The 57,671-nt window shown below is 35.1% G+C and carries 49 protein-coding genes, 1 tRNA gene and 2 pseudogenes (2 of these 52 cut by a window edge); 38 read left to right on the top strand and 14 right to left on the bottom strand.

Annotated features, from left to right (window positions below; genetic code table 11):
• The 6 genes from LQV47_RS18730 to gcvP all read left to right on the top strand — a co-directional run.
• Positions 1-1,804: the 3' portion of a S9 family peptidase gene (locus LQV47_RS18730; RefSeq protein WP_230040270.1), read on the top strand. It extends 206 nt beyond the left edge of the window; 1,804 of the gene's 2,010 nt are visible here — the last part of the coding sequence; the start codon falls outside the window, past its left edge; the stop codon is at positions 1,802-1,804.
• Between the two features lie 1,446 nt (positions 1,805-3,250).
• Positions 3,251-3,805 carry a sigma-70 family RNA polymerase sigma factor gene (locus LQV47_RS18725; protein WP_230040268.1) on the top strand — a complete coding sequence of 185 codons (555 nt, stop codon included), beginning with the start codon at positions 3,251-3,253 and terminating at the stop codon, positions 3,803-3,805.
• Positions 3,806-3,816: 11 nt separating this feature from the next.
• On the top strand, positions 3,817-4,149 hold the full coding sequence (locus LQV47_RS18720) for a hypothetical protein (RefSeq protein WP_230040266.1): 333 nt from the start codon (positions 3,817-3,819) through the stop codon (positions 4,147-4,149).
• Between the two features lie 90 nt (positions 4,150-4,239).
• Positions 4,240-4,497: a hypothetical protein gene (locus tag LQV47_RS18715; RefSeq protein ID WP_230040264.1), complete on the top strand. Its 258-nt coding sequence runs from the start codon at positions 4,240-4,242 to the stop codon at positions 4,495-4,497.
• Positions 4,498-4,853: 356 nt separating this feature from the next.
• The gene (locus LQV47_RS18710) at positions 4,854-5,501 is read left to right on the top strand and encodes a DnaJ domain-containing protein (RefSeq protein ID WP_230040262.1); all 648 of its coding nucleotides are present in this window, start codon (positions 4,854-4,856) and stop codon (positions 5,499-5,501) included.
• Positions 5,502-6,135: 634 nt separating this feature from the next.
• Positions 6,136-8,994, top strand: a complete 2,859-nt coding sequence (gcvP, locus tag LQV47_RS18705; RefSeq protein ID WP_230040255.1) for an aminomethyl-transferring glycine dehydrogenase — start codon at positions 6,136-6,138, stop codon at positions 8,992-8,994.
• 330 nt (positions 8,995-9,324) lie between these two features.
• Here gcvP and LQV47_RS22615 read toward each other — a convergent pair whose 3' ends face one another.
• From LQV47_RS22615 to LQV47_RS18690, 3 genes are all read right to left on the bottom strand, one after another.
• Positions 9,325-9,588 (bottom strand): hypothetical protein, encoded by a 264-nt coding sequence (locus LQV47_RS22615; RefSeq protein WP_354961231.1) that lies wholly within the window; start codon positions 9,586-9,588, stop codon positions 9,325-9,327.
• Positions 9,589-10,732: 1,144 nt separating this feature from the next.
• Positions 10,733-11,179, bottom strand: a complete 447-nt coding sequence (locus LQV47_RS18695) for a hypothetical protein (protein WP_230040253.1) — start codon at positions 11,177-11,179, stop codon at positions 10,733-10,735.
• A 45-nt stretch (positions 11,180-11,224) separates the two neighbouring features.
• Positions 11,225-11,965, bottom strand: coding sequence for an ATP-binding protein (locus LQV47_RS18690; protein ID WP_230040251.1), 741 nt, complete (start codon positions 11,963-11,965; stop codon positions 11,225-11,227).
• Between the two features lie 1,186 nt (positions 11,966-13,151).
• Here LQV47_RS18690 and LQV47_RS18685 point away from each other — a divergent pair.
• Positions 13,152-13,487: an SMR family transporter gene (locus tag LQV47_RS18685; protein ID WP_230040334.1), complete on the top strand. Its 336-nt coding sequence runs from the start codon at positions 13,152-13,154 to the stop codon at positions 13,485-13,487.
• Between the two features lie 44 nt (positions 13,488-13,531).
• On the opposite strand, the gene LQV47_RS18680 is transcribed toward LQV47_RS18685, so the two are convergent.
• Positions 13,532-13,876, bottom strand: a complete 345-nt coding sequence (locus LQV47_RS18680; protein WP_230040249.1) for a DUF6268 family outer membrane beta-barrel protein — start codon at positions 13,874-13,876, stop codon at positions 13,532-13,534.
• On the opposite strand from LQV47_RS18680, the gene LQV47_RS18675 reads away from it, so the two are divergent.
• Complete coding sequence (locus tag LQV47_RS18675; RefSeq protein ID WP_354961244.1) at positions 13,871-14,056, top strand: LytTR family transcriptional regulator DNA-binding domain-containing protein; 186 nt, start codon at positions 13,871-13,873, stop codon at positions 14,054-14,056. The two genes, LQV47_RS18680 and LQV47_RS18675, sit on opposite strands and share 6 nt — an antisense overlap.
• 3 nt (positions 14,057-14,059) lie before the next feature.
• Here LQV47_RS18675 and LQV47_RS18670 read toward each other — a convergent pair whose 3' ends face one another.
• Both LQV47_RS18670 and LQV47_RS18665 read right to left on the bottom strand, forming a co-directional pair.
• Positions 14,060-14,797, bottom strand: a complete 738-nt coding sequence (locus tag LQV47_RS18670; RefSeq protein WP_230040247.1) for a DNA-formamidopyrimidine glycosylase family protein — start codon at positions 14,795-14,797, stop codon at positions 14,060-14,062.
• 119 nt (positions 14,798-14,916) lie between these two features.
• A complete protein-coding gene (locus tag LQV47_RS18665) occupies positions 14,917-15,543 on the bottom strand; it encodes a class I SAM-dependent methyltransferase (RefSeq protein ID WP_230040245.1) in 627 nt (208 codons plus the stop codon).
• 191 nt (positions 15,544-15,734) lie between these two features.
• On the opposite strand from LQV47_RS18665, the gene LQV47_RS18660 reads away from it, so the two are divergent.
• Positions 15,735-17,090, top strand: a complete 1,356-nt coding sequence (locus tag LQV47_RS18660) for a deoxyguanosinetriphosphate triphosphohydrolase (protein WP_230040330.1) — start codon at positions 15,735-15,737, stop codon at positions 17,088-17,090.
• Positions 17,091-17,206: 116 nt separating this feature from the next.
• Positions 17,207-18,145, top strand: coding sequence for an SPFH domain-containing protein (locus LQV47_RS18655; RefSeq protein ID WP_230040243.1), 939 nt, complete (start codon positions 17,207-17,209; stop codon positions 18,143-18,145).
• Between the two features lie 68 nt (positions 18,146-18,213).
• On the opposite strand, the gene LQV47_RS18650 is transcribed toward LQV47_RS18655, so the two are convergent.
• A complete protein-coding gene (locus LQV47_RS18650) occupies positions 18,214-18,828 on the bottom strand; it encodes a DUF4377 domain-containing protein (protein WP_230040241.1) in 615 nt (204 codons plus the stop codon).
• A gap of 168 nt (positions 18,829-18,996) precedes the next feature.
• On the opposite strand from LQV47_RS18650, the gene LQV47_RS18645 reads away from it, so the two are divergent.
• Together LQV47_RS18645 and LQV47_RS18640 are read left to right on the top strand one after the other, a co-directional pair.
• Positions 18,997-21,000 carry a hypothetical protein gene (locus LQV47_RS18645; protein ID WP_230040240.1) on the top strand — a complete coding sequence of 668 codons (2,004 nt, stop codon included), beginning with the start codon at positions 18,997-18,999 and terminating at the stop codon, positions 20,998-21,000.
• Positions 21,001-21,107: 107 nt separating this feature from the next.
• Complete coding sequence (locus tag LQV47_RS18640; protein ID WP_230040238.1) at positions 21,108-21,569, top strand: lipocalin family protein; 462 nt, start codon at positions 21,108-21,110, stop codon at positions 21,567-21,569.
• Between the two features lie 66 nt (positions 21,570-21,635).
• Here the strand turns inward: LQV47_RS18640 and LQV47_RS18635 are convergent, their stop codons facing one another.
• From LQV47_RS18635 to LQV47_RS18620, 4 genes and pseudogenes are all read right to left on the bottom strand, one after another.
• The gene (locus LQV47_RS18635) at positions 21,636-21,989 is read right to left on the bottom strand and encodes a DUF962 domain-containing protein (protein WP_230040236.1); all 354 of its coding nucleotides are present in this window, start codon (positions 21,987-21,989) and stop codon (positions 21,636-21,638) included.
• Positions 21,990-22,134: 145 nt separating this feature from the next.
• Positions 22,135-23,817, bottom strand: coding sequence for an amino acid permease (locus LQV47_RS18630; protein WP_230040234.1), 1,683 nt, complete (start codon positions 23,815-23,817; stop codon positions 22,135-22,137).
• 104 nt (positions 23,818-23,921) lie between these two features.
• A pseudogene (locus LQV47_RS18625) lies at positions 23,922-24,380 on the bottom strand (CocE/NonD family hydrolase C-terminal non-catalytic domain-containing protein); the annotation flags it as partial.
• Positions 24,381-24,543: 163 nt separating this feature from the next.
• Positions 24,544-24,684, bottom strand: coding sequence for a hypothetical protein (locus LQV47_RS18620; protein ID WP_230040230.1), 141 nt, complete (start codon positions 24,682-24,684; stop codon positions 24,544-24,546).
• 245 nt (positions 24,685-24,929) lie between these two features.
• On the opposite strand from LQV47_RS18620, the gene LQV47_RS18615 reads away from it, so the two are divergent.
• The 4 genes from LQV47_RS18615 (at position 24,930) to LQV47_RS18600 (ending at position 30,336) form a co-directional block, all read left to right on the top strand.
• Complete coding sequence (locus LQV47_RS18615) at positions 24,930-27,893, top strand: tetratricopeptide repeat protein (RefSeq protein WP_230040228.1); 2,964 nt, start codon at positions 24,930-24,932, stop codon at positions 27,891-27,893.
• A gap of 9 nt (positions 27,894-27,902) precedes the next feature.
• A complete protein-coding gene (locus LQV47_RS18610; protein ID WP_230040226.1) occupies positions 27,903-28,388 on the top strand; it encodes a hypothetical protein in 486 nt (161 codons plus the stop codon).
• Positions 28,389-28,418: 30 nt separating this feature from the next.
• Positions 28,419-30,188, top strand: coding sequence for a TonB-dependent receptor (locus LQV47_RS18605; RefSeq protein ID WP_230040224.1), 1,770 nt, complete (start codon positions 28,419-28,421; stop codon positions 30,186-30,188).
• Positions 30,189-30,262: 74 nt separating this feature from the next.
• Positions 30,263-30,336: transfer RNA gene (locus LQV47_RS18600), tRNA-Arg, on the top strand.
• A gap of 646 nt (positions 30,337-30,982) precedes the next feature.
• On the opposite strand, the gene LQV47_RS22610 is transcribed toward LQV47_RS18600, so the two are convergent.
• On the bottom strand, positions 30,983-31,066 hold the full coding sequence (locus tag LQV47_RS22610) for a helix-turn-helix transcriptional regulator (protein ID WP_354961243.1): 84 nt from the start codon (positions 31,064-31,066) through the stop codon (positions 30,983-30,985).
• A gap of 326 nt (positions 31,067-31,392) precedes the next feature.
• Between LQV47_RS22610 and LQV47_RS18595 the strand changes: the two genes are divergently transcribed.
• The 21 genes and pseudogenes from LQV47_RS18595 to LQV47_RS18495 all read left to right on the top strand — a co-directional run bounded on the left by LQV47_RS18595 (position 31,393) and on the right by LQV47_RS18495 (position 54,533).
• On the top strand, positions 31,393-31,584 hold the full coding sequence (locus LQV47_RS18595; protein ID WP_230040222.1) for a hypothetical protein: 192 nt from the start codon (positions 31,393-31,395) through the stop codon (positions 31,582-31,584).
• A gap of 91 nt (positions 31,585-31,675) precedes the next feature.
• The gene (locus LQV47_RS18590) at positions 31,676-32,131 is read left to right on the top strand and encodes a hypothetical protein (protein WP_230040220.1); all 456 of its coding nucleotides are present in this window, start codon (positions 31,676-31,678) and stop codon (positions 32,129-32,131) included.
• Between the two features lie 6 nt (positions 32,132-32,137).
• Complete coding sequence (locus LQV47_RS18585) at positions 32,138-33,097, top strand: hypothetical protein (RefSeq protein ID WP_230040218.1); 960 nt, start codon at positions 32,138-32,140, stop codon at positions 33,095-33,097.
• A gap of 180 nt (positions 33,098-33,277) precedes the next feature.
• On the top strand, positions 33,278-34,312 hold the full coding sequence (gwsS, locus tag LQV47_RS18580; RefSeq protein WP_230040216.1) for a grasp-with-spasm system SPASM domain peptide maturase: 1,035 nt from the start codon (positions 33,278-33,280) through the stop codon (positions 34,310-34,312).
• Entirely contained in the window at positions 34,296-35,111 is an 816-nt protein-coding gene (locus LQV47_RS18575) for a GLPGLI family protein (RefSeq protein ID WP_230040214.1), read from the top strand. Before gwsS ends, LQV47_RS18575 begins: the two co-directional genes overlap by 17 nt.
• Positions 35,112-35,951: 840 nt before the next feature.
• Positions 35,952-37,865: a nucleoside-diphosphate sugar epimerase/dehydratase gene (locus LQV47_RS18570; protein ID WP_230040212.1), complete on the top strand. Its 1,914-nt coding sequence runs from the start codon at positions 35,952-35,954 to the stop codon at positions 37,863-37,865.
• Between the two features lie 317 nt (positions 37,866-38,182).
• Positions 38,183-38,890, top strand: coding sequence for a polysaccharide biosynthesis/export family protein (locus LQV47_RS18565; protein WP_230040210.1), 708 nt, complete (start codon positions 38,183-38,185; stop codon positions 38,888-38,890).
• A gap of 2 nt (positions 38,891-38,892) precedes the next feature.
• Entirely contained in the window at positions 38,893-41,229 is a 2,337-nt protein-coding gene (locus LQV47_RS18560) for a polysaccharide biosynthesis tyrosine autokinase (RefSeq protein WP_230040208.1), read from the top strand.
• A gap of 2 nt (positions 41,230-41,231) precedes the next feature.
• A complete protein-coding gene (locus LQV47_RS18555; RefSeq protein ID WP_230040198.1) occupies positions 41,232-42,200 on the top strand; it encodes an SDR family oxidoreductase in 969 nt (322 codons plus the stop codon).
• Positions 42,201-42,221: 21 nt separating this feature from the next.
• On the top strand, positions 42,222-43,514 hold the full coding sequence (locus LQV47_RS18550) for a nucleotide sugar dehydrogenase (protein WP_230040196.1): 1,293 nt from the start codon (positions 42,222-42,224) through the stop codon (positions 43,512-43,514).
• Between the two features lie 173 nt (positions 43,515-43,687).
• Positions 43,688-45,163 (top strand): oligosaccharide flippase family protein, encoded by a 1,476-nt coding sequence (locus LQV47_RS18545; protein WP_230040188.1) that lies wholly within the window; start codon positions 43,688-43,690, stop codon positions 45,161-45,163.
• Positions 45,145-45,711 (top strand): acyltransferase, encoded by a 567-nt coding sequence (locus LQV47_RS18540; protein ID WP_230040179.1) that lies wholly within the window; start codon positions 45,145-45,147, stop codon positions 45,709-45,711. Before LQV47_RS18545 ends, LQV47_RS18540 begins: the two co-directional genes overlap by 19 nt.
• Positions 45,695-46,798 carry a polysaccharide pyruvyl transferase family protein gene (locus tag LQV47_RS18535; protein WP_230040177.1) on the top strand — a complete coding sequence of 368 codons (1,104 nt, stop codon included), beginning with the start codon at positions 45,695-45,697 and terminating at the stop codon, positions 46,796-46,798. The genes LQV47_RS18540 and LQV47_RS18535 overlap by 17 nt, the downstream gene beginning before the upstream one ends.
• 1 nt (position 46,799) lies before the next feature.
• Positions 46,800-47,654 (top strand): glycosyltransferase family A protein, encoded by an 855-nt coding sequence (locus LQV47_RS18530; RefSeq protein WP_230040169.1) that lies wholly within the window; start codon positions 46,800-46,802, stop codon positions 47,652-47,654.
• Entirely contained in the window at positions 47,651-48,712 is a 1,062-nt protein-coding gene (locus LQV47_RS18525) for a right-handed parallel beta-helix repeat-containing protein (protein WP_230040167.1), read from the top strand. Before LQV47_RS18530 ends, LQV47_RS18525 begins: the two co-directional genes overlap by 4 nt.
• Positions 48,713-48,715: 3 nt before the next feature.
• Complete coding sequence (locus LQV47_RS18520) at positions 48,716-49,906, top strand: hypothetical protein (RefSeq protein WP_230040165.1); 1,191 nt, start codon at positions 48,716-48,718, stop codon at positions 49,904-49,906.
• The gene (locus LQV47_RS18515; RefSeq protein WP_230040163.1) at positions 49,903-50,958 is read left to right on the top strand and encodes a glycosyltransferase family 4 protein; all 1,056 of its coding nucleotides are present in this window, start codon (positions 49,903-49,905) and stop codon (positions 50,956-50,958) included. Before LQV47_RS18520 ends, LQV47_RS18515 begins: the two co-directional genes overlap by 4 nt.
• A 64-nt stretch (positions 50,959-51,022) precedes the next feature.
• Positions 51,023-52,114 (top strand): glycosyltransferase family 4 protein, encoded by a 1,092-nt coding sequence (locus LQV47_RS18510; RefSeq protein ID WP_230040161.1) that lies wholly within the window; start codon positions 51,023-51,025, stop codon positions 52,112-52,114.
• A gap of 4 nt (positions 52,115-52,118) precedes the next feature.
• Positions 52,119-52,724 carry a sugar transferase gene (locus LQV47_RS18505; RefSeq protein ID WP_230040159.1) on the top strand — a complete coding sequence of 202 codons (606 nt, stop codon included), beginning with the start codon at positions 52,119-52,121 and terminating at the stop codon, positions 52,722-52,724.
• Positions 52,725-52,742: 18 nt separating this feature from the next.
• Positions 52,743-53,303, top strand: a pseudogene (locus LQV47_RS18500) (acetyltransferase); the annotation flags it as partial.
• Positions 53,304-53,357: 54 nt separating this feature from the next.
• On the top strand, positions 53,358-54,533 hold the full coding sequence (locus LQV47_RS18495) for an aminotransferase class I/II-fold pyridoxal phosphate-dependent enzyme (RefSeq protein ID WP_230040328.1): 1,176 nt from the start codon (positions 53,358-53,360) through the stop codon (positions 54,531-54,533).
• Between the two features lie 208 nt (positions 54,534-54,741).
• Here LQV47_RS18495 and LQV47_RS18490 read toward each other — a convergent pair whose 3' ends face one another.
• Both LQV47_RS18490 and LQV47_RS18485 read right to left on the bottom strand, forming a co-directional pair.
• Entirely contained in the window at positions 54,742-55,359 is a 618-nt protein-coding gene (locus tag LQV47_RS18490) for a Crp/Fnr family transcriptional regulator (RefSeq protein WP_230040157.1), read from the bottom strand.
• Positions 55,360-55,654: 295 nt separating this feature from the next.
• Entirely contained in the window at positions 55,655-56,014 is a 360-nt protein-coding gene (locus LQV47_RS18485) for a prevent-host-death protein (protein WP_230040154.1), read from the bottom strand.
• A 362-nt stretch (positions 56,015-56,376) separates the two neighbouring features.
• On the opposite strand from LQV47_RS18485, the gene gndA reads away from it, so the two are divergent.
• Positions 56,377-57,671: the 5' portion of an NADP-dependent phosphogluconate dehydrogenase gene (gndA, locus tag LQV47_RS18480; RefSeq protein ID WP_230040153.1), read on the top strand. Its footprint extends 124 nt past the window's final position; only the first 1,295 of its 1,419 coding nucleotides appear in the window; it begins with the start codon at positions 56,377-56,379; its stop codon lies beyond the right edge, outside the window.

The following is a 57,671-nucleotide window of genomic DNA, read 5'->3' as shown; positions in this document are numbered from 1 at the left end:
TAAAATCTCTCCTGATGGGAAATACCTTTCCTACAAAGAAAAAGATACGGATAAGAAAAATCACGTATACGTCAAAGAGCTCAGTACCGGAAAAATTACTAAAGCGATTGTAGAAAAAGATGATCTGATTAAAAACTATGGCTGGCTTAATAAAAGCCGTCTTTTTTATACCCAGGATAAAGGAGGAAATGAAAATATTCACCTGTATGCAGCCGATACTGACGGAGAGAATCTTAAAGATTTAACACCGTTTGAAGGAATAACACTGGGCACAATCAGACCTATAAAAGATACTGATTTTGTAGTGGTGACTATGAATAAAAATAATAAACAGATCTTTGAGCCCTATAAAATCAATTTTGTTACCGGAGAAATAACCCAATTGTACGAAAATAAGGATGTCAATAGCCCTATTGATGATTATATTTTCGACAAGGACGGAAATTTAAGAGGATATACGGTTCTGGAAAACGGGCTTACCACTAAGACCTACTATAAAGATTTACAAACAGGGAAATTCAACCTTCTGAAGTCAACAGATTGGTCCGATACATTCAGTATTATCAGGTTTAATGATAATTCTAAAAATAAAGATGAAGCGTATGTGGTAACCAATTTAGACAGTGACAAATCAAAAATCGTTTTATATGATCTAAAGAAAAATGCGGTAATCAAAGAGGTGTATTCTCATCCTGTATATGATGTAAACTCCATAAGTGTTGCCGGTAAAAACAGAAATTATGAACTGGACTATATCAGTTATAACGGGGTAAAAGGGGAAACCGTTCCTGTAAGTAAATTTTACAAGGAAATTGATGATAAACTAAAAGCTCAGTTTAAAGATAAAGAATTTGGAATTGTTTCTTCAGATGATAATAATGAAAAACTACTGGTTATTGTAGCAAGTGATAAACTCTACGGAACGTACTATGAATATGATACAAAATCCAAGGAATTAAAACTTCTTTATGACCTTATGCCGCAGCTTAAAGAAGAGGATATGGCAGAAATGAGACCTATTGAATTTAAAAGCAGAGACGGACTGACCATTCATGGATATATTACGTTACCTAAAGCCGCTTTGGAAGGTAAAAAAGTTCCTTTGGTTGTAAATCCTCACGGTGGTCCGCAAGGAATCAGAGATGACTGGGGATTCAACCCTGAGACTCAGTTGTTTGCCAGTAGAGGATATGCCACACTTCAGGTAAATTTCAGAATTTCCGGAGGCTATGGAAAGGGATTCCAGAAAGCCGGGTACAAACAGATTGGAAGAAAAGCAATGGATGATGTAGAAGACGGCGTGAAATATGCCATAAGCCAGGGATGGGTAGACAAAGATAAAGTGGCCATCTATGGAGGAAGCCATGGAGGCTATGCTACTTTAATGGGCTTGATTAAAACTCCTGATCTGTACGCTTGTGGAGTAGATTATGTAGGGGTATCCAATATCTTTACCTTCTTTGCTTCTTTTCCTGAATATTGGAAACCGTATAAAGAAATGGTAAAACAGATCTGGTATGATCTGGATAATCCTGAGGAAGCTAAAATCGCTAAGGAAGTTTCACCGGTGTACCAGATTGATAAAATTAAAAAGCCATTATTTGTGGTTCAGGGTGCTAATGACCCAAGAGTGAATATCAATGAATCTGACCAGATTGTTAAAGCAATGCGTGCTAAAGGATTCGAAGTTCCTTATATGGTAAAATATGATGAAGGACACGGATTTGGAAAAGAACCCAACAGGATAGAACTTTATAAGTCTATGTTAGGATTTTTTGCAGAAAACTTTAATAAAAGTAAATAAGAAGGATAACATTTTATAAGAAACGGAGAGCATTTAGCTCTCCGTTTTGCTGATATAAAGTCTATTTATAAGTACAGGTATAAAGTTGTTGACTAACGCTGTATTTGTCATTCCGCAGGAATCTAAACAGTGTTATTAAAAAAGAGCAGCTTAGAAGTGTAGGTTGGAATAAATGCAAAGGCGCAAGAAGATTGAATAACTAAATGTTTTAAGACGCAAGGCTTTTATCTGCGATAAGATTGTTCCAGAGATATTTGAATGTTTTCGGCTCCCTTTTGCTGTTGCAGTGTAGTATGTGTTTTCTATAATGGAGAGTACAGAATTTTTTGACTGGCGCTGTCTTTGTCATTCCGCAGGAATCTAACAGTGTTATTAAAAAAGAGCAGATTAGAAGTGTAGGTTGGAATAAGCGCAAAGGCGCAAGAAGATTGAATAACTAAATGTTTTAAGACGCAAGGCTTTTATCTGCGATAAAATTGTTCCAGAGGTATTTTCAATGTTTTCCGCTTCCTTTTGCTGTTGCAGTGTAGGATGTGTTTTCTATAAGGGAGAATACAGAATTTTTTGACTGACGTTGTCTTTGTCATTCCGCAGGAATCTAAACAGTGTTATTAAAAAAGAGCAGGTTAGAAGTGTAGGTTGGAATAAACGCAAAGGCGCAAGAAGATTGAATAACTAAATGTTTTAAGACGCAAGGATTTTATCGCAGATAAAATTGTTCCAGAGGTATTTTCAATGTTTTCCGCTTCCTTTTGCTGTTGCAGTGTAGGATGTGTTTTCTATAAGGGATAGTACAGAATTTTTTGACTGACGCTGTCTTTGTCATTCCGCAGGAATCTAAACAGTGTTATTAAAAAAGAGCAGGTTAGAAGTATAGGTTGGAATAAGCGCAAAGGCACAAGAAGATTGAATAACTAAATGTTTTAAGACGCAAGGATTTTATCTGCGATAAAATTGTTCCAGAGGTATTTTCAATGTTTTCCGCTTCCTTTCTATAATGGAGAGTACAGAATTTTTTGACTGACGCTGTCTTTGTCATTCCGCAGGAATCTAAACAGAGTTATTAAAAAAGAGCAGGTTAGAAGTGTAGGTTGGAATAAACGCAAAGGCGCAGGAAGATTGAATAACTAAATGTTTTAAGACGCAAGGCTTTTATCTGCGATAAAATTGAGTATGCCGGCAAATACCCCAGCCCTGATAGCAGTGGTTACCCCACAGCATGCAATGGCTCTTTTAAGAAAGCGCGAGCGCGAGGAGTATGAACGGATAGCAGGAAAGAGCTCCCCGAAATATGAGTAATGATTGGGCTGTAGGAAATATATTTTCTGAAATAAAATCTGATGGATAAAAGAAAAGTTGGATTTTAATAAAAATATTTTAAATTTATTAAAGTAAAACCAAAAGGATAGCCGTCTTGTCAGTATGGAGGTTGTCGAAAAAGTAACAATGCCACAGAAGGAGAAAGAAAGTATCATCTCACAAACCGTTTCAAACTACGGAGGGAAGCTGATGTCTTATATTCGTCCTAAAGTGAAAAACACGGAAGATGCAGAAGATATTCTGCAGGAAGTGTGGTATCAGTTCAGTAGCCTTACCAATCTTTCTGAGATTGTGAATGTAGGAGGCTGGCTGTACAGGGTGACGGCGAATAAAATAACAGACCGCTACCGGAAAAAGAAAACAGAAAATCTTGAAGATTTCGTCTATGAAGATGAAGACGGAAGCTTTTCCATCAAAGATATTTTATTGATGGATGATAGCGCAGGTCCTGAAGTGAAGATGTTTCAGGATGAAATTTGGAAAAAACTGTTTGAAGCACTTGATGAACTTCCCGAAAAACAAAGAATGGTCTACGTAGAAAATGAACTGAACGACAAAACCCTCCAGGAGATCGCCGATGAACAGGGTGAAAACATCAAAACCATCATCAGCAGGAAAAATTATGCTGTGAAGCATCTGAGAAACAGATTGAGAAGATTATACGAAGATTTAAAAAGTTAGAAAAAGAAATTATGAATCATAAACACAAAAAGGGCTGGATTTTTTTATTGTTATGTCCGCCATTGATCCTCTTAGCCGTTACATGGATTGTAATGATGCTTTGGAACTGCCTGCTTCCCGAAATTTTAGGGGTAAAAGCTATTACATTCTGGCAGGCCATGGGAATACTTATTTTAAGTAAGATTCTTTTCGGAGGTTTCCATTTTGGGAAAGGGATGAGAGATTTCAAGGAAAGAAAAATGAGAGAGAAAATGGAGGGGCTATCTCCTGAAGAAAGAGAAAAATTCAAGGAGGTCTGGAGAAATAAATGTTCCGGAGGATTCTTCAACAGAAACAACGAATAATTTAAAAATTTTAAGAAGTAGTAAAGTAAAATTAAAAATTCATTCGTCTATATAAAAAATAAGAAGTAGTAAAATTTAAAATTTAGAAAAATGAAAAATTCAGCATTAAAAGGAGCTCTTGGAGCACTAGCCGTTGTAGGCGTAGCACTCATTGCTAAAAAAGCGGTACAAAGAAAAAGATTTATCAAAGGTATTTTTGATGAATACGGAATCAAAGAAAAATCACCTTTCGGATTAGCAGATAAAATCAGAGAAATGAATGAAGAGGATTATCAGGAACTGAAAGGGAAATTCAAAAAGGAATTCAGTTCAAGATGCTGCAGAAAAGATAATACCTGCGAAGCATAATAGGTGAAATACTAAATTGAAATTGTTTAGTTCCGGCGCGGGAAGCAGAGCTTCCCGCGCCGGAACTTTTCGTTATGTAAACTAAGCCACAGATTGAATAGATTTAGCTGATCAGTTACAGTACAGCAATATGATTAGCCTGAAATTTTATCACAGATAATATCCTTGCGCCTTAAAAGTATACAGATTGTTGTGAAAAGACTTAGCGCTTTTGCGTTTCCAGCCTTCAACTGATAAAATAATATTGCGATTGTTTCGTCTTTGATTCACAATGATTTTAGATTCGGTCTTCCAACAAAATTTTACCGTAAACATCAAACACAAAGAAAAATAAATTCTTATTTTTGTACTGCTCAATGAAAGATTACTACTATTTTCTCGGTATATCACAGGAAGCTTCTGAAGAGGATATTAAAAAGGCCTACCGGAAGCTGTCTTTAAAGTATCATCCGGATAAAAATGATAATGACGATTTTTTTGCTGACCGTTTCCGTGAGATTCAGGAAGCCTATGAAACGTTGAGTGACTCTGCAAGAAGACATTCCTATGATCAGAATTTAGAAAGTCATCAAAGAAGCTTCAGGTATAATATTCCTCCTGCAATCAAAACTTTTTCGGCCAATAAAATTCATGCTAAAAAAGGAGAGGAGATTATCATCAGCTGGCAAACGATGAATGCAGATGTAGTGAAAGTATTGCCTTTTGGACTGGAAAAGCCGTATGGAGAAAGAATATTTAAGATTACGGAATTTAAAGATGGGAAATTCCAGCTTTTACTTCATGCCACAAATTCTCTTTTGCATAAAACCGTCGTTCAGGGAATTACGATTACGGAAGTTTTTGAAAATGATTCAGAAAAATTCAAAAACACGGTGGAAGAAATGTTTAAGCCACAACCAAGAACCAGGATAAACAAGTCTGGTCAGCCTAAAATTGTAATGTTGATTCTGGGAATAGTGATACTGGCAATTGCTGTATATATCTTAATAAAGAATTTCAGCTAATTTCTTATGCCATTTTCTTCCTTCCCGGACATTTTTTACATCTTTTACCCTTCTTGAATTTTTTACAGCAAGATTTCTTTTCACAGAACATCTCTTCATTCTGAAATGCATATACAGGTGCCAGAGGCGCTACTTTAAATGGAGTAATCATATTCATGTTGCAAATATATTAATTTAGAATAAATATAATTAATAAAATTTCATAATTTTCTAAAAACCTGATGAATAGCAGTGGATGCTCCTTTTTGGAGCTATAAATCAATCTGTTGAATTACATCAATTACATACTTTATTTTTCATATTTACCTATTGACTCTGCTTTTTTTAGATAAATTATAAATAATTCATAATGTAAAAATAGGATCATAATATGAGCTGGCATATTATAATATTTCAATGGATGCAGTACTGTTTTATTTGAAATAGAATTAACTGTATTTTTAAGTATTGTGTATAGAATAGCTATGTTTGTTATTTATAATGTGGTAAATAAGTGTTAATGTTATTAAAAGTAGCTTTCATTAAAGCAGTCAGGTATTTCTGTGAATGAGCATCCGTTGAATGCTGTTGTACAATCGTTCAAAAAATTGTAATTTTAGCCATCTTTTTTACAAACAAAATCTAATAAATAAAAATGAATACAGAACAGTTTGTGAGCCGTCACATTTCCCTTAATGAAGCCGATAAACAGGCGATGTTGGAAAAACTTGGCGTTTCTAGTATTGAAGAGTTAATTTCTCAAACCATTCCTTCTTCTATCCGCTTAGAGAAAGATCTTGAGATCTCGGAACCGCTTTCAGAATACGAAATGCTGAACCACTCGAAAGAATTGGCATCTAAAAACACTGATTTTACAAGTTACATTGGATTCGGATACCACAATACACTTTTACCATCAGCAATTCAGAGGAATATCTTTGAAAATCCAAGCTGGTATACGGCTTATACACCGTATCAGGCAGAGATTGCACAGGGAAGACTGGAAGCTCTTCTTAATTTCCAAACTGTAGTATGTGATCTTACAGGTTTTGGATTAGCAAATGCATCTCTATTGGACGAGTCTACTGCAGCTGCTGAAGCAATGCATATGTTCTTCAACAACAGGACGAAAGATCAGAAAAAAGCAGGAGCCAATAAGTTCTTTATTTCTGACCTTGTTCTTCCTCAAACAGTTTCTGTACTGAAAACAAAAGCTGAAGGACTGGAAATTGAAGTGGTAATCGGTGATCATAAAACGCATCAGTTTGACGAGACCTATTATGGTGTTTTATTACAGTATCCAGGTAAAAACGGAGTTGTTTTAGACTACACAGAAGATATCGTAAACTATAAAAAACTTGATCTTCAGGTAGCGGTTGCCTGTGACCCTATGGCTTTGGTTAAACTGAAGTCTCCGGCTGAGATGGGTGCTGACTGTGCGGTAGGAACTTCACAGAGATTCGGTATTCCATTAGGGTATGGAGGTCCTCACGCAGCATTCTTTGCTTGTAGAGAAGATTATAAAAGAGATATCCCGGGAAGAATTATCGGGGTTTCTCAGGATATGTACGGAAAACGTGCACTAAGAATGGCATTACAAACCAGAGAACAGCACATCAAGAGAGAAAGAGCAACTTCTAACATCTGTACTGCTCAGGTTCTATTGGCGGTAATGGCCGGAATGTATGCTGTATACCACGGTCCAAAAGGACTAAGCTATATTGCCGACCAGATCCACTTCAAGGCAAACGCTTTGAAAAACGGTCTTAAAGCATTAGGGTATGAAACCGTAGAAGAGCCGATCTTCGATACGGTAAAAATCACTATGAATGAAGATGAGAAAGGAAGATTGATGAGAATGATGCAGGATCATAGAATCAACCTTAATTACTTCACAGAAGATGTTGTTAGTATTGCGATCAACGAAAGTACAACATTGGAGAAATTAAATGATCTGATGGCTTCTTTTGCCCAGTTTAAAGATAAGCAGACTTTCAAATTAGAAATCAAAGAAGGATACAGTATTCCTGAAGAGAATTTAAGAAAAGACGAAATTCTTACGGAACAGGTCTTCAACAAATACCATACAGAGACAGAATTGATGCGTTATATCAAGCGTCTTGAGAGAAAAGATTTATCACTGACGCACTCAATGATCTCTTTAGGATCTTGTACGATGAAGCTGAACGCAGCAACGCAGATGTTACCGTTATCATGGGCAGATTGGGGTAGTGTACACCCATTTGTACCGGTAGATCAGGCAGGAGGTTACCAGAAAATGATCGCAGAACTTGAAAAAGATCTTGCTGAAATTACCGGTTTTGCCGGAACTTCATTGCAGCCTAACTCAGGAGCTCAGGGAGAATATGCAGGATTAATGGTAATCAGAGAATACCATATTTCAAGAGGAGATGCACACAGGAATGTAGTATTGATCCCGCAGTCTGCACACGGAACAAACCCAGCTTCTGCAGCAATGGCAGGAATGAAAATCGTAGTCGTTAAAAACCTTGAAAGCGGAGAAATCGACTTTGAAGATCTTAAAGCTAAAACAGAACAGCATTCAGCGAATTTATCAGCTGTAATGATCACTTATCCTTCTACATACGGATTCTTTGATGCCAACATTAAAGAAATTACCAACTTAATCCACGAACACGGAGGACAGGTATACATGGATGGTGCCAACATGAACGCTCAGGTAGGATTTACAAGTCCGGGAAACATCGGAGCAGATGTTTGCCACCTGAATCTTCACAAAACTTTCGCCATTCCACACGGAGGTGGAGGTCCTGGAGTAGGTCCTATCTGTGTGGCTAAACACCTGGTTCCTTTCCTTCCTTCTAATGCTAATATCAGAATTGGAGCTAAAGAAGCTATTGACGGCATTTCTGCAGCACCTTACGGTTCTGGATTGATCCTTAACATTTCTTATGCTTACATTAAAATGTTAGGAACAGACGGTCTGAAAAAAGCTACAGGACATGCTATCATGAACGCCAACTATCTTAAAGAGATCTTGGCAGCACATTTCCCTATTCTATATTCAAATGAACACGGAAGAGTAGCTCATGAGTGTATCGTAGATTTCCGTCAGTTCAAATCTTTAGGAATTGAAGTGGCTGATGTAGCGAAGAGATTGATGGATTATGGTTTCCATGCTCCTACCGTTTCTTTCCCTGTTGCAGGAACATTGATGATTGAGCCTACAGAATCTGAAAGCAAGTCTGAAATAGACCGTTTTGCAGAAGCGTTGATCTCTATCAAGAAAGAAATCGATGAGATTGCGAACGGAGAAGCGGATGCAGCGAACAACGTATTGAAAAATGCTCCGCATACAGAGCAGTTGGTGATCTCAGATTCCTGGGATAAGCCATACAGCAGAGAAAAGGCAGCTTATCCATTAGATTGGGTAAGAGACCACAAATTCTTCGCTTCTGTATCAAGAGTAGATGAAGCATACGGAGATAGAAATTTAGTATGTACTTGTGAGCCTATCGAAGCTTATATGTAATAGAATTTTTTCCAGATATAACAAATCCCTTTCGTAATGAGAGGGATTTTTGTTTTTTATTAATTTTTTGTGACAATACTGCTTTGTGTCCAGCATTCATAAATTTTCCCGTTTCTAAGCTTTAATATATCAGTTCCTTCGATCAAAAATTTATTTCCAATAATATCGTTTGGATATTCAGTTTTTTCCTGCGAAAATTCCGGTTGCCTTCCAATGACAACTTAGCTACGCAAAGTCTCCTGACTTTGAGTAAGTTATTATTCATCATAATTGTTGTATTTCCAGCATTCAGAACTTCTATTTACATTAATCACTGGATTTTCTGCAATTTCAATTAATGATTATTCCTGTTCCATTAGAATAATTGGTTGCTGAAGAATAAATATAATGATTTGCTTTTGCTACAATTCCGGCACGAACTGGATTCAGGTGTATATAATTTAATTTATCCCACAAGAACTTTAAGCTGAAGATTTCCTCAGCATGATTTCCATATTGCCAAACCTGAAAATTTTTGTTTCTTGAATGAGTATCAATAGCTTTGGCAAATCGTTCTAAAATCCAATCTGTTCGGCTTTCCACTTCTGTTTGCATTTTTTCTAATATTTGTTTCGCTGTAAATTTTTTAAAATCTCTGATTAGATCAGAAAGTTTTCCATCTTTTGACCGTACAATAAAAGGTAAATGTTGCTCATGATGACATAGCCGTAAAGAACCATTCCCTTGTTTTTGATGCAGAATCCTAAACATTCTATAATAGTATCCCGATATGTTTTCGGGTAAAAATATCTATCCAGTCAATAATAGTACAGGTGAAAAAGTGAGGTCTTTTCTGCTCTCTGATAACATATCCTTCTTTCATATTTGGTTTTTATCAAGATAATTAACGAAGTTGTAAATTATATACTTTATAGTGGTTTTTATTTGCCTCAAAGTCAGGAGACTTTGCGGAACACAGTGACCTTTTGGGACAGCTTCTTTATTGAACATTTCAAGCCCTGTTATTTTTTCTTGCGGGGGTAAGCAGCTAGAATTGCAATCCCCACCAAAACGAAGGTGATCATCGAAATGGTTTCCATTGAAATTTCGCTTTTGTTTTCTGATGTATTTTGCTGGGAACACGAAAAAAGAAAAGATACTGTGATCCACAGATATCTCAATGGTTTTTTTTCATTCATAAGTGCATTTGTTTGATTTTTAATATTTTAAAATCAATAATTATACCGGGTTTGTGCTGTTTGAAAATTGATTTATTTTATTTGTATAATGGCTTTTTTTATATTTATATTTAAAATAATAACAGTAATAATTTCATTAAAATATTCCTTATTAAGTTGAATTTTAATGCTGCTTTTTTCAACTAAGGATTTTACCGTAATCCGGCTGAGATATCATTAATGTTGTTCTTCTATGATAAAAAATAAAGCACCTCTCAGTTTTAAGAGGTGCCCTTAATGTATTATAGTTTGTTATTTAGTTACCTTCTTCTATAGCTGTATGCAACTAATATGGCAACACCCATAGTAAGGCAGGTTATAATTGAAATAGTTTCAATGGAGATTTCACTTTTCATCTGTGTGTTTTCCTTTTCACATGAAAAAAAGAATAATACTGTCATCAGCAGACAGCCCGAGAGTAATTTTTTAATCATAAATGCATTTGTTTGGTTATTAATGTTTTATGAATCAAAAAGTATACCGAATTTGTAGACTAAAGGATGGGTGTTTTTTAATAAGGTTTAAACCTGGTGTTCATTTAAAATTCTGGAAGCTTTATCAATAACTTCCTGATGCTGAAAATAGCTGACAATAGTGATTAAAATAAAAAATAAGATAGGCACTACAAGTTCTATGATCAAGTGATGAACAAAATTATATAAGAGTAAAAAAAGAATTCCTGCATATATTACATTAAACAGGGTGGGGTAAAATGCTTCTGTTTTAAAGGTTAAAATTTTCGTGTTTTCATTATAAATAAAATATTCTTTGCCAGGAGATAATACAAGCAGAGATCTTTGTGAAAAATCCAGTTTTATAAGATTATCTTTTCCTGTGATGGTATTGCCGTCAATATGGATATCATTCACGCTCCGTTCTGTGAATGAGCTGCATAAGGCATTGATTACATCTTCTAATGTTTTGTCTGCTGTGATTTTTCTTTTAAATGTATAGGTAAATGGAAACATATAACCTTATTTTTCACTCTCAACTCTCAACTCTCAACTAATAACTCATAACTCATAACTCTCAACTCCTGACTGAAGAGCTTCCTTAGCTTCCAGCTTTTCGATTAATGCAGATTTTACAGCAGTGAGGGCATGGTCTTTCGCTTCAGCAAAAGAAATTCCGTATTTTCGTTCGATATGATTCAGGTCTTCAGGGAATGAAGCCAGCAACTGATCATAGAAAGTACCCAGGAATTCTGCGGAAGGCATTTCATAATTGATCTTCAGCTGAAAACGCCGCAATATGGCAGTATCTATTATTTCAGGATGGTTCGTGGCACAAAGCAGCAGTGCATTTTCAGGATAATAGTCAATCAACTGGATCAGGGTGTTTACAAGCCTTCTCATCTCACCTACATCCTTGTCATCGCTGCCTCTTGCTTTTCCGATCTGATCCAGTTCATCAAGAAAAAGGACAGACCTTTCCCTTGCGGCTTTATCAAATATCATTTTAATATTTTGGGAAGTTTCCCCGATACGCGAGGAAACGATATTACTCAGGTTGAGGATAATAATATTTTTACCTAAAGCATTGGCTATTGCTTTTGCCGTCATTGTTTTTCCACATCCTGAACTCCCCTGAAGAAGGATCTTATTATTCACGGGAAGGCCGTACTCCTGTAGCTCTTTCACATAGGTGTTTTCCTTGATAAGCTGTATCAGTAAGCCTTTATTGGTTTTATTGAGGAATACATCATTGAGATTTACTTGTTCTTTGTCCTGAATAATAAGATTGTACAGATTCATGGTGGCAATTCAAATAGTTAATTCTTAAGGAATACAAAGATAAAACTTTATTGAATGAAGTTTCATCCTGAAAAAGAATAAATAGGTAGGTCAGCAGTAGAGACATATTGCGGATAAAAATAATCAGGCTCTATAAGATGTATGGATATCGTAAAGTTTAGGTACCCTCTAAAAACAAAGAAAAGCCAAACGTATGTTCAGCTTTTCTTTTGGATATTAAAATGTGTTATGAAACTAAGATCTTTTTGTTATGTTTTTGGGCCCTTTTACCCTGTTGAGTAAAAGAGCAAGGCCTGATTTTCAGACTAAAAACATAAAACAATATAATTAGTATAGATATTCTATAGGCTTACTGTGTTTTTAAAATTAGTTTCTTTCTCTTCTTACTGTCATGAAATATGATGTGAACACTACTAAACATGTTGCGATACCGATATAAGTTACCATTTTGTATTATTTTTAATTATTTGACTTTTTTTTATCAATCTTTCAATTGCAATATTACAGTTTTCAAATCACGTGCCAAAGTAAAATATTATGATGTATATCAGTGTATTGCGAGGGTTTTTGTTCACTTATTTGTTAATTTTTGTTTACAAAAAATTAATACATTATTGAGAATTTATTAATGCATTTATTGTCCTGTCCGTAAAATTATGTGAAAATGTTAAGCGTTTAAAGCTTTCTATATTGGACTTGATAAAACAAGAAATAAATAATGCAATGCATAATACCGTCCGTTTGACCTGTTTTTGAATGTGAAATTTGAGCGTAAAACAGATCTCTATGTTAAGAAAAATTATTTTTACCGTTAGTTTTTATGCAGTGATTTTTTGTCAGTTGTCCGATTATATGACACCTTAACGCTTGTTTTTATGTCAATATGTAGAGAAATAATAGGATGTCATAAATCTTTATTGCTGGAATTATCGTAAAATGAGGCATACTTATATCTAAGGTAAAATGCTTTGTTATAATTGTTTATCAAAAGGCGTTGAAGCTTGAGTTGGGTTTTTAATGTCTGCCAGCGAGATGATCTTAGCAGAAACAAGTGTTTACACCCTTTAATAGAAGGAAAATATTTGATTGAGGGATCTGCTGATCTTTATATAGTACGTCGTTTACTTTCAAAACGGAATTGAAAGAATACATATCTGTTTTTATTACATTTGTATAAAGAATAATGATGGGACGAAGTTATATTTTTCTGGCTTTAGCAATTATATTTGAGATCATAGCCACTACTTTTCTGAAAAAATCGGAAGAATTTTCTAAATTATGGCCTTCCGTTGTAACGGTAATAGGATATGCTTCTGCTTTTTACTGTCTGAGCCTTACCCTTCGTGAGATTCCTGTAGGCATTACCTATGCCATCTGGTCTGGAGTAGGAATTGTGTTTATAACCATGATTGGAATTATTGTCTTTAAACAGGTGCCGGATCTTCCTGCCATTATTGGGATTGTACTTATTGTGCTTGGAGTAATTATCATCAATGTATTTTCAAAAATGGGAACCCATTGAGTCTTATTTCCCGGAGTTTTTCAGGCTTCTCCGGAAACCGGAGATCATTTTACTCTGGGTTTTCCAAAAGGATTATAAGATATTCCGACATTGAAATAGAATGAAGGTTTGTAGTGGGCTTCAAAAATATAGTCTTTGAAAGATTCCTCTTTATCAAAAGCTCTCGCTTGCGGAACGGCCCTCATTCCGGTTTTTAATGTTCCTGTTAAATTATTGCCAAGGCTGTGTTCATAAATAACCCCGGAATTGATCTCCAGCTGACGGAACTCATAGGTCCTGCTGTTCTTATACATATAAAAGGAAGTATTATCCATTTCCGTTCCCAGAGAAAGTCTTCCGTTGGCAAGGATGTTTTTCCGGACTAATACTTTTTTGGGAAAACCATCCATCAGAAGATCTCCGGAGAAACTTTTATACGGGTCAGCAAATCATATGTTGTCAATATAAACTATATTGACTCCTTTGATAATCATACTCTATACATTGATGTATCGGAAATTCCGATAGGGGAAGTATACAGGGAAGAGTTTTTCACAAAATATGCCGGTGGATTTTTAAATTCGGATTAATGGTTATCCATACAGTTTTTGGTCTTTTTCGCAATAGAAACTTCGTCTTTTGCCTAAGCCGGTCTGTTTCTTGACCAGTTTTAATCCGCATATTGGGCATATTGTTTTTGTATGAACCTGCCAGTGTTTTTTCAGCGTAAATTCTCTTTTCCATTCCAGGAAATCGAAGCTGTAATTTCTGGCCTCTGCAATAAGTTCTTTTAGCTTTTTATCAGGAAGGTTTCCAAGTAAACTTTCGGGCTGAACGCCGATTCTGAAAAGCACTTCGTTTTTAATAATATTACCCACTCCCGAAAATATATTCTGATCCATCAGGGCATCGCAAACCATCATTTCAGGGTTTGACTTCAGTTTCTTTTTTGCTTTTGCAGGATTCCAGCAGTCACTGAGTACATCGGCTTCCCAGTCTATTGAAGAAAGGTATTCCTTCTCAACAGGTTTTACAGAACAGGTATAAAAGTATATACCACCAGTTGAAAACAATAAAGCTAAACGTAAGCTTTTGTCAGGCTTTGTCTGCTCATCAATACTGTAAGAGCCAAACATTAACAGGTGAATACGGATAGCCGCTTTTTCAAAAACCAGATACGTCTGCTTTCCAAAAGTACGGATTTCCAGAAGGGGCTGACCCACAAATGGTTCTTTGTCAAATTTGGCATTACCTGAAGCTTCTGTTACCTTTTGGCCGACAAACTGCTGCAGGTTTTCTTTCATTAGAATTATAGATGGTCCTTCAGGCATAGCTTTCTTTTTTATGAAAAGTCCAAATACTATTCCAAGTGAATCATTGTTTTATCCAATACTGAAAAGGTCAGAATATTCAAAAAATATGCTGACCTGTGCTTATTCTTTATCTGTAATTATTGCTTCCTTCCTGCAAACCGTATTACAGAACCGGTTCCGTTGTGAAATAAACCTTCTTTAAGTTCTATTTCTGTTTCTATCAGCTCCACAATATCATAACCAGGAAAATCAGCTTTGATCTCATCAATGGAGAATAACGATTCAATATCTTTCGGACCTCCTACACTGGCATTTCTTGCAATATAATCAAGATGATTCTTACTGAAAGCTTCAAAAATAATAAAACCGCCTTTGCGAAGATACACATCAAGCATTCTATGGATTGATGATTTTATTTCAGCAGGAAAATGAGCATAGATAAGAGCAATAGCATCGAACTGTTGCTCCTGATATCCTAAGGTTGATAATTCGCCTACCTGATAATCAATAGCTACCTGGTTTTGTTCTGCGAGCTGCAGTGCTTTCTTCTGCCCTTCAGTACTGATGTCAAATGCTGATGCTTTCCATCCCTGAAGAGCAGCATAAACGGAATTTCGTCCCTCACCATCGGCAGGGAAGAGGATAGAACCGGGCTTTAATTGTTTTAATTGTGCTTGCAGATAAAGATTGGGATCTGTTCCGTATACGAACTCTTCATTGTTGTATCTTTCATCCCATTTCTCAAGCCATGCATTGTCTTTCATTGGTAATTTTTTTTAAATCAATAATAGGTAAAGTCAAGTTTTTAAAGTCTTCTCAAATGTAAAGCCTTTTCTGCTGGTTTTTTCTACCGAAAAAACAGTGGTTATAATAGATTTTTTGAATGAGATTGCTGTTTAATAAAAATCTAAATAGTATTCCATAAAACTAAAATTTGAAGTAATTTTGAAAAATGATGAATTTAAACCAGATTTTCACCAATCAACGTACAGGAAATAATCCGCATACCAAAGCTTCAAGGACTGATTTTCAAAGGGATTTCGATAGAATTATCTTTTCTTCTGCCTTCAGAAGACTTCAGAATAAAACTCAGGTTTTCCCTCTTCCCGGAAGCGTTTTTGTGCATAACAGGCTTACACACTCCTTAGAAGTGTCGTCGGTAGGAAGAAGTTTAGGAAGTATTATTGGTGAATTTATTGCTGAAGATTTTAAAAATGAACTTAGTGAAGATTCCAAGAATTTTTATCTCTATAATTTAGGAAATGTAATTGCTGCGGGATGTTTGTGCCATGATGTAGGAAACCCGGCTTTCGGTCATTCCGGTGAAGATGCTATTGCAAGTTATTTTGAAAGGAATGAGAAAGATCTGAAATCAAAATTTAATGAAAAGGAATGGGCAGATCTGGTTAATTTTGAAGGAAATGCAAATGCTATAAGAGTATTGGCCCAGCAGCAGCAGGGAAAAGATGCCGGAGGTATTCAGCTTACTTTTTCCACACTGGCAAGTATCGCCAAGTATCCATGTGAAGCGGTTGCCAGGAAAAAAGGAGTTATCCATAGAAAGAAGTTCGGATTTTTCCAGAATGAGAAAGATATATTCCTGGAAATCGCAAAAGGAACCCATCTGATTGCTGAAAGCGAGGAGCCCTATATTTTCAAAAGACACCCATTTGTATGGTTGGTAGAGGCTGCTGATGATATCTGTTATAATATTATTGATATGGAAGATGCCCACAGACTGGGGATAGTATCAACTGCCGAGTGTGAAAACCTGTTTTTTGAGCTGGTAAAATCCGAAAGTAACGATATCAATAAAGTGAAAGATAAGCTGGTTTCCATTTCTAATGAAAACGAAAAGATCTCTTACCTGAGAGCAAAAGCAATCAATGCATTGATCAATAAATCACTTGAAATCTATAAACAGAATTTTGAAACTATTCTTAAAGGCGGTTTGGATAATGGTCTGCTGGATATGTACAAATCTGAAAATAAAGCTTTACAGGATATAGAATCGTTCTCTATAGAAAAGATCTACAATCACAAAGCAGTAGTGGAAATTGAAAATGCAGGATATAATGTAATGTATGAATTGCTGGATCATTTTATTCCTTCTATCCTGAAACCTGAGGACGAAAGAAAATCATATGATAAAAAAGCATTGAAGCTGCTTCCAAGACAGTTTGTATATGAAACCGGAACAGATTATCAGAAAGTCCTTGGAATCATTGATTTTGTCTCAGGAATGACGGATAATTATGCTACGGATCTCTATAGAAAGATTAAAGGTATCGATATAGGAATGACCGTTTAGTTTGAAAATAAGTAGTATATTTATAGAAAGAGTTTAAATTGTTTAAAACCTTAGGAATAACTTCCAGTGTTTTAACAAAACATCAATTATTACTACTTATTATAAAAACTTAAACTATGGGAATTTATCTTGCACCCGTTATTTTCTTCGGGCTTATTATTTTATTTGCATCATTTTTTGTTGTAAAACAGGAAACTGCTGCTATTATAGAACGTTTTGGAAAATTCCAGGGAGTAAAACATTCAGGGCTTCACCTTAAGCTTCCTATTATTGATCAGATTGCCAAAAGACTGAATCTTAGAATTCAGCAGCTGGATGTTATGATTGACACAAAAACGCTGGACAATGTATTTATAAAAATGAAAATCTCTGTTCAGTACCAGGTCATCAGAAACCAGGTGGGAGATGCCTATTACCGTTTGGAAAATCCTGAAAATCAAATTACTTCTTTTGTCTTTGACGTGGTGCGTGCTGAAGTACCAAAGATGAAACTGGATGATGTCTTTGTAAGAAAAGATGATATTGCAGTAGCCGTAAAAGGAGAGCTTCAGGAAGCTATGAACAGTTATGGATATGATATAATCAAAGCTTTGGTAACTGATATAGATCCTGATGAGCAGGTGAAACATGCCATGAACAGGATCAATGCCGCAGAAAGAGAGAAAACAGCTGCCGAATATGAGTCAGAAGCGCAGAGAATAAGAATTGTAGCCGTAGCAAAAGCCGAAGCGGAATCTAAGAAGCTGCAGGGGCAGGGGATTGCAGATCAAAGAAGAGAAATTGCAAAAGGTCTTGAAGAATCTGTAAGAATGCTGAACAACGTAGAGATTAATTCACATGAAGCATCTGCTCTTATTGTGGTAACCCAACACTATGATACTTTACATTCTGTAGGGGCAAGCACCCGCAGTAATCTGGTGCTTCTTCCCAATTCACCTACTGCAGCAAGCAGTATGCTGAATGATCTGGTAGTTGCCATGACCACAGCAAATACCGTAGGGGAAGCCACCAAAGGTAAATACCCGGAACCTCCTCAAAAAGAATCAGGATATTAAAAAGGAACGAAGTTTTAACTTCATTCTTTCGGAAAAAAAGCTACTGAATTTCAGTAGCTTTTTTAGTGTTATTTCTTGGTTTTAGAAACCTGTTTGATCAATGTGTATTTTATAGAAGACGCATCTGCCGGTGGGTTATCTATTTTTTCAGTTTTTACCTGTAAAACATATTCATATCCCGGTTCATAAGTGAATCCTTCAATATTGGTGTAGAAGTTTGTCCAGCCTTCAGAAGCATTTTCTTTTACCTGTAAACACTTCATACGTCCTGCACCTGCCGAACAGTCTACAGTCTGTGCTCCTATAATAAGTGTTTTTTCATTGCTTGCTGCTGCTTCTTTTTTTGTTTTAGAAACCTGTTTTACCAATGTGTATTTTACAGAAGACCCGTCAGCTGGCGGATTGGCAATTTTTTCAGTTTTTACTTTTAATACATATTCATACCCCGGTTCATACGTAAATCCTTCAATATTGCTGTAGAAATTAGTCCAGCTTTCAGAAGTTTTTTCTTTTACCTGCAGACATTTCATAGGAGCCACTCCTGTACAGTCTGCTGTTTGTGGTCCTACGATGAAAGTTTTTTCATCAGCTGCGGAGGCACCTGCAGTAGTTGTACATTGTGTCATTGCAAATAATGCTAACGCGGGAACTGTCCCTTTTAGAATTGTTGCTATACTTTTCATAAAACTTGATTTTAAAACCTTACTCGCAATTACCATGCCGAATTTCCAGCCTGAATTGTCGCAGTTCTTCTATTGTTTTTTATTTTATTAATTATTTAATTTGAACTTTCTAATAAGTATACCCAAAAAACAAAACTATTAAATAGAAATACGGATAATCAAATTCAAATGGAAAATTATAAGATTCAAAAACCTGAAGTGTGGGCAGGAAATATTGGAGACCAGGAAATTATAGATAGAATCAAGGACTCGGAATTTGCCAGGAAACAAATTGAAGAAGGTAAAGATTACTGCTACTTTTTAGATAAAAAATATTATACAAGCAATAATGAAAACAGTGAATATGTCTGCATGGCTTATACCCTGAATGAGCCCGGAAATTTAGAAAGAGCCTCAGTTTCTGATGTTGTGGTAGAAGAAAATGAAGTCTATCAGATCCATAGAATCAGTGTTTTAAGAGATGGTGTCCTGGTGGACAAAATTCCAGATACCCGGATTAAAGTGCTGGATAGTGAAAACCAGAGTAGCGGAGGAGTGCTGAGCAGCAATAAAAAGATCAATATTACGATCAAAGATCTGAGGTTATATGATGTGTTGATTCTGGAAGATTCGCGGATTAAAGAATTTACAGACCGTGATTTTCTGAGAAAGGAATTTTCAAAATATGTATGGGTGAGCCCTGATAATTACTGGGCTTATGGTCATTTTAAATTTACCTTTATCAATGCCCGGGAGCAGACCATAGCCTATAAGAAAACTTTCTTCCGCAATGAAAGGGGTGAAGTGCTGGAACCCGAAATCAAATTCCTGAAGCAGGGACAATGCTTTGTGATTGAAAAGCCTAATTATATCAACCCTGTGGATTCAGGACGTGAAATTTTTCCTTATGTAGATTTTGCAACAGAAAGCAGCTGGAAAGACCTTTCCAATTATATTGCTCCCCTTTATGATGAAGTTTTTAATAAAGCTGCTTTACAAGACTTTGCCCCTAATCTTGTTGAAAAGATTGATGCTATTGCAGACCAGGGCGAGAAAATTCAGTTTGCCATAGAATATGTTCAGAATCATATCTACTATATTTTCAATGCAGATGAAATGAATGGTCACAAACCCCAGGAGCCCTCAGTAACCTATGAAAATAAGCAGGGAGACTGCAAGGCAAAATCGGTTTTACTGAAAGTTATCCTTGATTATATCGGTGTGGAAGCATCGGTGGTTTTGGTAAATTTTAATACAGATTATTATATTAAATACTATCTGCCTTCACTGTTAAGTTTCAATCATGTGGTCGTGAAGATTAATTACAAAGGAGAAGAATATTTTGTAGATGCTACTACCCGTGATGAATTTGGATTGATTGAAAACAGAGGATTTATGTTCTTTATACATTATCTGGAGACGAAGAAAGATCAGGACTTGCAAGTTAGAACACCTTATAAGTTTCCTTATTATTGCGTAGATGAAAAGGTGGATTTCAATGTAAAAGGCAATATTGGCAAGCTTAATCTGGTTACTACCTATAAAGGGAATCGGGCAAATGCCATGAGAAGATATTTTAAAAGTACTAATAAAAGGGAGATCATAGACAGCTGGAACAGTTTCCTTTTTTATGGTTTTAATTATTCCAATGACAGAAATGGTACAGATATCAGAAATGTATTCAAAGATGCGGAAATAGAAGTAGTAAGTGATGATAAAAAACTGAATGAAATGAAGATCCAGTATACTGCTACAGTAGAAAATCCTTATTATGTGGATCCGCAGAATAATCGTTTTCTGATGTATTTTGACCGCAATGTAATAAAGGCCAGCGCAAGGGACTTTATGCATAAAGACCTTCCTTTCTGGCATAGTTTCGACAGTGAAAAATATGAAATCAATTTGTATACGGATCAGAAAATTGATACCGCAGAAAAATATACGATGCAGGAAAGCACCATAAAAAATCCTTATTTCGAATATAGCAGCCGTAAGAAAGTGACTAAGAATGGAGCAAGTGTCTATATAGAATCCAATCCTTTAGTTAACATTGAAATTCCGCAAAAAGACTTTGAACAGTTCAGAACGGATCATCACACGGTTGCGGACAGTAATTTCGGACTGGGAATTGATATCATTGAACCCGGATTGATGAACAGTCTTAAATTCAGTTTTAAGAAAAGATTTAAATAAAGATATAAGGTTCGGCGGGCAGCAAAGCTGCCCGCCGAACCCATTTCCAAATCTTTTTATTTCAATTATTGTATCTTCGTTTAAAATAACACAAACCTGTTCTTTCAATGATTGATAAACTATTGCCGGTTGCTTTTCTTATGGCGGCCTCTTCATTTGTAAATGCCCAAAAATTAGCAAAAGAAAATGTAATTGGATTCTGGAAGTTAAAAGAAGCCGGATTTTATGAAAATAAAGAAAAGACCGTGAAGGACTTTGATAACTGTCGTCTCATGAGGAATTATGCCATAAGGGAAGATGGCTTTGCTGTTTACAATTATATAGAAGGGAGCATAGGAGATTGCATGCCTTCCGAGCCAAGACTTTCCTTTTGGCGAATCGTAGAAAACAGAATTCAGTTTTATGTAGATGATAACACTATTCTGGAAGAAGTAACAGTCACTTTAAATAAAGATAAAACGATGACTTTCTCAAGCTATATCCCTGAACCGATTAAAGTGAAAGGTGATTCGCAAACAGAAAAAGTGGTGAATACAATCCATTATGATATTCTTGAGAAACAATATTGACGATAAATCTTATTCCACTTATAGATTACGTTAGGCTAATCTTATTGGCTTAAAGAAAATCTAGGCTTACAGTGAGCTTTCAGGGTTTGGGGACTCCTTCGGCTGAACAGGGGTTATAAATTTCTGTTTTCCAATCAGTAATTCAAAAAATAGCCGGAAATCTGAGATCAAAGACCATAAAGGATATTTAAAAGTTGCAGGCTTATTTCTTTCGATAACCGCATGGCTAAACCATGCAAAACCATATCCGAAAATAGGAATATACCATAGAAATCTTTCTTTTCCGGAATTGATCACATATCCAATCACTGCAAAGACGAGTAGAGTTCCTATAAAGTGGAAAACCCGTGTTCCTGTTTTACTATGTTCGGTAAGATAAAACTGATAAAATTCTCTGTATGTTTTTATTCTCTCAGACATGGCACATTAGTTTGTTGGTTATGTTAAATTAATAGCAATAATGTTGCCGATTTTTAAACTAAGTTTATGAAAAGCAAAATGGTAAGCAATAAAAAAGGCGAACTTGCAGTATTGCCCGTCCGCCTTGATATATATTAATTATTCATTATTTTTTTCTTAACTCTTTTCCAAGTTTACTGTTCTTGTAGCCGTAGCAGAAATAAATGACCATCCCTACCAGGAACCACATTCCGAACCAGAACCAGTTTTCATGACTCATACCGGTAAGAAGGTAGAGGCAGGAACTTAGGCCCACTAATGGAATTAATGAAAAATTCTTTATAAAAGTCAAAATACACAAGGCTATATTGATCAGAATAAAGAAGAAAATTGAAGCTCTGAATTCCCCTTCTTTAGGATCTTTCCAGTCCATTAAAGTTTGGAAAAATTCTGGCTGCCAGTAGTAGAATACAATCAGTCCGCCAATGAAAACAACAGGGAAGATGATTTTACCATTAATATAAGGAAGATGAAACCTTCCCTTTATTTTTTCTTTAGCCGGAAGCATAAGCACTCCCGCACAAACTAATACGAAGGCGAAGATAGTACCGATACTGGTAAAGTCCAGGATAAACGTTTTATCTGTAAATAAAATAGGAATCCCTACGACAATTCCGGTAACCACAGTGGCATAAGAAGGTGTTTTATATTTAGCATGTACTTTTTGGAATCTTTGAGGCATTAATCCGTCGCGGCTCATGGCATACCATATTCTTGGCTGCCCCATCTGGAAAACCAATAATACAGTTGTAATAGCAACAATAGCAACAAAAGAAACAACAAGTTCCATCCATGCTACATTAGCATTGGTTTTTTCAAAGATAAACGATAGCGGATCACCAACACCGTCAAACTTTTTATAGTCTACCATACCTGTTAATACTAAGGTCAGGGCAATATAAATTACCGTACATAAAACAAGTGATATGATCATTCCTTTTGGTAAGGTTTTTTGCGGATCTTTGGTTTCTTCAGAAAGAACACTTAAAGCATCAAATCCGATATAGGCAAAGAATACTCCCGATACGGCGCTCATGACCCCTGCAAAACCATTAGGCATGAAGGATGGAGCTCCCGTTACAGGGCTTATTGGAGTCCAGTTATCGGTATTGATATAGGAAAAACCAACCAGAATTACCAATATAATGACACCCAGTTTTAAGATAACAAGGGAGTTATTGAAGTTCTTACTTTCTTTTACCCCTACATAACAAAGCCAGGTAATCAAACCGTTGATCACCAAGGCCGGAATGTCTACAATAAACCTCAAACTTCCAATTAATGGAGCAGTTTTCCATGCATTCAGTAATTCTTTATTTTCTGAGCCATTTGCAATGGCTTTGCTGGCTTCCGTATAGCTGCAGGTAAGATAATCGGGGATATGCATTCCCAGACGGCCCAGAAAGCTGGTGAAATAATCCGACCAGGAGAAAGCAACGTAAATATTTCCGAAGGAATACTCCATAATCAGTGCCCATCCGATAATCCAGGCAATCAATTCTCCAAAACTGGCATAGGCATACGTATAAGCAGAACCTGCTGTAGGAATTCTGCTGGCAAACTCAGCATAGCATAAAGCGGTAAACCCGCAGGCAAAACCACAAATCAAATATAGAAGGATAACACCGGGACCTCCTCTGAAAACCGCTTCTCCCAAACTACTGAAACTTCCGGCTCCAATAATGGCCGCTATCCCAAAAAATACAATGTCCCATACACCCAAGACCCTTAAAAGTCCCGTTGAAGTATCCGTATCTGAATAGATTTTTCTTCTAAAAAGTTGACTCATTCAATAACTATATTTGATTTGAAAAAAAGCAAATGTAATGATTTTTTATTTTGATGTTAACAGTTGTTAAGAACATTTAGGTAAAAATGCTCAATCAAAAGCTGTTAGTCTTTATAAACAGGTATTTCCACATAGCTGTCATTATACCATTTTATTTCCAAAGGTTCCCCGGAATCATCTATGGTTTCTTCACTTACATCCTTACCCGTTCCATAATTGATTTGCCAGCTTGGATTTTTATTGACGCCTACTAATAACACCAATTTGCTTCCCTTTTCTATTTTTTTGCTGATGAAGATCGAATTATGGATGGGAATCTGCTCATCTTTCCCGGGTTTCAGAAGCTGACGTACAGAATGGTCTTTTGCATAGCTGGCTCTTGCAATATGAGTAGACAATAAAAACGCCTTACCGTCTGGCTTTATCTGGTATAAATAAGTATCCGTATCAAAGTCTTTCTTATTGATGGAAACATTGAAAAATCCCGATAGGTTTCCACTTATGATAAAATCTTTATCTATTGTTTTACTTTCAAAATATACGGAATTTGTCATTTTGAAGCTGTCTTTTTTACTGACTGTATAATAAGAACCTTTTTTATCCCGGTCTTTAAAATCAACAGTGTGCGTTGTGAAACTTCTATTGTTGGGTTTGTCAAAAACGGATGAGCTCTTTTTACGATCCTGAAGCTAAAACTTATATGTAGTATTATGCATTTTATCAAGATCAGGAGCATGTTTCCATAGCAAGACCCCGCATCTGCTTTTCTAAAACAAGAGAGTCTGTTACAGCGGTTTGGGGGAAGTGAAATTTCTGTGTCTGCATCAGGTTTACAAAAATTAATGCTAAAAGTATCTTAATTTCCATGTAATGGTATGTTTTTAGCTGCTGTAGAAAAAGGATCAGACCAAAATGTATTTTTGATAACTGGTTACTAAAATTGTTTACATTTTATCAGACTAAAGTAAGAAATTTTATCATGAGACAGTGAAAAGTTTTTATTGTTGTTGAATTGATATTCCAAGCTATTAAATCTGTTAAAACTTGCTTAAACAATAAGTTTTTAATATTTTCGTTAACTTATTTAGACTAATTTTCTTATATCAAGAAGAATGAAATCAAAAAAAATACTTTTAGCGGCTGCTGTGATCTATTTCGGAATTACCGATGCCCAACAGTCCCAATATTTTACACAGAAAGAAAATTATAGATTTAATCTGGCAGAAAATCTTTATCAGACCAAAATATACAACGCTTCCCAATATGAATATGCAAGACAATATTTCTACAATCAGAATTTGTCCCGTTCAAAGAAGGAAGCGGCTCAGTTTTTTGACAATGTGATTGGGGTAATTCTCCAGAAAAATCATGCTGAAGAAGGTTTAACTGCTTTTATTAAAGAATATCCTAATTCTGCGTATTTCGCCCAGGCTAATCTCCCTTTAGCGGATTATTATCTGGCAAAGAAAGATTTTGATAAAGCATTGGAAACTTTGAAAAAAGTAAACCAGTATCAGCTTTCCAAAGAGGAGAATACACAGTATATTCTGAAACTGGGCTATGCCAAATTTATGACCGGAGATTCTAAAGGTGCTACCGATGCACTGGAAGAAGCCTATAAGTCGGCTGATCAGTCTCAAAAAGGGGATATTGCCTATATGCTGGGGCATTTGTATTACAGCAACAGGCAAAATGATAAAGCTTTCCAATATTTTGATTCTATAAAAGATCAGGATAAATTCTCAAAACTGGTGCGTCCTTATTATGTACAACTGTATTATAATGATAAGAACTATGACCAGGCTATTTCTGAAGGGAATGCCTTACTGAACGAAAATATTTCAGATTCTTATAAAGCAGAGGTTCATAAGATTATTGGGGAAAGTTACTTTATGAAAAATGACTACACGTCTGCTTATCCTCACTTAAAAGACTATCTGAACGTGCAGCAGAATCCATCTGAAAATGATTTGTATGAAATGGGATTCGTAGCCGCTCAGCTTAAAAAATATGATGAGGCAGTTTCTTATTACAACCAGCTTGTTAACAGTAATTCAGCACTGGCACAGAATGCTTACTACCAGTTAGGAAATGCTTATCTGGCAGTAGATAAAAAACAGGAGGCACTTTCGGCATTCCGTTCTTCTTATCAGATGGATTATGATGCGAAAGTGAAAAAGCTTGCCCATGAACAATATGCTAAATTAAGCTATGATATCGGAAACCCGTTTGAAAGCCCTTCAGGGGTAATCCAAAGCTACATCAACGAGAATCAGAACGCTGCCAATGCCTCAGAGATGAGATCGTTATTGGTAAAATCTTATCTGTATTCGGGTAACTATAAAGAAACCCTGAATGCTATCGACAGATTACAAAGCTCTACCCCGGAAATCAATAAAGTAGATCAGGAGGTTTCCTATTTATTGGGAACAGAAGAGTTCAACAAAGGGAATTATGACGAAGCTGAAAAGTATTTTCTGAGAAGCCTTGGATTTAATATCAATAAAGAATTTAACAGCAGAGCTTTATATTGGCTGGCACAGGTATATTACCAGAAGGGAAATTATCCGTCTGCTATAAGCCGTTATGAAAAACTTCTTACCGAGAGCTTCCCTGAAAAACAACAATTGCCATATGATTTAGGATATGCTTATTTTAAATCTAAGAAATTTGATCAGGCTGCAGCTTATTTCAAACAGTATCTTACGAATCCTAAGCCTGAGTTTAAAAATGATGCAGAACTTCGTCTGGCAGATATTCATTACGCGAATAATGACCTGAACGAAGCTATCGCCATTTATGATAAAAATGAAGATGCTACGGATTATACCGTATATCAGAAAGCAATGGCTTTAGGATTTAAAGGAGATACGCAGGCAAAAATCAATAATTTAAAAAATCTCTTATCAAAATATCCGGACTCTGAATATTATGATGATGCACAATACGAAATAGGAACGGCTTATGCCGCTCAGGATGATTTTACCAATTCCAATGATTATTTTGGAAAGGTGATTAAAACATCTTCAGACAAAGATCTGATTGCGAATGCATCTATTTACAGGGCACAGAATTATATCGATCAGAACCAGAATGACAAAGCGCTTTCTGAGCTGAAATCTTTGGGTGAGCAGTATAAAAATACAGCATATGCTCAAAAGATCGTTCAGGCAGCAAAACCTATTTTCACGAAGAACGGAGATGTTTCCGGATATGAAAATTTTGCCAGGACGATTGGAGTTAATGTGGATGCTTCCGAAATTGATGAGATCAACTTATCTACAGGAAAACAGTATTTCTCTAAGAAGGATTATAAAAACGCAATTTCTTATTACGAGAAGTATCTAACACAGAATCCAACAGGTGAGGGGCTTTACCAGGCGAAATATGAACTTGGGGAAAGCTATTACCAAACCAATAATTCAACAAAAGCGCTGCTTGTTCTTCAAGAGGTGGCTGGTGTTCAGAATGATTATCAGGATGATGCTCAAACCCGCTTAGTACAAATCTTCCTTGCACAGGGGAATACTGCTGAAGCTAAAAAGTATCTGGAGGGAATTAAAAACTCTTCCGATATCAGCATTAAAAACTATGCAAATGTTGAACTGATGAAGCTTTATGCTGATGAAAAGAACTTCTCTGAAGCTGAAAAATTAGCAAATGCCGTTATTGCCAATTCTAAAAACTCTGCAGCTGTCATTGAAACAGCTAAAGTAATCAAGGCGAGAAGCCTGATGAACTCAGGAAAAGATAAAGACGCCCAGTCTGCCTATACTGCTCTTGAGAAATCATCCAATACCTCGGTTGCTGCAGAAGCACTGTATGCAAAAGCGTATTATCAGAATAAAGGAAAAGCATTCAAATCTTCCAACGAAGCCATCTTTAAGCTTGCCAACAATTATTCATCAGAAGAATATTGGGGAGCAAAAGCGCTGGTATTGATGGCGAAAAACTATATCGGTCTGAAAGACAATTATCAGGCAAGTTATACCTGTGATCAGATCATTGCCAATTATAAAGATTTCCCGGAAATTGTTGCAGAAGCAAAAGAAGTTAAAAAACAGATTAAAAAATAAGAATTAAAGATGTTTAAAATAACAATATATTCTTTTTTGATTTCTGCGTCCCTTTGGAGCTGCATCCCTTCATACAGTGCTTATCCCAAAGAATACAGGAAAGCTAAAGCTGATTTTCCGAAGCAAAAAGCTTTTGTGGTGAATAAAGATCTTAAAAAAGAGTATAATATTTTAAAGCATGCTGGTATTTATGAAATGGTGGAAGACAGTACTAATGCAGCTAAAATAACTCTGCATCCGATGCTTACCCGTACTCCTTCATGTGGAAACCCTATGATTGGAACTATGATCACAGCAGGATTGCTGCCTTCAGGCTTCCCATACACTATTGCTTACAGTTATGATGTAGCGGAGAACAGTACCACGAAAAATTATCAATATAATTTACAAGTTTATCAGAGCCTTTGGCTGTTTAATATATTCAGGCTAGGCAGAACTTTTTCAAAACAGTCAGGGAAAGCTTTGTTGGGAAATTATATTGCTTCCAGTAAATAGATCCCATTATATTTTTCAAATAAAGAAAATATGAACAGAAAAATTCAATTATTATCCATATTATTTTTAGGGGCTTCGCAGTTTGCGTTTTCCCAGATCAAGGAGGAAAAGCTGGTTCTTAACAAAAAGAGAGAGCCGGAAGTGAAGAAGATCGAGAAGAAGAAAACTTCCGTGGAAACTATTAAAAATTATCCACCGGAAGAGAAATCCCAGAACCCTGTGAAATATACCATCACGGATGTTCCTGCGGTTTCAGATTTTAAAACTTCAACGATTCAGGGAGAGGATGTAGCTCCGAAATTCGATGGAACGGCACAGAATAATTATTTCCAGTTCGGAATGGGTAATTATGGTAAAATACTGGCGGATGGAAATATTTCCAAGACGCTGGAGAACAAAATTGAAGTAGGTGGAGATCTGCATGTACTTTCTACAAATGGCCTTAAAAAAGACTATGACTGGAAGTCAAAGCAGACATCAGCCAATTTTGCAGCTTTCCTTAATTCCTACGGAGATAAAGGAAAATTCAATATCAACGCTGAATATGGATTGAATAACTACAATTACTATGGTATTTATGCCCTGCAGCCCTCTGCTGATGTTGATCTGAAGCAAAAGGTTAATCAGTTTAAGGTGAACGGATATTATGATTTCTATTCCAATGAAATTTTAAATGATGTAAGGGTGAAATCATCATTCCTGAAAGATCATTTTGATGCCCAGGAAAATCAGGTCTCCATTTTGGCTAATTTCTCAAAACATGCTGTTGAGCTTGGTAAATCCGGAATTAACCTGAATGCAGATTTAGGAGTAGGAATAGATGCGGTAAAAACAGATTTTGCAATCCGGGATAAAAATTCGGCTAATTTTTTTAACACTAATCTGACTCCTAAAGTAACTTTCAGAAAGGGAGATTCTTATTTGATGTTAGGTTCTTCATTCTCTTTCCTGAATGCTAAAAATTCAAATGATCTCATGGCAGAGCGTTTGAAAACTAATAAAACCTATTGGTTTCCACAGGCGGAATTCCAGTTTGCTGCAGCTAAAGAATTTAAATTCTATGGTGGGGTAGATGGAGGTCTGAAGCTGAATACCTATGCAGACCTTCTGCAGGCTAATCCATTCCTGGTTTCTGATCAATATTTAAAGCCTACAGAGACCCAATATCATTTTTATGTAGGATTGAGAGGAGATATCGATGAAACGTTGAAATACGACTTCTCAGCAGGATATGGAAAAATGAAAGATATTATGTTCTTTAAAGCGAATGGGCTTTTTGATAATGACTTTACTTTGAACCGTTCATCTTATAACTTTGCCAACACATTCTCTACGGTATATGACGATGGAAATGTAAGCGATATCAAAGGAAGTGTACAGTATTTCCCATTGGCAAACTTGGTATTGGATGGAGAATTAAGGTTTACAAAATACAACCTGAAGAATTATAATGACATTTATAACGTTCCTTTGTTTAATGCAAGCATCGGAGCCAAATATACAATGCTGGATAAGAAATTGTTGTTAGGCTTCAAAGGAATTTTCGCAAGTGACAGAACTACAAACTCTTATATGATCGAAGGCATAGCTAATCCGGACATGGTTTTCCAGTCTACGGAGAATACCAACGATAAAGTTGGGGGGTATGCTGATTTAAATCTTTCCGCAGAGTATAAAATTCACAAAAATTTTAGTATTTTCGCACTCGGAAATAATCTTCTAAGCTCAAAATACCAAACATACAAAGGATATAAAGTCCTGGGTGCACAGATTTTGGGAGGAGTGAAGATCACTTTCTAATCATCAATAATAAACAATGAATGATAAGTAATCCTGGAATTACTCATTACTTATCATTCATTATTTATGAATATGGCTGCGTAGTTCAACTGGATAGAATATCAGATTTCGGCTCTGAGGGTTGGGGGTTCGAATCCCTTCGCGGTCACAAATTGCTCCTTTTTGAGGGGGCTTTTTTGTTTATGTGTAGTTTAAAAGCTCGGTTATACCTAATTAAAACTTTCTCCAATTAATCCTAGCTTTCAAACAGCTTGTACATTGCTTCCTGTAATTCTTCATAGCTTGAATAGTGTAAAAAATTTAACCATTTGCCGTAAAGGCTTGAATTTTTGTGCTTGTGATAAGTCCCACAATAAACGGAGGAATTGTCGAGACAATTTTGTGAATTTGTCATGTTGATAATTTTAGTAAGATTAAAATTTATTGATGTTGCTAGTTGTGCTCGAGATAGGCATTTTGTTTTATACACTGAACCCTATATGCATAGAAATAAGGTTATATTTTAGTAGTAAAAGTTCGTGATAAGCAAAAGTAAAAGTGCTATAATCAATATCAGGTATAACAATGGGAATATTTACAGTGGATATTTATTGTAGCATTGAACTTGACTTTATGAGTTGGGGCTTTTGCTTTTTATTGATACTCCCCCATATTTATCCAATACACTACCTGAGTTGTGTAATATTGCAGATGTTATCATTATTCCGACAAAAGCAGGGGTATTAGACCTTTTGGCAATTAAAAGCACTATTGAATTGACATCACCGAACAATCCGGAAACGAAAATAAAGCGGTTAAATATCAACTTCCAAAACAGTTTCTATTTTTGCTAAATAACCTAACGAGGGAATACTCTTATCACTCTCCCAGTTGGAGATTGTTTTTTGCGTGGTTTTTTAGCATGAGTGCGAATTCCTCTTGGTTTATCCTCTTACTTTCTTTTGCTTGTTTAAGCTTTGCACCTATTACCATATTGTAAAGATAAATAATTAAGGAATTTTTTTCTGAAAATTAGAAAAATACGTTATAAACTTATATAAAAATATTGTCTACTTTCGATTAGTGCAAAATAAGAAAAAAACGACACGTTTGTCGCTTCTTGTAAATGCCTTTGTTTAAGGGATTTAACATAATAAAAAAATCACTATTGATTAGAGTTATTTAATTAATATTTTATATTTTTAACTTGTAAACAAAATCAATTATGAAAAAAGAAAAATCTATCAAGAATCTTGAAGCAAAAAGACTAGGAAATTTTACTAAAACTTTTGGTAAAAAAGTATTCGGTGGAGAAGGAGCTCCTACAAGATCAATTAAGGAAATTGTAATTACAGTTCATCATTTACAGGAAGATGATGACGCACCTATTGACCAAACTAACGATGGTCCTTACTAAAATTTAATATTTAAAAAATTAACTACCTCAGATTAATCTGAGGTAGTTGTATTTCACACTATTTAGTTTTTCAAATTTAATTCTAAACTATATGTATAAATTAATAATAGGTCTGTGCATTCTTTTTTTATACAGCTGTAACACTAATAAATATAGTCATCTATCTAAATATAATTCTTTTGAAAGAGAAGGTGATTATTATCGTTTTAAAAATGATTCTCTTCATGTAACTATGCTAATATTTGGAGGTTTTGAAATGGCAGAAAATAAAAAAGAATTCGATTCTCTAAAAAAAGCACTTCATAAGCCTATCCATAAATACAAAGGGGATAAACTATTTTATCTTCAAAATTCTACGTACAAAACATATGATTGCGCTCTAGTGGTTGAGAATAAAAAACTTTCGGAACAGACAAAAGAATCAAAACAATTCATCACTAAAACCATACAATGTGGTAATTCTGCATTATCATTTAAAATATCCAGAACTACATTTGATGAAACAATGCAATTTTATTTTAAAGATTTCAAATGCTTGATAGAGTAATATATTATGATTTTAATTATTTCAAAATCAGATGATACCCCAACCGAGCAGGTTGCAAATTGGCTAAACAAATACAATGTTCCCTTTTATGTGCTCAATGATAATATTTATGACGTCTTAACTATTAATTTCGAAAGCGGAGAGATATTTATTGGTGAACATTCTATTAATGTCTTTAAAGTCGTTTGGTTCAGAAAATTTCCTTATGCTCTGCGGGAAAACCAGAAGAAAGATATTAGAAATAATTTATATTTTTCACTTGTAGAATACAATCTGATTGAAGCAAGAGCATTGCGTGAATACCTATTATTTGAGCTAAAAAAAAGAAATGTGGTTTGGCTGACCAATCCATTTTTTATGACAGAAAATAAACTTATTCAAATGCAAACGGCAAAAGCTTGTGGTCTGTTGACTCCTGAAACTTTTATTATCAATAATAAAAAAACAGTCGAATCTCTTCTGGAGGAAGGAAAGGAACTTATTACAAAGCCATTTGAAAACTGTATCAATTTTAGATCAGAAAATCGGATTATTACGATGCAAACAACCTCAATAAATGATAAGATCAATTCTATTCCTGATTATTTTAGGCCGGCTTTAGTTCAGTCAAAAATTGAACGGCAGTACGAAATTCGGGTATTTTATCTTCTGGGGAATTTTTTCTCTACAAAAATAATCACCAATAATAATGAGATGGTGGATCATCGCATTTCTGTAGCTAATGATGACTGTCGTTTTGAAATTTGCCAACTTCCAGAAGATGTGGAGAAAAAGCTCCGAAGTCTTTTAGATATTCTCCAACTGAACTGCGCTTCTGTAGATTTTATTGTTAATAACCAAAATGAATATTATTTTCTTGAAGTAAACCCTGTAGGACAGTTCACATATCATTCAGTGTTTAATAATACCTATTTAGAAATTGAAATTGCCCTGGCATTAAAAAAAATATTAAAAGATGCAGTATAAAAAACACATAAATCTCATTCACTTTTTGCTTGATGATCAATTTGCCAATACCCTTAAAAAATTCATTTCAGAGAAGGAACAGTATAGAGTTATTTCTAATAAATATAATTCTATAAATTATAAGGTAAAAGTATATGACAAGGTATGCACACCGTTTATAGATTTAAAATTGTTCGAAAGATGAAACAATATTTTGAATTATATCAGGACTGCTTTATCGTTAAGGGGGCTAAAAATATTTTACTCTGCGATGTTCATTTTAATAAAATTATAGACATCACAGATTTTTATGACATTTTTTTCGAGGATTATTATTTCCCTGTAGATGATGATCTTTCAGAAATAATTTCTTTTTTAATAGCCGAAAAATTCGGAAGCCTTACAGAAAATTTTACCCCGGAGAAGTTCCGCAAAAAATTTAAATGGAGAACAGCGAACAAGATCAACGAAGTTATAATTGAACATAAAATTAAAGATGATTTTGAAACTGCTGGAGCATACAGAATCATAGAGGATCTTTCAACAAGCTTTCTTCAAATTAGGTTCCTAGAATTTTCCTTGGCCAGATTGGACGAAATTTTATCTTTTATTGAGTTTTCCAGTATAAGAACAGTTGAAATTTTACTTCCTTATACAGGACTACCACAGGATATGACCGCAATAGAAATATTGAAAAAAAATCTTCGAGTAAAAACGGTTTATTTTTATAATGCTCCTAAAAATAAATCAATTGTCGATGATGATAACTTATTCACTGTAATTTATTACGAAAAAAATATTACAAACCCAAAATACTGTGGCATAATTCAGGAGGATTATTTTCTGAATGATATAAATAATATATCCAAAAGTAAGACTGTTAATAATTGCCTTTATGGTAAATTATTTATCTCCTCAAGCGGTGATTTAAAAAACTGTCCGTCAGCAGAAAAAATCACTAACAATATAGATACAGCTTCAATTTCTTCTTTAACTCAGGAAATAAATACTGAAAAAGAAAGGTTTATTACCAAAGATCAAATAGATGTTTGCAAAGACTGTGAATATAGATATTTTTGTACTGATTGCCGGATGTATAGAGAAAATCCAGAAAATATTTTCTCTAAACCTTTAAAGTGTGGTTACGATCCATATACAGGAATCTGGGAAGATTGGAGTAAAAATCCTTTAAAATTTAATGCTATTAAATATTATGAACTTGAAAACATTAACTAATACTTTATTTTTAGCCTTTACCATTCAATTGCTCGCAGCTCAAAAGATAAGAGTAACATATCAGATGAAATATAGACCTGATTCTACTCAAACTGCAACTAAAGAAAGCATCATGTTTTTAGATATTTATGACACAAATTCGTCTCGTTTTTATGCAGAGAACCTATATAAGAGCGATTCAATTAGAAATAGTGGAGCAAACCCCCAATCTTTTTCTATAAATTTTAATAATGCTGTTGTTAAAAACAATAACACTTTAAAAAAATATTATCGTTTACTCGTAGATGTTTACGAAGTAACAACTGAGGTACCTCAGTTAGAGTGGAAAATAGCTTCAGGTAAAAAAAAGATAGGAGAATATGAATGCCAGGAAGCAACATTGAAATATAAAAACAGACAATGGACAGCTTGGTTTACGCAAGATATCCCTATTTCTGAAGGTCCTTTTTTATTTAAAGGGTTACCGGGTTTAATTATTTGGATGTATGATGATAAAGGTAACTATGACTTTTTTTTAAATAAATTATTTAAAAGCTTTTTTGACCCATATGATGGAGTCAATTTCAGAAATCATAATATTATAAAGGTTAATGGGGATCAACTTAATAAAATATATTTAAATAATTATCTTGATCCTTACAAAGAAGCCAAAATGGGGAAAATAAAAATGAATTTTGTTGATGAGAAAGGGAATGAAGTTAAAAATGTTAATTGGAACGAATTAGCGAAAAATAAACAGGAAGTAATAAAACAAAATAATAACCCTATTGAGCTGTCAGATGCCGTAAAATATCCATAGGATTGCTTTATACTAATTATGGGGAAAGTTTCATATTATGTCATTTTTGAAATCCTGTAAATAGACAGTGTTTTAAATTGTCTAAAAACACAAATTTTTCCCGAATGTATGTTGAGAGAATTTATAAATATAATTCTCCTCAACATACATGAGTAGAGTATTGTAAGAAATTAAAAAGAGCAGAAAATGGTGGTGGGGTAAACTTCCCTGTTTTTGAAGACTTTCCCTTTTTCAAACAGTTAATAAATATAAAATATATTCGGTAAAAAAATTATCGGGATAAATTGGGAATATTAAAAAAATTGGATTGTAAAAACCTTATAAATACAGTTCAAAAAATACAAAATTTGATCTTTTAATTTTTTTTTAAGCTTTATTTAAGCCTTGTTTAATTTTTATTGTTAAATGGGCTAATTGATTAATCTGTTTTTAATGAATAACTAATTTTATTATTTATTAAATTATAATATCTTCTGCCTATTGTGAATAATTAAGTTTTTGGACCTGTCTGAATCTTAATAAAATTATTCATAACACAAAATTTTTAAGCGTAAATTTTCTTGTATTGGAAGGTGTTTAGCTGATTTTAGCGATAGTATATCTCTACTTTTTTTAACATTTTTTTTAGATATTTATGAAATTTGTTAAATTTTTAAAATAATAAAAACATATATGATTCAGTTTAAAGTATATAGTGAATATATTATTTTTTTGTGAACAAAAATTGATCTATGGTAATGAAAATGTAAATAATAATTTGTTACATTTGCTTTGAAAAAAAAAGACACCAAATGTTGAATTAAATAAAGTTTTAATACTTTTTAGTTCTATTTTTTTAATATGGGGAATGTTTTCAGGATCAAAGAGTTAAGGTATTTACCTAGATGGCTGGTTTTTTTTATTGATATTTCGATTTTTTCTTTTTCAATTTTAATTTCATATCTGTTTTTAAAAAACCTTCAGGTAAAGATTAATTTTATTGAATATTTCAATGAAAAGGTTTTTGTTATTATCGCAGTCAATGTTTTCTTTATGTTTTTATTCAAAACATATGCAGGGATTATACGGTATTCTACCTTTTTTGATTTTTTCAAAATTGTATGGGCTTCAGGCAGCACGCTTATTGTTTTGCTGGGGTTGAATTTTATATCAGAACTTATACTGGGAAAAGCGGTATATCTGTATCCTGTTCTTTTTTTATTTTTCTTTATTTCTACTTTTTTGATGTTCTTTTTCAGAATGGTTACCAAACAGCTTTTTAAGTTGCTTATGGATTCCAGGAAAGATTCATCCAAAATAAGAATTGCTGTTATAGGAATAGAAGGTGAATCTGTTTCACTGGCGAATGCTATTATTCATAATCCGGATCATCCTTATCAGCTGGCAGGATTTCTCAGTGCCAGATCAGACTCTAAAAAAGCAATGTTGCTGGGGCATAAAATTTATAATAAAAAGAAGCTTCTTAAAAATGATCATGTGCTGCGTCAGTTTGATGCAGTTTTAATCAACGAGACAATGTCCAGACCTAAGATGGAAGAATGGACGGCTTTTGCATTAGACAATGGATGGAAGGTACTCAAAGCACCTAAAGTAAACAAAACGAAGGAAGATGGGATTATCGGGGGAATTCGTCCTCTTCAGATTGAAGATTTGTTAGACCGTACCCCAATAAAAATAGAAAGTGAAGAGGTAAAAAGCCGTCATTTTAATAAAAGTATTTTGGTTACTGGAGGAGCAGGGTCTATTGGAAGCGAAATTGTAAGACAGGTTGCTCAGCTGGGGTCTTCACTTATTGTTGTTGTGGATCAGGCAGAATCGCCTTTGCATGAGCTGAAGCTTGAATTACTGGATAGATTTCCCAATCAAAAATTCAAATTTGTACTGGCAGATATTTCCAACCTCTACAGACTGGAAAAACTATTTGACGATTACCAGTTTTCAATAGTGTATCATGCGGCAGCTTATAAACACGTTCCTTTAATAGAAGATAATCCACACGAAGCTATTTTTGTAAATATCGGAGGGACTAAAAACCTGGCGTTGCTATCCAGACAATATAATGTTGATCGTTTTGTGATGGTATCTACGGATAAGGCTGTAAATCCTACTAATGTAATGGGAGCGTCAAAAAGAGCTGCTGAGCTTTTTGTGCAGTCTTTGCAAAATACGCCTGATAATACAACCAAATTTATTACAACCCGCTTTGGAAATGTACTGGGTTCTAATGGATCTGTCATCCCACATTTCAGAAAACAAATTGAAAAGGGAGGTCCGGTTACCATTACCCATCCCGATATCATCCGCTATTTTATGACGATTCCTGAGGCTTGTGAATTGGTGCTTCAGGCAGGAACAATGGGAAATGGAGGTGAAATTTATGTTTTTGATATGGGTAAGCCTATTAAAATTCTTGATCTGGCAAAAAGGATGATCAAATTATCAGGATACACACCAAATGTTGATATTGAAATTGACTTTATCGGTTTAAGGCCTGGTGAAAAGTTATATGAGGAACTTTTAACGGATAATTCCACTACTATTCCTACGCATCATGAGAAAATTATGATATCAAAAGATCCGGTAATGGAGTTTGGAGATATAGAAATTTTATGCAAGCAGATTATGAGATCAGCTATAAAAAAAGATGGGTTACAGGTGGTTAAGATTTTAAAGATCATTGTACCGGAATTTATAAGTAATAACTCTGAATTTGAAATATTAGATAAAACACCGGAATATGAAGTATATCAGTGACATAGTGTAATAAATGTGTAAATAACAAAAAAATAAGCAATTATTTTTGCTAAATTACCTTAATCGGAACGGAAATTGCATCGAGAAGAATTAATCTAAAAAACAACATAATACATTGAAAAAATCACAAAAAAGTGAAATTGATTTGTATTAAAGTATACGTAGCTCGCTTCACTGCAATACAAATACGTATTCTAGAGAAATTGAGCATTAACACCAATAGACTAAAAAAATATATGAAGAGAACTATTATTACGTATCTAGTGCTGTTGTCGGTTATTTTACTATCATGTAAGCCGAAACAGAATATGGTATACATGTCAAAGCATAACATGGAAGAGGAAGTTACCAGAGCAAAATTTCAGGGACTGCATATTCAGGAAGGGGATGTTCTTCTTATTCTTGTTACTGCACTTGATGAAACAGCTGTAAAACCTTTCAATCTTAATACGGTAAATAAGGTAGGTAGTGAAGGAAATACCGGAATCAATCAATATGTACAGCCAAGTGAATATTTAGTAAATGAAGAAGGGTATATCTCTTTTCCGGTATTAGGGAATGTGTATACTAAAGGAATGACTCAGGTACAGCTTAAACAAGAGCTGGAATCCCGCCTCAAGAGATACCTTACAGATCCAATGGTATCTATTACTCTGAAAAATTTTAACGTAAGCGTTTTAGGGGAAGTGAAAAACCCTGGCCAGAAAGAAAGTGTTTCACAAAAGATTAATGTCTTTCAGGCATTAGGTCTTGCCGGCGATATGACAGATTTTGGAGACCGTACGAATGTGAAGCTTATCCGTACAGGTGATGATGGGGTAGACCAGATTGTGAATGTTGACCTTAGCAGATCCGATATTGTGAATTCACCGTACTACTATATGAAGCAAAACGACATATTATATGTACAGCCGGATAAAAATAAACAGGTTCAGGCCAATACTAACCCGAACAGAGCCCTTACCTTCCAGATTATTGGTGCTTTACTAACGGCAGGTACTCTTATTATTGCTTTAACACGATAGATATGCAGCAGATGGAATTTCAGGCAAAACAAGAAAAATTCAATATAAAAAAGACTATTTCTAAATACCTTTACAAATGGCCATGGTTTGTTGCCTCTGTTCTGTTATTTGTAATCGTTGCTTTTATTTACCTTAGGTATAGTGTACCTCAATATCAGTCCAAAACAACCCTTAAATTTGATAAAAAACAAAATGACCTTTCCTCAGCTTTGTCTGACCTTAATAATCTCGGAATTGGTCTTGGGAACGCAGATGAACTGAAAAGTGAAGCAGCAGTAGTGAACTCGAGGCCTATCCTTATACAGGTGGTTGAAAATCTTAACCTCAATGTTGAATATTTCAACACTGGAGAAATTAAAGATTCACAGCTGTTTACCAAAGCTCCTATTACCGCAAAAATATTAGCTTATACTAAAGAAAACTTTGTATCCTCTGCATATACCTTAACTGATATAAAAGGAGACCAGTTTACCCTTCATAGCCAAAAGAAAAAAGATATTGTAGGTAAATTCAATATTCCTGTACAAGTGGATTTTGGAACAGTGATATTTCAAAGAAATTCTTCTGTTGACATTAAATCTGAATATAAGGTTATTTTTTGGAACCCTATTGAAAAGGTAAAAAAACTTGAAAAAACAGTACGGGTAAGTTTACCGGAGGAAAAAGCTATGTTAATGGAAATCAGTCTAATAGGCTCCCTGCCTGAAAAGTCAGAAGCTATTCTTAATGAAGTGACAAAACAGTATAACCTGGATGGTCAGAGAGATAAAAACTTGCAGGCTCAGAATACTCAGGAGTTTATTGATAAAAGACTGGAAGTAATTACAAAAGATCTTTCCGGGGTGGAAAATCAGAAAGAAGATTTCCAAAATCGTAATCATATTGTTGACTTGCAGGCACAGGCTGAGTTGGCTCTTCAGAATACAAGTGATAACACCAAGGCTCTTCTTCTTCAGCAGACGCAGCTTGATCTTCTGAATTCTCTTACTGCAGAAGCTTCAAAAAGTAACAATCAGCTTATGCCATCCAATTTAGGATTAAGCCCTTCGTTGGAGCAATCTATTTCCCAGTATAATTCACTTCTCATCAGTAGAAATAAAACCCTTAAACAGGCAACCAATGAAAACCCTGCAGTAATAGAAATGAACAGGGAGATTGCTGCTTTAAAAGATATAATCCGGGACAATATTCGCGAGCAGAAGGTAAGTGTACAGGCGGGTATCTCCCAATTGCAGAATCAGATTACCACAAGCAAGAGTGCTATAGAAAAGGTTCCCGGTCAATCCAAAATTTACAGAGGAATAGAACGCCAGCAGAACCTTAAAGAGCAGCTGTTTTTATTTCTTCTGCAAAAAAGAGAGGAAAATGCCATCAATTTATCAGTAAATGTACCGAAGGCTAAAATTGTGAATCCTGCATTTACTGAGGAAATTCCGGTTTTCCCTAAGAAAAATATTATTCTGTTAGGGGCATTTTTTCTGGGATTATTAGTTCCTTTTGCTATTTTCTATTTATTGTTCAGCTTGGATGATAAGATTTATTCGAGAGATGATATTAAGGAGCGTTCCGGACTAGGGGTACTGGTTGATATACCTTCGCTTAAAGATAACGAAAACCATTTAGTACAGAAGAATGACTTTACAGAGTTGGCGGAAGCCTTCAGGGTACTTGTTTCCAATCTTAAATTTGTTTTGCCGGTAAAAGACTCTGCCAAAATAATTATGGTAACCTCATCGGTAAAAGGAGAAGGGAAGACCCTGGTGTCGGTAAATCTGGCCCTTACATTAGCCAATAAAAACGGCAGAAGTCTTCTGATTGGTTCAGATATCCGTAATCCCCAGATTCAGCGATATGACAGTGAACCTACTAAAAGAAAAGGTCTTACAGAGTATTTGTATGATGAGTCAGTGAATGTAGAGGAGCTTATCCATACATCCACCACCAATCCTTTCTGTGATGTTATTTATGCAGGAGCTATTCCTCCTAATCCTCAGGAATTGCTTTCCAATGGAAGGTACCAAAAACTTATTGAGCAGATGGCTTCTCAGTATGCATATATAGTTATAGATTCTGCACCACTTATGTTGGTTTCGGATACCCTTAGTATTGCTGATACTGCTGACGCTACGCTTTATGTAGTAAGATCTGCAGTATCTAAAAATATCCTGATAGATTTTGCAAACGATCTGGTGAAAGACTCTAAACTGACCAATGTATCTTTTGTCGTTAATGATGTTTCTAAACGTGCAGGAGGATATGGATATAATTATAGCTATGGATATGGCTACAGCCAGACCAAGGATAAAAAAAATTGGTTGAAAAAAATTTTTAAATCATAGAAATGTATAAAATTTTAATTACAGGGGGAGCTGGTTTTATTGGTTCTAACTTAACGGAGTATTTTTTAAATAAAGGCTATGATGTGGTCTGCTTAGATAACTTTGCAACAGGGCACCGTCATAATGTTGAGCCTTTTCTTAAAAACTCAAACTATAAGCTCATTGAAGGAGATATACGTGATTTGGAAGTTTGTCGGAAGGCAGTAGAAAAGGTAGATTACATATTACATCAGGCAGCATTAGGTTCTGTTCCAAGATCAATTAAAGATCCTATTACAAGTAACGATGTTAATGTTACAGGTTTTTTAAATATGCTTGTTGCAGCGCGAGATGCCAATGTGAAACGTTTTGTATATGCTGCTTCATCATCTACATACGGTGATTCTGCATCATTACCCAAAGTGGAAGATGTAATCGGAAAGCCGTTATCACCATACGCCATTACTAAATATGTAAATGAACTGTATGCTGATGTATTTGGAAAAACTTACGGAATGCAGTGCATCGGGTTAAGGTATTTCAATGTATTTGGAAGAAGACAAGATCCGAACGGGGCTTACGCCGCAGTTATTCCATTATTTGTAAAGCAGCTAATCAATCACGAATCCCCTACAATTAACGGTACAGGAGACTATTCACGTGATTTTACTTATATCGATAATGTTATTCAGATGAATGAACGGGCAATGCTTACAGAGAATCTGGAAGCCGTGAATACGGTTTATAATACAGCAGTAGGAGACCGCACAACATTGAATGATCTGGTGGGATACCTTAAAAAATATCTAAGTGAATTTGATGAGAAAATTGCTGAAGTAGAAATAAACTATGGCCCGAACCGTGTAGGAGATATCCCGCACTCATTAGCATCAGTTGAAAAAGCAGAAAAACTATTAGGATACCAGCCTACCCATACTATAGATAAGGGACTAAAAGAAGCTATCAGCTGGTATTGGGAAAATTTAAAATAAACAACTTTAAATCGAGTCTTTGTGGAAAAACAATATAAAATTGCCGTTATCGGATTAGGATACGTAGGTTTACCTTTAGCACGGTTATTTGCAACCCAATATCCGGTTGTAGGTTTCGATATCAATCAGAAAAGGATTGAGGAATTAAATACAGGGGTAGACAGTACTTTAGAAGTAGAAAACGAAGTATTAAAAGAGATATTAAAAAAAGAAAATCCTTTTGATCAGACAGCTGAGACAGGATTGTACTGCTCTGCAGATATCAAGGATATTCAGGATGCCAACATCTATATTGTGACGGTACCAACACCGGTAGATAAGCATAATCGTCCCGACCTTACACCGCTATATAAATCTTCAGAAACTGTAGCTAAAGTATTGTCGAAAGGAGATATTGTAATCTATGAATCTACCGTATATCCAGGAGTTACGGAGGAAGAATGTATTCCTGTGTTAGAGAAATTTTCCGGATTGAAATTTAATCATGACTTCTTTGCAGGGTATTCACCGGAGCGTATTAACCCGGGAGATAAAGAACATACCGTAGAGAAAATATTAAAGGTTACTTCCGGTTCTACACCTGAAATTGGAAAAATAGTAGATAATTTATATAAATCTGTAATTGTTGCCGGTACCCACCTTGCTCCAACAATAAAAGTAGCAGAGGCTGCTAAAGTAATTGAAAACTCACAGAGAGATATTAATATCGCCTTTGTGAATGAACTGGCAAAAATTTTCAACCTTTTAGGGATTGATACTCACGCTGTATTGGAAGCAGCAGGTACCAAATGGAACTTTCTACCCTTCAAACCGGGATTGGTAGGCGGTCACTGCATCGGAGTTGATCCCTATTATCTGGCGCAGAAAGCACAGGAAAATGGATATCACCCTGAAATTATATTAGCAGGACGTCGTCTTAATGATTCTATGGGTCAGTATGTAGCTTCTCAGTTGGTGAAAACTATGATCAAAAAGAAGCTTAATATTAATGGTGCCAGAGTTTTAAACCTGGGAATAACATTTAAAGAAAACTGTCCGGATGTACGTAATACCAAAGCGGTAGATGTAATTCAAGGACTTGAAGATTACGCGTTACAGGTAACAACTTACGACCCTTGGGCAAGCGCTGCTGAAGTGGAGCACGAATATGGTTTAAGCATTGTAAACGAAATTCCACAGGAAAAATACGATGGAATTATCCTTACTGTAGCACACGAGCAGTTCAAAGGTCTGAATTTGAAAAATTACTTGAAAGAGGACGGGGTGATCTTTGATGTGAAAGGAATCCTGGAGGAATGTGATTCAAGATTATAGAATACTAAGTACAAAACTGTAGTTAGCTCTTCAGTTTTTGTATAAGACAGTTTACTCCTGTCATTTGAAAAAAATAACATCATTGAATGCCGTTGGCATCTGAGGAAAACCGTTTTGATAGAAACAATTGTAAATGAAACTATGAAGTTGAGTTTAGGAAAAATAAAAATAATATGTTGGTAGCTTCCATAAAATCTAAATTATCCAAATCAGACTTCCTGAAAAAGTTGGTTTTCGGTACTTTTTGGATGACCTTCGGATCACTGATGTCACGGGGATTATTTTCTTTGGCTTCCATTGTGTTGGCAAGGATTTTAACCGTCTCAGAATATGGTGAGTTTGGAATGATAAAGTCAACAATAGATAATTTTCTGATTTTTGCTTCTTTGGGAATAGGCTTAACAGCTACTAAATATATTTCTGAGCTTAAAGATGAAGATAAAAGTGAAGCATCATCCATGCTGGGGGCATCTTTATCATTGGTTGTGGTGTTGAGTACTATTGTAGCTTTGATCATTGTACTGCTCTCCGGATTTATAGCAACCAATTTCCTGAACAACCAGCATTTGCAGGTTCCTTTAATGATTGGTGGTTTTACATTGATTTTTATCTCTCTCAACGGAACACAGATGGGAGCCTTATTAGGCTTTCAGGCTTATAAGAAAAACTCTACTGCTAATATACTTCAGGGGCTGTTCCTGTTTCTAGGTCTAGTTATCGGAGGATATTTTGGAGGAGTTACAGGAGCTTTACTGGGCAATCTGATAGGGATCTTTCTGGTATCTGCAGTATTACAGAAACTGTTGGGTGATGAGAGCAAAAATCAGCAGGTCACAGTGAGTTTTAAAAACTGGAAGAAAAGTGTTAAGAAAATATATAAATTTGCTATACCGGCTTCTCTCAGTACAATTATTGTAGCACCTACCATTTGGTTTTTAAATACTTTGCTGGTTAACCAACCCAATGGATATAAAGAACTAGGGTTGTATAGTGCCGTTATTATTTTCTCTACAGCCATTCAGATGTTCAACGGGGCAATAAGCAATGTCTTGCTGCCCATGTTTTTATCAAAATCGGAATCAAAGACCCCTAAAAAAGAGTTTTTTAATTATTTCGGATCTTGGATTATTTCAATTATAATCTCTATTCCGTTCATATTATTTCCGGAGATCGCATCGGCTGTTTTAGGTAAAAAATTTGATATCCATCAGATTGTCCCGATTTTGGGAATGTCTATTATCACTACACTTATTATTACAAATAGAGCAGGTGTTTCAAGAGACCTTATCATTAAGAATAAAATGTGGCTTAGTGTATTCAGTATGGGGCAGTGGGCCGTTACCAACCTTATTATTTTCTATTTTTTGAGACAGTATGGAGCGTTGGGTTTTGCTTTTTCTTATATGATTTCTTATATCATTAACTACATCATTTTTGTACCCTTTTTTATTTACAAAAAATTATCTCCACCAGTCATATTCTACAGCAAATGGAATATACTTTTATGGTTATTGCTGATAGGCCTGGTATTTATAAATGTTCAGTTGTATAGTTTATTACTGATCAGAGTAATCGCTTCTGTCTTCTTAGTTGCTTTAATCTTATTCTCAATTTTTAAACTTTATAAAGAATGTTTGCAAAAATTATAAAATTATACTGGCGGTTAACCTGTGCCAAAATGGTAAAGGGAATAAAAGAAAGAGGGGAGAATGCCGTTGTTTCTTATCCTGTTACCATTACAAAACCGGAGAAACTGCACTTGGGAAACAATTTATATATCGGTCCTGAGGCATGGATATCCACCTATGGTAAAGTTACCATAATGGATGGTACCATAATAGGGCCAAGATTAAAAATCTATACAGGTAACCATAACTATGATAGCGATACGCTGATACCCTATGATGAAATAACAATTGCAAAAAATGTGGTCATAAAGGAAAATGTGTGGATTGGCGGTGATGTTACCATTTTACCGGGAATTACAATAGAAGAGGGAGCCATTATTGGAGCCTCCACAGTAGTTACAAAAGATGTTCCCAAAGGAGCAATTGTAGGAGGTAATCCAGGAAAGATTTTGAAGTATAGAGATCTGGAAAAGTATGATATGCTGAAAAAGCAGGATAAGATTTATCTGAGAGAAAAAATGAAAACGAACTTAAAGATGGTAGTGAAAAATTATGAAAGCAATATTTAGTGGATATTACGGGGCGAAAAATTCAGGAGATGATGCTTTTGTAGAAGTTTCAGCATGGGGAAGCCGAAAGTATTGGCAATCTACAGAACAGTTGTTTTTTGCAGGTGAGCTGCCACAGATCTCAACGCCGGCGGAGCATTATTTTGCCCACAAGAATTACTTAAACTTTGGCAAGGCCGTAAAAGATATTGTATTAAGTGATGTTTTTGTTTCAGCTGGAGGATCAACCTTTCATTCAGCATTGAAAAAAACAGATCTGAGAACCTATGCAAAATTGAAGAAAAGCCTGGGATGTAAAGGAAAAACAGGCGCTATAGGAATCTCCTTAGGTCCATTTGTAAATAAAGGGGCAGAAGAAGATACTAAAGAATATTTAAAAACACTGGATTTCCTGGCATTAAGAGATGATAAATCGTATGAGCAGGCGCTGAGTTATAATTTACCTTATCAGCCTGTAAGAGCTTTTGATTTAGCAGCCCTTCTTCCTGAAATTTATAATTTTGACCTGCGTACAAAAGAAATTTCCGAAGAACGGCCTATTGTAGGGATTAGTGTTTGTAACTATGAATCGTATACTAATGGAGATATTAGTAAAGAATTAAAGAGAAATGAATTTATATTAAATTTAATTCAACAATTAAGGAAACATAACAATATTATGTTCCGTTTTTTCGTTTTTAATGGAAACTCTTCAATGGGTGACGAAAAGCTCACCCTGGAAATGATAGGGAATCTTAATAAAGATGGAAAACTACAATATGAGATTGTTCCCTATCAGCCAAAAGTTCAGGACACTTTTGATCGAATCGCCGAATGCAGTGTAGTTATTTCAACAAGACTACATGCAAGTATTTTTGCGTGCTATAGCAATACACCTTTCTTTTTATTGGAATATCACCGTAAGTGTACCGATTTCCTGAATGATGTAGGCCAGGCGCAAAGCTATAGGCTATTGGATGGAAATGTGGATGCGGAATTGATTGTTACCGAAATTGAGAAGATTATATTTAAAAAACAAATCCTTGTACCGGGTAATATTAAAGAAACAATACAAAGAGCCCGTTTAAATTTTACGGCAACTTATTAACATGATTAGTGTAATAATACCATTATATAACAAGGAGAAAAGTATTCTGGATACGGTGTATTCAGTTTTGAATCAAACTTATAAGGATTTTGAATTGCTTATTATCAACGATGGCTCAAAAGATAAGAGTTTGAAAGTGGTACAAAGCATATCGGATCCAAGAGTGGTTATCATAGACAAACCTAATGGTGGGGTTTCATCTGCAAGAAATGCAGGGATAATGAATGCTAAGAATGAATACTTAGCTTTTCTGGACGGTGATGATATATGGCATCCGGAACACCTGGAGATTTTATCCACTTCCCTTTCTCAGTTAGATAATGAGACAGTAGGAGGAGTTGGAACTTCTTTTTACAAATCGAATGTTAAAGAATTTGATGAGTCAAAATTTAAAGAGGAAAAGCCTGAGATGATAAAAGATTATTTTGATTTTATGTCTTCACCAGCTTCTCGCTTTAACTCATCAACATTATTGGTTAAAAAGACAAAAGTTCTTAAGACAGGCCTGTTTGATGAAAATCTTAGCTATGGTGAGGATGTGGAATTTTGGTATAGACTGTTTTCTGATTATGCATTAATCTATAACAGAACTATTACAACCATCTACTTTGTGGGAGCAGAAAACAGAAGTGCACACTATGTGATGCCATTGCATAAAAGATTTCATCTGTTTGATTATAAAAATAAAACTGCCTCTGAAAAAAAATATCTGGATAAGTTGGTAGCCTTAATTCTGGTTGACTATTTCAGCCAAAAGGCTTATAAACAGGTTTTAATTATTGCCAAAATGTATTTTGGAAGAGTATTGGGGGCATTGGGTTATCTATTTAACATAATAAAAAAGAAAATGAAATGAAGAAGCTTTTAATAATATCGCTGATTTTTACATGTACCTTATTTATTTTCGGTCAGACTAAATACCTGGACTTAACGACAGTTTTGCCTAAAGGATATGTGAAAAATGCAACGGTAGACTACACACTGGTTCTGCAGAAAGCAATCAATGACAACGGTGATGTTTTATTTCCTGATTTTCCCATACTGATTAATGATAGTGGGCTAAAATTAAAAAGTGGCTGTACGTATAAATTTCAGGCTAATTCCAAATTGGTCCTTAAGACATCAGCAAAACCGGGATACAGTCTTCTGGATTGTAACGGTAAGGAAAATATTACCATTCTTAACCCTGTATTGGTGGGAGATAAAAAAACACACGTAGGTACAAAAGGGGAGTGGGGCTTTGGGATAAGCATACGGGGAGCTAAAAATATCAGAGTAGAGAATGCTAAGATTTATGATTGTTTCGGTGACGGCATCTATATCGGACAGCTGAACAATAAAATTTCAGATCAGATTGTGATTCTAAATTCATTGGTATCAAACAGCAGAAGAAACGGTCTCTCTATAACATCAGGAACCAATATCAAAATCTCCAACAGTAAGTTTCTGAATTCTTCAGGTAAAGGACCTTCCAGCGGAATAGATATAGAGCCTAATAGCGCTAAGGATGAACTGAAAGGAATTGTTCTTGAAAATGTTTTTACAGGAGGTAATGAAAACTGGGGATTACTGCTTAATCTCGTTAATCTCAGAAAAGATAACTCCCTGAATAAGGAAATCTCAATAACTATTAATAATTTTTCGGATAGCAAGTCAAAATATGGAATGTCTTTCTGGTTAAACAGAAAAAACAATTACTCGAAAAATATCAGCGGAAATATCGTCCTGAATAATGTAAGTCTTTATAATAATACTGCAGAACCTATCAAATATTATGATACTAATGATAATACCATTAATCTATCTGTCAATAATCTGTCGGTAGATTCTAAAAGCTATGATAAACTGGAAAGTAGTATTCAAAGTTATAAGAAAGACCAGAGAATACAATTTAAACAACTGAAATCTAAATAATTAATGCAGATTTATAAAAAACAAATACATTTTAATGCTCTAAGCGTATTGATGGTTGTCACGGCATTCCTGCTTTTCGTGTTTCCCAATTCGTTTAGACCCGTTAAGCTTGTTTTGTTACTGTTGATTTTTCTGGTAGGGCTCACTAAGGTGCAGACCATTGAAAAAGTGGTTATTTTCTCTGTGATCTTAAGTATGATCGTCACGATTATTTATCTGATGGTTGGTATCCATCAGTCTCTGAACCCTTCAGAAGCACTTAGCCAGGTCTTAATTGTATATATTTTTACTCCTATTTTATGGTTGGTTATCTTAAACTATTGCTTTGAAAAATTTAAGGTGGAAACCATCGTAAAGTACCTCAATATCTATATGGTACTGGGAGCTGTTTCTGTATTTGTGGCAATTTGGTTATTTATGAATGGAAAGAGACAGATTCTGGAACTTATTATTGAAGATCCCAATATGACATTTACCAAAAAAGGAATTGTTGAAATGAAACTGTTCGTTTATGGATCTCTCATATTTTTTATTCCTGCTTTCTTACAGTTAGAAAAAGTATTCAAAAGGAAAGCCATTTATTTTGTTGTCATCCTTACGGTTGTAATCGCTGCAATAGTATCAGGAAGATCGGCATTGCTGCTCAGTGTGTTTGTAGGACTGTTTTTTTATGTGGTTACCAACTCTTCCGTAAAGCTGATTAGATATTTTATTATCGGTTTGCTGCTTACCGTTGTGCTGGTTTTTATTTTGAACAGCTATGGCGTAAACGTATTGAATGTATTGGAAGGATTTTATGTTAAAATTTTTGAAGGCGGAGATAAGGCAAGATCAGAACAGACAATGGCACTGATAAAAGGAGTCAATAATAATATTTTTGGAGCAGGTCATGGGGTAGGAGTAGATTATATAAGAAGTAAAAAATTTCCATGGCGTTACGAGAATGTACCGGTAGCCATTATATACCGGGTGAGCATATTTGGGTTTTTAATTTATTCTATTCCTTTTTTATACTCAGTATATAAATATGTATCCATAAAAATTAAAAATCCATATGATCATTACATGTTAGCGGGTATTGTTTCTATGCTGATAGCCACTTTTACAAACCCCTATCTGGAGTCTTTCGAGTTTAATATATTTTATGTTTTACCCTTCATTTATTTTGTAAAAAGAGATAAAGATTTTCAATGAAAAAAATACTGTTTTTTACTAAATACTCCGCTATGGGAGCGAGCAGCAGGCTGAGAAGTTTTCAATTTTTCCCCTCTTTAGAGGAAAAGAAATATACCGTACATCATTCTTCTCTGTTGGGAGATAAGTATTTATCAGCGCTGTACAGGAATGAAAAGACCAAGATTATTTATCTATTTCTAGGGTACCTAAAGAGAATGTATGCTCTTTTATCCGTGAAAAAATATGATATCGTTGTTATAGAAAAAGAATTGTTTCCCTATTTACCTGCGTGGGCTGAAACAAGATTGAAAAAAGCAGGGGTTGATTATTTCGTAGATTATGATGATGCTATATTTCATAACTACGATCTGAGTGGTAACAGATTTATAAAAAAGTATTTGTCTGATAAGATTGATCGGGTAATGAAAAACAGCAGATGTGTATTTGCCGGCAATTCTTATCTGGCAAAGAGAGCAGAAATGGCAAAAGCACCCCGAATAATGATGTTGCCTACTGTTATAGATGCTAAAAAATACTATAAGATCAATAATAAAGATGATCAATACTTTACACTGGGATGGATAGGCTCTCCGTCTACTTATAAATACATTGAAGAGTTATTTCCGGTATTTTATAAGCTGAAAAAAGATTTTCCCAATTTTCGCGTCAATATCATCGGGGCAAAACAAACGGAAGAGACTAAAGATTTTATACACTTTATTCCGTGGACAGAAGAATCTGAAGTAGAAGAGATTAATAAATTCGATTTAGGGATTATGCCTCTTCATGAAACCCCTTGGGAACTGGGTAAATGTTCATACAAACTGATCCAGTATATGGGATGTAGCGTTGCGGTGCTGGCTTCCCCGGTAGGGATGAATACCGATATCGTTATTCCGGGTTATAATGGGGAGCTGGTGAAAGATAAAGATTGGTATTCCGGTATTAAGAAATATATAGAACATAAAGATAAAACAGTCACTCAGGGAAAGAAAGGAAGAGTACTGATTGAGTCCAAATATAACAGGGAACATAATATAAATAAAATACTGACTGAATTTGAAAACTAAACTGATACGCATAACAACAGTACCGATTTCTTTAAAGGTTTTATTAAAGGGACAACATCGATTTATGTCAGAATATTTTGACGTAAAAGGAGTTTCGTCGTCCGGAAAGGAACTGGATGAAGTGAAAAATGATGAAGGAATAGAAGTAATAGCCATTGATATGTCCCGTCAGATCACCCCCATTAAAGATATTAAATCTCTATGGAGTACTTATAAGCTTTTAAAAAAGGAGAAACCGAATATTGTTCATACTCATACACCTAAAGCAGGTATTGTAGGAATGCTGGCTGCAAAATTGGCAGGTGTTCCCCACCGTTTACATACGGTAGCTGGTTTGCCTTTGATGGAAGCAACGGGAACAAAGCGTAAAGTGCTGGACTTTGTAGAAAGACTGACCTATTCCTCTGCTACAATGGTGTATCCCAATTCAAAAGGATTATATGAATTTATCGTACAAAATAAGTATACAGATCAGTACAAATTAAAAGTAATAGGAAATGGCTCTTCGAACGGAATTGATACCACATTCTTTTCACCTGAACAAATTAGTGATACACAGAAAGAGCTTTTAAAAAAAGAATTAAATATAGAGGATACAGATTTCGTATTTGTATTTGTAGGACGTTTGGTAGGAGACAAGGGAATCAATGAGCTGATAACAGCTTTTTCTGATGTAAGCAGAAATGCAGGATCCCGGTACCGGGCCAAATTATTATTGGTTGGTCCACTGGAGCAGGAACTCGATCCATTGCATCCGGATACTTTAAAAGAAATTGAGAATAATAAGGATATTATATCTGTCGGTTTTCAGAAAGATGTGCGCCCTTATTTTGCGATTGCTGATGTATTGACATTTCCAAGTTACCGTGAAGGGTTCCCCAATGTAGTGATGCAGGCAGGTGCAATGGAACTGCCAAGTATCGTTTCCAATATCAATGGATGTAACGAAATTATTATTGAAGATCAGAATGGCATCATAGTTCCTGTAAAAAATAATGGAAAACTGAAGGAAGCAATGGAGAGAATGATAACGGACAAAGATTATTACCAGCATTTAAAAAAGAATGCACGGTCTATGATTCAGTCCCGTTACGAACAATCAGTAGTATGGAATGCCTTATTAAATGAATATAAAACTCTAATTGAAAAAAAATAATAGCATGTATCAATTTTTTTTTAAAAGGATTATAGATTTTATGATTGCATTGATAGCACTGATTTTGCTGTCTCCTGTTTTTATTATTGTTATGGTCTTACTGTATTTCGCAAATCAGGGAAAACCTTTTTTTGTGCAAACCAGGCCAGGTCTGAATGAAAAGATGTTCAACATCATTAAGTTTAAGACAATGAATGACAAGAAAGATGAAAAAGGTAATTATCTGCCTGATTCGGAACGTTTAACACCCGTGGGAAGTTTTATACGCCAGACTTCCTTAGATGAGCTTCCACAGCTGATCAATGTATTAAAAGGAGACATGGCACTGATAGGTCCAAGACCTCTGCTGCCACAATATTTGTCTCTATATAATGAATCTCAGAAACGCAGACACAATATCCGCCCCGGGATTACAGGGTGGGCACAGGTAAATGGAAGAAATGCTATTTCCTGGACCAAAAAATTTGAACTAGACATTTGGTATATCGATCATTTGTCATTTGCAACAGACTGCAAAGTGGTTATCCTTACATTCAAAAAAGTACTAAAAAAAGAAGGGATAAATCAGGTAGGACAAGCAACAATAGAAGCCTTTAATGGCAGTAATTAATTTTAAAAAGTAGATAGTATGTATTTATACGGAGCAAGTGGCCATGGCAAAGTAGTGGCTGAGGTCGCTGAAGAATGTGGTTATAATATAAAAGCTTACATTGATGAAAATCTGTCTAAGCATAAAATACTAAATTATCCTGTTATTCATGAAATTCCGCCTTTTGATATAGATATATTTATTTCTATAGGCAATAATAAATTACGAAAAAAAATTGTCAGTCAAAATGAGCAGTTCAATTACGTTACACTTATCCACCCAAAATCTATAATCTCTAAAAGATTACAGATAGGGGAAGGTACTATTGTAATGCCTGGTGTTACTATAAATGCGGCTGCAGATATAGGTAGACACTGTATCATCAATACCAATGCTTCCGTTGATCACGATTGCGTTATCGAAGACTTTGTTCACATCTCACCTAATGCAGCACTTGCAGGAAATGTAATTGTAGGGGAAGGGACCCATATAGGAACAGGTGCTAGTGTTATACAAGGTATAGAAATTGGAAAGTGGTGCACCATTGGTGCCGGTGCTGTTATTATTAACGATGTCCCAGCCGGGTCTACAGTAGTAGGCAATCCCGGTAAAATTATAAAAAGTAGAAGTTTAAAAATCCAGAACAGTAAAAATATGAAATCAAAAATATGGTTATCATCTCCCCATATGGGTGGAAACGAATTAAAGTACGTTAAGGAAGCATTTGATTCAAACTGGGTAGCACCTTTAGGACCAAATGTTGATGGTTTTGAGCAAGATTTGGAAATATTCTTGAGTGAAGATGTAAAAATAGCTGCACTTTCTGCAGGAACAGCTGCTTTACATTTGGCATTGATAGAATGCAATGTTGGTCACGGTGATGAAGTGATATGCCAGTCTATGACATTTTCTGCCTCTGCAAATCCAATTGTCTACCTGGGAGCGAATCCTGTTTTTATAGACTCCGAAAAAGATACCTGGAATATGTGTCCCGTAGCTTTACAGGAAGCCATAGAAGATAGAATTGCAAAAGGTAAAAAACCAAAGGCTATTATTGTCGTTAACCTGTATGGAATGCCGGCAAAAATGGATGAAATCTCAGCAATAGCCAATGAGTACAACATTCCTTTAATTGAAGACGGTGCCGAATCATTGGGGTCCAAATATAAAGGGAAAGCTTGCGGTACTTTTGGACGTTTTGGTATTCTCTCATTCAATGGTAACAAAATTATTACAACTTCCGGAGGAGGTGCCTTAGTCTGTCATAATGATGAAGACAAGGAAAAAACAGTCTTTCTTTCTACGCAGGCCAGAGATAATGCCCCGCATTATCAGCACTCTGAAATTGGATATAATTACAGGATGAGTAATATTAGTGCAGGAGTGGGAAGAGGACAAATGGAAGTTTTAAACGATAGGATAGAAGGCCGTAGAAAAATGCATGATTTTTATTCCGAGATTTGTAAAAATATAGAAGGAGTAAAATTATTTTCAGAACCGAACTCTGATTTTTATAGCAATCATTGGCTGTCTGTTATCACCATTGACGAGACAAAGACTTCAAAAAGCTATGAAGACCTGCGTCTTGCATTTCTAAATGAAAATATAGAATCCCGTCCAATCTGGAAGCCAATGCATTTACAGCCTATATTTAAAGATGCACCTTATTACGGCGGAAAAGTAGCAGAGGACTTGTTCGGAAAGAGCTTATGTCTGCCGTCCGGATCCAATCTCTCAGAAGATGATAAAAAGAGAATTGCAGAAGTAATGCTAGCAGTTTTTTCAAATAAAAAAGAATATTCAGTTTATCATAATTCAATCAGCAAATAGTGCTGTTATCACCAAATACAATTAAAATACAAAACAACACTAATAATTTTATTGGTGTTGTTTTATTTTCTTCAAGACGTTTTATTTTTAATATGAAAATCAGATTAATTCTGAAAAATGGGGACTTCTACGGTCTGGAACTTATTAGAAAAAAATTATAAACCTTTGTGGTAGATACTTATGGAAATCCAGTTAAAGCAACTATGCATCAATAAAGAATTCTACGCCCGTCAAGCTTTATGATTTCCTGATTTACCATTTTTTTTATAATCCTTATTACTGTTTCTACCCGCAGACCGGTCAGATCGGCAATCTGCTGGCGGGTAAGCTCTACCGGAAAGCAATGTTGACAGTCTCCGTCATAGTAACTCTTCAGATACTCCATTAAGCCCTGTAAACGGTGAATAGGATTTTGAGAAGCCATATTCCGAACCATTAAACTGTTATAGTATAACCTTTGTGACAGACAGGCATTCATTTCTAAAGACAGATCAGGAAATTTTTGCAGCATTTCAATGAAACTGGCCTTGGGCATTCTAATAATCTCTACAGCCTCTAAGCTTACCGCATTAGTAGGATAGAGCCTGTCAATAAATAAAAGCGGATCTCCAAAACTTTGATTTTTACCCAGAATATTCTGGATGAATTCTTTTCCGTCATCATTAAATGTATTCAGCTTTACCTTGCCGCTTATTACCTGAAAATAATACAGTGAATGGTCTCCTTCTTTGAAAATAAACTCTTTTGCTTTGTATTTTATACTTTCACCCCCAAATGAATAAAGAATATTCTCATCAATATTCATACAACTTATCGTTTTTTTCATAACCTAATGTATTAATCTTATCCTATATTTTATAGCTTAAAGGAGAAAAGCTTCCGAAAAAACGGGAGCCTGTACAATTTTCAAAAGTATGAAGTTAGTTTGTTCTTTATAGATATGCAACCTATTTTTTTCTTTCAGCAGAAATTTATATGGAGTGATGAGCAGTACCCTATAAAATAAAGACACAGATCATCCTCCTTCTTTATAATTTATAAAGGTTACGGTCTGCAAAGTAGACCAGGAATGAGGTAGTGATGAGTGGCACGAGCGAGAAGCCCGCGCCAGAGAGGTGAATTTAATTAAGCTGATAATTAGATATCACTAAGCTCAAAATAAAATGTACATAATCCTGCTCAGCATCTTTTCTGTTGATCAGTTTGTTTTTATATTCGTAAGAGCTCAGCCTTCCTGTTAATTGCTGATAAGTTTCAAACTGATCACCTTTAATTTTTATTCTTACATTACCGTCTCTTCTTTTAATCAGATCATCATCTAACGTTCTCACTTTAAATAAAGCTTCACATAACGTTGGACGGGATTGCATAGATCCAATATATCTTTCTACAATATTAACTTTGAACGAATCAAATATGATCGTATTAAAAACAATTTTAGAGTTAGGCTTCTGCGTATTAAGCTCAAGCTTATAATTCATTAATTTAAATTTTGGTAAATATAAGGTTAATTATGCCAAAAACCAGTACCATTTTAATAGATCGTTCCCATTATAACGATTGAATTTTATTAATTTTATAATAAAGAGACTCATGAAGAATGGAGTTTTTGTTCACAATGTGTTGACTTTTTCCAGCAAATACAACATAGAATAAGTTGATTCTAAGTATCCTGAGAAGAATAAAGCAGAGGTTTTATATGATGATCCTATAAAATTATTGTTTTAGAAATAAGTGATAAGCAAAAAGCCTGGAAATTTTTTCTATTCTTTTATTTTTTTCCTGATAGGCATTTACGTAAATTTATTCTCTTTAAAACAGAATTTATATTAATATCAATACAATGGAGAGATATAATTATGGAATGATCGGCCTTGGAGTAATGGGTCGTAATCTTCTTTATAATATTGCAGATAATGGTTTTTCAATCGCAGGATTCGATCTTGATGATTTGAAAATAAAGGAATTACAGGAGGGTGCTTCTTCACAAATGAAAGTAAAAGGTACAGGAACGTTAGAAGAATTTGTAGCTTCACTGGAAATACCCCGAAAGATTATTCTTATGGTTCCTGCAGGTAAACCCGTAGATGCAGTATTAGAAAATATTACACCCCTTTTAAGCAAAGGAGATATTGTTATTGATGCAGGGAATTCATACTTTAAAGATACCAATAGACGTGTGGAAGATTTAGCTTCAAAAAATCTGCACTTTATGGGAATGGGAGTTTCAGGTGGAGAAAAGGGAGCCAGAACAGGCCCCAGCATTATGCCGGGAGGAGATCTGGAAGCATTTACCCATCTTCAGCCCATGCTTGAAGCCATTGCTGCAAAAGTGGATAACGAAGCCTGTACAGCATATATGGGAAAAGGCTCTGCCGGAAACTATGTGAAAATGGTGCACAACGGAATTGAATATGCCATTATGCAGCTTATCAGCGAAGCTTATGATCTCTTAAAAAGAGGAGCGGGATTAAATAATGATCAGCTCTACGAAGTTTTCAAAGAATGGAATAACGGAGAAATGAATTCTTTTTTGATTGAAATCACGAAAGATATTTTTAAGCAGAAAGATACATTAACCGATAGTTTTCTTGTAGATCAGATTTTAGATAAAGCCGGAGCCAAAGGAACCGGAAAATGGACTTCTGAACAAGCTATGGAAATTGGGGTTTCTATCCCAACCATTGATATCGCAGTAACATCAAGAATTTTATCAGCCTATAAAGAAGAGAGGATTCAGGCTTCCCAACTCTATACTGAAAAAAAAATTACAGCTCCGGAGGATAATAAGGTATTCATTCAGGAAGTGGGAGATGCTCTTTTCCTGGCCACATTAATAAGCTATGCACAAGGTTTGGCTTTGCTGGTGAAAGCATCCGAAGAGTATAGCTTTCAGATTCCGCTGAAGGATGTTGTAAAAATATGGCGGGGAGGATGTATTATCCGTTCGGTATTGCTGGAGAAGTTCTATGCTGCATATACCAAAGACCCTAATCTTTCTAATATTTTACTAGATCACGATATTGCTTTTCTTGTTAAATCGAAACTTAAGGCATTAAGAAAAACCGCAGGATATGCTGCTGAAAACGGAATTTCAAGTTTAGGAATTCAGACGGCTTTAGGATATTTCGATGCCTA

The organism is Chryseobacterium sp. Bi04, assembly GCF_918698085.1.
Lineage (GTDB): Bacteria > Bacteroidota > Bacteroidia > Flavobacteriales > Weeksellaceae > Chryseobacterium.
Note: the sequence above shows the minus strand (reverse complement) of the source record. Positions and strands in the feature narration are given on the sequence as shown.

What these genes read in the sequence shown, in the direction of transcription:
- LQV47_RS18725 (WP_230040268.1), top strand. Translation starts at nt 3,251, where the DNA reads ATGCCACAGAAGGAGAAAGAAAGTATCATCTCACAAACCGTTTCAAAC.
- LQV47_RS18720 (WP_230040266.1), top strand. Translation starts at nt 3,817, where the DNA reads ATGAATCATAAACACAAAAAGGGCTGGATTTTTTTATTGTTATGTCCG.
- LQV47_RS18715 (WP_230040264.1), top strand. Translation starts at nt 4,240, where the DNA reads ATGAAAAATTCAGCATTAAAAGGAGCTCTTGGAGCACTAGCCGTTGTA.
- LQV47_RS18710 (WP_230040262.1), top strand. Translation starts at nt 4,854, where the DNA reads ATGAAAGATTACTACTATTTTCTCGGTATATCACAGGAAGCTTCTGAA.
- gcvP (WP_230040255.1), top strand. Translation starts at nt 6,136, where the DNA reads ATGAATACAGAACAGTTTGTGAGCCGTCACATTTCCCTTAATGAAGCC.
- LQV47_RS22615 (WP_354961231.1), bottom strand. Translation starts at nt 9,588, where the DNA reads ATGCAAACAGAAGTGGAAAGCCGAACAGATTGGATTTTAGAACGATTT.
- LQV47_RS18695 (WP_230040253.1), bottom strand. Translation starts at nt 11,179, where the DNA reads ATGTTTCCATTTACCTATACATTTAAAAGAAAAATCACAGCAGACAAA.
- LQV47_RS18690 (WP_230040251.1), bottom strand. Translation starts at nt 11,965, where the DNA reads ATGAATCTGTACAATCTTATTATTCAGGACAAAGAACAAGTAAATCTC.
- LQV47_RS18685 (WP_230040334.1), top strand. Translation starts at nt 13,152, where the DNA reads ATGGGACGAAGTTATATTTTTCTGGCTTTAGCAATTATATTTGAGATC.
- LQV47_RS18680 (WP_230040249.1), bottom strand. Translation starts at nt 13,876, where the DNA reads ATGGATGGTTTTCCCAAAAAAGTATTAGTCCGGAAAAACATCCTTGCC.
- LQV47_RS18670 (WP_230040247.1), bottom strand. Translation starts at nt 14,797, where the DNA reads ATGCCTGAAGGACCATCTATAATTCTAATGAAAGAAAACCTGCAGCAG.
- LQV47_RS18665 (WP_230040245.1), bottom strand. Translation starts at nt 15,543, where the DNA reads ATGAAAGACAATGCATGGCTTGAGAAATGGGATGAAAGATACAACAAT.
- LQV47_RS18660 (WP_230040330.1), top strand. Translation starts at nt 15,735, where the DNA reads ATGAATTTAAACCAGATTTTCACCAATCAACGTACAGGAAATAATCCG.
- LQV47_RS18655 (WP_230040243.1), top strand. Translation starts at nt 17,207, where the DNA reads ATGGGAATTTATCTTGCACCCGTTATTTTCTTCGGGCTTATTATTTTA.
- LQV47_RS18650 (WP_230040241.1), bottom strand. Translation starts at nt 18,828, where the DNA reads ATGAAAAGTATAGCAACAATTCTAAAAGGGACAGTTCCCGCGTTAGCA.
- LQV47_RS18645 (WP_230040240.1), top strand. Translation starts at nt 18,997, where the DNA reads ATGGAAAATTATAAGATTCAAAAACCTGAAGTGTGGGCAGGAAATATT.
- LQV47_RS18640 (WP_230040238.1), top strand. Translation starts at nt 21,108, where the DNA reads ATGATTGATAAACTATTGCCGGTTGCTTTTCTTATGGCGGCCTCTTCA.
- LQV47_RS18635 (WP_230040236.1), bottom strand. Translation starts at nt 21,989, where the DNA reads ATGTCTGAGAGAATAAAAACATACAGAGAATTTTATCAGTTTTATCTT.
- LQV47_RS18630 (WP_230040234.1), bottom strand. Translation starts at nt 23,817, where the DNA reads ATGAGTCAACTTTTTAGAAGAAAAATCTATTCAGATACGGATACTTCA.
- LQV47_RS18620 (WP_230040230.1), bottom strand. Translation starts at nt 24,684, where the DNA reads ATGGAAATTAAGATACTTTTAGCATTAATTTTTGTAAACCTGATGCAG.
- LQV47_RS18615 (WP_230040228.1), top strand. Translation starts at nt 24,930, where the DNA reads ATGAAATCAAAAAAAATACTTTTAGCGGCTGCTGTGATCTATTTCGGA.
- LQV47_RS18610 (WP_230040226.1), top strand. Translation starts at nt 27,903, where the DNA reads ATGTTTAAAATAACAATATATTCTTTTTTGATTTCTGCGTCCCTTTGG.
- LQV47_RS18605 (WP_230040224.1), top strand. Translation starts at nt 28,419, where the DNA reads ATGAACAGAAAAATTCAATTATTATCCATATTATTTTTAGGGGCTTCG.
- LQV47_RS18595 (WP_230040222.1), top strand. Translation starts at nt 31,393, where the DNA reads ATGAAAAAAGAAAAATCTATCAAGAATCTTGAAGCAAAAAGACTAGGA.
- LQV47_RS18590 (WP_230040220.1), top strand. Translation starts at nt 31,676, where the DNA reads ATGTATAAATTAATAATAGGTCTGTGCATTCTTTTTTTATACAGCTGT.
- LQV47_RS18585 (WP_230040218.1), top strand. Translation starts at nt 32,138, where the DNA reads ATGATTTTAATTATTTCAAAATCAGATGATACCCCAACCGAGCAGGTT.
- gwsS (WP_230040216.1), top strand. Translation starts at nt 33,278, where the DNA reads ATGAAACAATATTTTGAATTATATCAGGACTGCTTTATCGTTAAGGGG.
- LQV47_RS18570 (WP_230040212.1), top strand. Translation starts at nt 35,952, where the DNA reads ATGGGGAATGTTTTCAGGATCAAAGAGTTAAGGTATTTACCTAGATGG.
- LQV47_RS18565 (WP_230040210.1), top strand. Translation starts at nt 38,183, where the DNA reads ATGTCAAAGCATAACATGGAAGAGGAAGTTACCAGAGCAAAATTTCAG.
- LQV47_RS18560 (WP_230040208.1), top strand. Translation starts at nt 38,893, where the DNA reads ATGCAGCAGATGGAATTTCAGGCAAAACAAGAAAAATTCAATATAAAA.
- LQV47_RS18555 (WP_230040198.1), top strand. Translation starts at nt 41,232, where the DNA reads ATGTATAAAATTTTAATTACAGGGGGAGCTGGTTTTATTGGTTCTAAC.
- LQV47_RS18545 (WP_230040188.1), top strand. Translation starts at nt 43,688, where the DNA reads ATGTTGGTAGCTTCCATAAAATCTAAATTATCCAAATCAGACTTCCTG.
- LQV47_RS18540 (WP_230040179.1), top strand. Translation starts at nt 45,145, where the DNA reads ATGTTTGCAAAAATTATAAAATTATACTGGCGGTTAACCTGTGCCAAA.
- LQV47_RS18535 (WP_230040177.1), top strand. Translation starts at nt 45,695, where the DNA reads ATGAAAGCAATATTTAGTGGATATTACGGGGCGAAAAATTCAGGAGAT.
- LQV47_RS18530 (WP_230040169.1), top strand. Translation starts at nt 46,800, where the DNA reads ATGATTAGTGTAATAATACCATTATATAACAAGGAGAAAAGTATTCTG.
- LQV47_RS18525 (WP_230040167.1), top strand. Translation starts at nt 47,651, where the DNA reads ATGAAGAAGCTTTTAATAATATCGCTGATTTTTACATGTACCTTATTT.
- LQV47_RS18520 (WP_230040165.1), top strand. Translation starts at nt 48,716, where the DNA reads ATGCAGATTTATAAAAAACAAATACATTTTAATGCTCTAAGCGTATTG.
- LQV47_RS18515 (WP_230040163.1), top strand. Translation starts at nt 49,903, where the DNA reads ATGAAAAAAATACTGTTTTTTACTAAATACTCCGCTATGGGAGCGAGC.
- LQV47_RS18510 (WP_230040161.1), top strand. Translation starts at nt 51,023, where the DNA reads ATGTCAGAATATTTTGACGTAAAAGGAGTTTCGTCGTCCGGAAAGGAA.
- LQV47_RS18505 (WP_230040159.1), top strand. Translation starts at nt 52,119, where the DNA reads ATGTATCAATTTTTTTTTAAAAGGATTATAGATTTTATGATTGCATTG.
- LQV47_RS18495 (WP_230040328.1), top strand. Translation starts at nt 53,358, where the DNA reads ATGAAATCAAAAATATGGTTATCATCTCCCCATATGGGTGGAAACGAA.
- LQV47_RS18490 (WP_230040157.1), bottom strand. Translation starts at nt 55,359, where the DNA reads ATGAAAAAAACGATAAGTTGTATGAATATTGATGAGAATATTCTTTAT.
- LQV47_RS18485 (WP_230040154.1), bottom strand. Translation starts at nt 56,014, where the DNA reads ATGAATTATAAGCTTGAGCTTAATACGCAGAAGCCTAACTCTAAAATT.